This window comes from Providencia sp. PROV114 (assembly GCF_032704305.1).
In the GTDB taxonomy this organism is placed as follows: domain Bacteria; phylum Pseudomonadota; class Gammaproteobacteria; order Enterobacterales; family Enterobacteriaceae; genus Providencia; species Providencia rettgeri.
The window spans coordinates 4,493,077-4,550,747 of record NZ_CP120528.1 but is presented as its reverse complement, the minus strand read 5'-3'; the positions used below and the strand labels follow the sequence as shown (position 1 = coordinate 4,550,747).

The following is a 57,671-nucleotide window of genomic DNA, read 5'->3' as shown; positions in this document are numbered from 1 at the left end:
GTATTTTACGTGTATCTGGCCCGAAAGCGGCGCAGATTGCCGAAATCGTGTTGGGAAAACTCCCTAAACCACGTTATGCGGATTACCTGCCATTTCGTGATGAGGATGGCTCTGTTCTTGACCAAGGTATTGCGCTTTACTTCCCTGGGCCAAATTCATTTACGGGTGAAGATGTGCTTGAATTACAAGGACACGGCGGGCCAGTTATTCTTGATTTATTGCTCAGAAGAATACTAACGATTGATGGTATTCGCATTGCGAATCCTGGTGAATTTTCTGAGCGAGCATTTTTAAACGATAAGCTCGATTTAGCCCAAGCGGAAGCAATTGCCGATTTGATTGACGCGAGTTCTGAACAAGCGGCGCGTTCAGCGATGAATTCGTTACAGGGCGCATTTTCTTCTCATATTCACCAATTGGTGGAAGCACTCACTCACTTGCGCATCTATGTGGAAGCAGCTATCGATTTCCCAGATGAAGAAATTGACTTCCTGTCTGACGGTAAAATTGAAGCTAAACTCAACGAAGTGGTGGCAGATTTAGAACAAGTTCGCTCCCAAGCGCGCCAAGGTAGTTTATTGCGTGAAGGAATGAAAGTGGTAATTGCAGGGCGCCCAAATGCAGGAAAATCGAGCTTGCTAAATGCATTGGCGGGGCGTGAGGCTGCGATTGTCACGGATATTGCGGGAACGACGCGTGATGTATTACGTGAACATATTCATATTGATGGTATGCCATTGCATATCATTGATACTGCAGGCCTGCGCGAAGCCAGTGATGAAGTTGAGCGAATTGGTATCGAACGAGCTTGGAAAGAAATTGAACAAGCGGACCATGTGCTGTTTATGGTTGATAGCACTACAACTAATGCCACGGAACCACAAGAAATTTGGCCTGAATTTATGGCGCGCTTACCTGATGAACTTCCGGTCACCGTAATTCGTAACAAAGCCGATATGACAGGCGAACCAGTTGAGTTTATTGATAATACTCGTTATCCGTTAATTCGTTTGTCTGCACGCGAAGAAAAAGGCATTGATTTGTTGCGCGATCACCTAAAAGAAACCATTGGCTTTAATAGCAATACTGAGGGTGGTTTCCTTGCTCGTAGTCGCCATTTACAAGCATTGAATGCGGCAGCTGTTCACCTAGAACAGGGCTATGACCAGTTAGTGAACGCTCGCTCCGGTGAGTTATTAGCGGAAGAATTACGTTTAGCTCAGCAAGAACTCAGCGAAATCACTGGTGAGTTCACTTCTGATGATTTATTAGGCCGTATTTTCTCAAGTTTTTGTATTGGGAAGTGATGCGGTATCGCCTAAAACCTACACGTCATACCGTGTAGGTTTGTTTTATCGGTAGTCCCCGCGTTTTTCCTGCCTTAATTCGCTATTAAGCTATTCTGACTTCTCTTAATCTAAAATGATTATCTTCAGTTGGAAAGTTAATCCCTTACCCGACTCCCGTGCGTAAACACCGTCGCTTTACCTTGACGACAAAAGCCGACTAAGGTCAAATTGGCTTTTTCTGCGACTTCAATAGCGAGTGCAGTGGCGGCGGAAACAGCAAATAGAATTTCTGCACCACAGCTAGCGGCTTTTTGTACCATTTCATAGCTAGCACGGCTAGAAACCAGTACTGCGCCTTGTTGCCATTGGTTACGATGTTTCATACCTAAAAGTTTATCCAGAGCCACATGACGGCCGACATCTTCACATCCACCGACTAATTGCCCTTCTGGTGAAATCCATGCGGCCGCATGGGTACAACCTGTCAGTGCACCAATTTCTTGCACTTTTTTCAATTCATGTAATGCATTATCGAGATGCGAGAGAGAGAAGGTTTGGGTGAAAGGTAGTGGGGCGATCGGTTTGAAAATTTCATCGAGTTGCTCAGTGCCACAAATACCACAGCCTGTACGCCCTGCTAAATTACGGCGACGTTCTTTGAGTTCCATAAACCGACGGCTAGATAATTCAACATGCACTTCAATTCCGCGGTTGCAGCCTTCCACGATATCAATTCCACGAATTTCATCATCTGACTGTATTATCCCTTCAGAAAGTGCGAAGCCGACTGCAAAATCCTCAAGATCTTTTGGCGTTGCCATCATTACCACATGGGATATGCCATTGAAGACTAAAGCGACAGGAGATTCTTCTGCTACATAGTCATTTACGAGTAAATTCAGGTTGCCTTTTTGTTGCACGGTTGTGTGATTTAAGCCAATCATTTTGGTTAATTTGGAGTCATTTGTAGTATTTGTTTCATACATTAGATGAATTCCTAGCATTAATGATACATAATATTAATTATGGGTAAAAAGAATTTACACCATTTGCCGGGCAATGAACCTGGGACGTAAGGAAGACGTTGAATAAAAACAGTTTACCTGATTATCGCGATTGGCGTTAGGTAAACATGAGCAATGTAAATGAGGAGATCCCCATGCAAGTCAGCAGAAGGCAGTTCTTTAAGATCTGCGCTGGCGGTATGGCAGGTACGACGGCAGCGGCCTTGGGTTTTGCACCCGCCACCGCGTTAGCGTCAACGCGCCAGTATAAATTACTGCGTGCGAAAGAGACCAGAAATACCTGTACCTACTGTTCTGTCGGCTGTGGGCTGTTAATGTACAGCCTCGGTGATGGCGCGAAAAATGCAAAAGAGAGCATTTTCCATATTGAAGGGGACCCGGATCATCCGGTAAACCGTGGTGCACTTTGTCCGAAAGGTGCTGGACTTATCGATTTCATCCACAGTGAAAGCCGCTTGAAGTATCCTGAAGTGCGTGAGCCGGGTACTAATGAGTGGAAACGTATCACGTGGAACGAAGCATTTGACCGTATCGCTAAGTTAATGAAAGAAGACCGCGATGCGAACTTTATTGAGAAAAATAAAGACGGTGTCACGGTAAATCGTTGGCTGACCACCGGTATGCTATGCGCATCGGCGGGGAGTAACGAAAGCGGATTTGTAACGCAAAAATTCACCCGCGCTCTCGGCATGCTTGCCGTTGATAACCAAGCGCGTGTCTGACACGGACCAACGGTAGCAAGTCTTGCTCCAACATTTGGTCGCGGTGCGATGACCAACCACTGGGTTGACATTAAAAATGCAAACCTAGTTGTCGTTATGGGTGGAAATGCAGCAGAAGCGCATCCAGTCGGTTTCCGCTGGGCGATGGAAGCTAAAATCCATAATAAAGCCAAACTTATTGTTATTGACCCACGCTTTACCCGTACTGCGGCAGTGGCGGATTTTTACACGCCTATCCGTTCGGGTACAGATATCGCGTTCTTATCAGGTGTTATCAAATACTTACTGGATAATGAAAAAATTCAGCGTGAATACGTGGAAGCGTATACCAACGCCAGTTTAGTTATTCGTGAAGATTATGGTTTTGATGACGGCCTGTTTACAGGTTATGACGAAGAAAAACGTCAATATGATAAAACCACGTGGAACTATGAGATGGATGAAAACGGCCTTGCGCTGCGCGATCCGACTCTGAAACACCCACGTTGTGTGTTAAATCTATTAAAAGAACACGTCAGCCGTTATACACCTGAAGTGGTGAATAACATCTGTGGTACGCCAATTAAAGATTTCTTGCAAGTCTGTGAATACCTTGCAGAAACGAGTGCTAAAGATAAAACAGCATCGTTCTTATATGCATTAGGTTGGACTCAACATACCGTGGGTGCGCAAAATATTCGTACCATGGCGATGATCCAATTACTGCTGGGTAATATGGGGATGTTAGGCGGTGGTGTAAACGCACTGCGTGGTCACTCTAATATCCAAGGTCTAACTGACTTAGGTTTGCTATCTCAGAGCTTACCGGGTTATTTAACCTTACCATCAGACAAACAAACCACATTAGAAAGTTACTTAGCTGCAAACACGCCAAAAGCAACGGTTGAAGGTCAAGTTAACTATTGGGGTAACTACCCGAAATTCTTTGTTAGTTTGATGAAGACTTTCTACGGAGATAAAGCGCAGAAAGAAAATAATTGGGGCTTTGATTTATTACCGAAATGGGATCAAGGCTATGATGTGCTGCGTTATTTCGAAATGATGGATAAAGGGGAAGTTAACGGCTATATCTGCCAAGGCTTTAACCCATTAGCATCATTCCCGAATAAAAACAAAGTCGTTAAGTCGCTGTCAAAACTGAAATTTTTGATTACCGTTGACCCACTGAATACGGAAACCTCGAATTTCTGGCAAAACCACGGCGAAATGAATGATGTGAATCCGGAAGAAATCCAAACTACGGTATTCCGCCTGCCATCTTGCTGTTTTGCTGAAGAAAATGGTTCGATTGTTAACTCAGCGCGTTGGTTACAATGGCACTGGAAAGGTGCGGATGCCCCAGGTGAAGCGATCAGTGATGGTGAAATTCTGTCTGGTATTTTCCATCGTCTACGCCAACTGTATGCCTCTGAAGGTGGTGCAGTACCTGAACAAGTTCTAAGTATGACTTGGAATTACTTCGACCGTGATAACCCAACGCCAGAAGAAGTCGCTCAAGAAAACAATGGTTATGCTTTAGTTGACTTAAAAGATGCGGATGGCAACGTTATTGCGAAAAAAGGTGAGCTGTTGAGTTCGTTTGCCCAATTGCGTGATGATGGTACTACTGCAAGTGGTTGCTGGATTTTCACCGGTAGTTGGACGCCGAAAGGTAACCAAATGGCTAACCGTGATAACTCTGACCCAACGGGTCTAGGTAACACATTAGGTTGGGCATGGGCGTGGCCTCTAAACCGTCGTGTGATTTATAACCGTGCATCGGCAGACCCAATGGGTAAACCGTGGGATCCGAAACGCCAAATCCTCGAGTGGAACGGTAGCAAATGGATAGGAATGGATATTCCTGACTATAGCAATGCTGCGCCGGGAAGTGGTGTTGGTCCATTTATCATGCAGCCAGAAGGAATGGGACGTCTATTCGCACTGGATAAAATGGCTGAAGGCCCATTCCCAGAGCACTACGAACCAATTGAAACGCCGCTGGATACTAACCCATTGCATCCAAAAGTCGTATCAAACCCTGCTGCTCGTGTGTTTAAAGATGACTGGGCACAAATGGGTAAAGCGACAGAATTCCCTTATGTGGGAACGACTTATCGTTTGACTGAGCATTTCCACTATTGGACAAAGCATGCCTTGTTAAATGCCATCATTCAGCCACAACAGTTCATAGAAATTGGTGAACGTCTGGCGAATGAAAAAGGTATCAAACAAGGTGATACGGTGAAAGTCAGCTCTAAACGCGGTTATATCAAAGCAAAAGCGGTGGTCACCAAACGTATTCATACGCTGAAAGTGGCGGGTAAAGATATTGATACTATCGGTATCCCTATTCACTGGGGCTTTGAAGGCTTGGCTGTGAAAGGCTTTATTGCTAACACGTTAACGCCGTATGTGGGTGATGCGAATACTCAGACACCGGAATTTAAATCGTTCCTTGTCAATGTGGAAAAGGTGTAAGGAGATAAATTATGTCAATGCAATCTCAGGACATTATTCGTCGCTCTGCCACCAATTCCCTGACTCCCGCGCCTCAGGTGCGGGACTATAAGGAAGAAGTTGCAAAGCTTATCGATGTGACGACCTGTATCGGCTGTAAAGCTTGTCAGGTCGCGTGTTCCGAATGGAACGATATCCGTGACAAAATCGGGACGAACGTTGGGGTATATGATAACCCAACAGATTTAACCGCTAAATCATGGACGGTAATGCGCTTCTCTGAAGTGGAAGAGAACGATAAATTTGAATGGCTGATCCGTAAAGATGGTTGTATGCACTGTGCTGACCCAGGCTGTCTGAAGGCGTGCCCTTCGGAAGGCGCGATAGTACAGTACAAAAACGGTATCGTTGATTTCCAATCAGAACATTGTATTGGTTGTGGTTATTGTATTGCGGGTTGTCCGTTTGATGTACCGCGCATCAACCCAGAAGATAACCGTGCATACAAATGTACGCTGTGTGTTGACCGTGTTGAAGTCGGTCAAGAGCCTGCGTGTGTGAAAACGTGTCCAACCGGCGCTATCCACTTCGGTAGCAAAGAAGACATGATTAACATGGCTGGTGAGCGTGTTGAAGAGCTGAAAACTCGTGGTTATGCAAACGCAGGTTTATATGACCCTGAGGGGGTTGGTGGTACGCACGTGATGTACGTTTTACACCATGCAGATAAACCGCAGTTGTATCACGGATTGCCGGAAAACCCGACAATCAGCCCTACAGTCACTTTCTGGAAAGGTATCTGGAAGCCGTTAGCAGCGGTTGGTTTTGCTGCAACATTTGCGGCGGCCATCTTCCACTATGTGGGTATTGGTCCGAACCGCGTCTCCAAAAAAGATGAAGAAGAAGCTTTAGAAGATATGCATAATGCAATGTCCTCTGACACTTCGAAATCAAAAGAAGGGGAGGATCAGAAATGATGCCAGATGATAACGACAAAATCATCCGCCATAAACCGATTGAAAGGATCAATCACTGGGCGGTTGTGATTTGCTTTTTGTTCACCGCAATCAGTGGGTTAGGGTTCTTTTTCCCTTCACTAAACTGGTTTATGAACATTTTAGGCACACCACAGCTGTCGCGAATTTTGCATCCATTTGTGGGTACGGCGATGTTCTTGCTGTTCGTATTTATGTTCTTCCGCTATTTCCACCATAACTTCATTAATAAAGAAGATATCAAGTGGGCAAAAAATATCGGTAAAGTACTGAAAAACGAAGAAGCAGGTGATGTAGGTCAATATAACCTCGGCCAAAAAGGGGTGTATTGGGTAGTCACTATCTGCTTATTAGCGCTGGTGGTCACGGGTGTGATCATGTGGCGTCCTTATTTCGCCGATTACTTCCCAATCCCTGTTTATCGTGCAGCTATTCTTATTCACTCGCTCTCTGCGATTGCGCTGATCATCATGATTGTGGTTCACGCTTATGCTGCGATTTGGGTGAAAGGTTCAGTGCGTGCGATGGTTGAAGGTTGGGTGACTCGTGGTTGGGCTAGAAAGCACCATCCATTGTGGTACCGTCAGCTTTTGGAAAAAGAAAAACAGCAAAAACAGCAACAAGAGAAAAACTAAGTTTTATTATTGTTGTTATCAAACCCACAAATGACTAATGTTATTTGTGGGTTTTTTATATCTAAAAAACATAAACATTCAATTTATTTGAAAGAAAGAAAATTAGATATATTTATTTGATGACCTGTTTACGATTTATTATCATTATAGTTAATCAAAATAAGATTAATACAAAATACACATCAAATAAAGATGCTCTTATTTCGCGTATAATTTACATTGGTTTTTAAACCAAGAATAAACAAATAAATATTTATTTGTTTTATTTTTATGTAAAAAAAAGATGATAATTCTTTAATTTGTTGATAATAAATAATTTTTATAATTGTTATTTCTTTGTGAATAGCTATTGAATATTGATATTAGATCAATAAATAGCTATCTTAAATGAACATTGTTGATTAATTCGATATTTTGTTTCTAATTGCAAGTTTAAGTTGAATTAATATGCTGGCGTTGGAGTGTTTTAAGAATGATATGGTTTACATATATTAATAGAATTAATTACTGGACATTGGTGATATTATTTAATAAAAATAGTCATGTAGTTAGTAATAAATATAAAAACCATCATATATATAAATATCTTTTTAACGCAGCTAAATAATTGAACCGTCATACATTCCTTTTACGACAGCTAAATAAAGAGGTAACACATGGATCTTCCTTTACAAGGTATTAAAGTACTGGATTTCACCGGTGTACAATCAGGGCCATCTTGTACTCAAATGTTAGCGTGGTTCGGCGCGGATGTTATTAAGATTGAACGTCCGGGAGTTGGAGATGTCACGCGCAATCAATTAAGGGATATCCCTGATGTGGATGCGCTGTATTTCACAATGCTTAATAGTAATAAGCGCTCAGTAGAATTAAATACCAAAACACCAGAAGGTAAAGAGGTGATGGAGCGGCTGATTAAGCAAGCCGACGTCCTCGTTGAGAACTTCCATCCAGGTGCAATTGACCATATGGGTTTCACTTGGGAACACATTCAAGAATTAAATCCTCGTTTGATTTTTGGTTCAATTAAAGGTTTTGATGAAGACTCACCTTATGCAGATGTTAAGGCCTATGAGAACGTTGCCCAAGCTGCTGGTGGAGCTGCCTCCACGACAGGTTTTTGGGATGGCCCACCATTAGTGAGTGCCGCAGCGTTAGGTGATAGCAATACGGGTATGCACTTGCTCATAGGCTTACTTGCAGCGCTATTACACCGCGAAAAAACAGGCAAAGGTCAGCGAGTGACTATGTCGATGCAAGACGCTGTACTCAACTTGTGCCGAGTCAAACTTCGTGACCAGCAACGATTAGAGAAAATTGGCTACCTTGAAGAATACCCGCAATATCCAAATGGTACGTTTGGTGATGCTGTTCCTCGTGGTGGTAATGCTGGCGGCGGCGGCCAGCCAGGTTGGATTTTAAAATGTAAAGGCTGGGAAACTGACCCAAATGCTTATATTTATTTTACTATCCAAGAACAGGACTGGGAGCAAACCTGTGTCGCTATTGGTAAGCCTGAATGGGCAACTGACCCTGCTTACAATACACCAAAGGCTCGTCAACCTCATATCTTTGATATTTTTGCTGAAATTGAAAAATTCTTAGCAGATAAAGATAAACATGAAGCGGTCGAATATTTGAGTAAATACGGTGTACCTTGCGCCCCTGTACTCAGTATGCGTGAAATTGCACGAGACCAATCGCTGCGTAAGAGTGGAAGTATTGTTGAAGTTGAACAACCAAAACGCGGGACTTACTTGACGGTGGGTTGCCCGATGAAATTCTCCTCATTTACACCTGATATCAAAAGCGCGCCATTGTTGGGTGAGCACACAGATCAAGTCCTAACTGAATTAGGCTATAGCGCAGATGAAATTGCAGCTATGCGCGCGAACAAAGCGATCTAATTTTAAAAATTGGGAGTGACTTATCACTCCCTTTAATCTTTTAATCAGTTAATTATGAGGTAGACATGTCTGCTGATCAAACCCAAAACCTGACTGATGGTATGCATATTATTGTCGATGCGCTTAAAAAAAATGGCATTGATACAATCTACGGTGTTGTTGGAATTCCAGTGACTGACATGGCAAGGCATGCACAAGCTGAAGGTATTCGCTATATTGGATTTCGCCATGAACAATCCGCGGGTAATGCGGCTGCAATTAGTGGTTTTATCACCCAAAAACCGGGTATCTGCTTAACGGTTTCGGCGCCAGGTTTTTTAAATGGCATGGTGGCGCTGGCTAATGCAACCACCAACGGTTTTCCAATGATTCAAATCAGTGGTTCGAGCGACAGAGCAATAATTGATTTGCAGCAGGGTGATTACGAAGAATTAGACCAAATGAACACGGCAAAACCCTTTGTAAAAGCGTCTTATCGTGTGAATAAACCCGAAGACCTTGGTATCGCACTCGCGCGAGCAATCCGCGCTTCGGTATCAGGCCGTCCAGGTGGAGTTTATCTTGATTTAACAACGGAAGTGTTGTCTGCCGTGATGGATAAAGACGCGGCGGATAAAACCATTTTTACAGTCGAAGACCCTGCGCCAAGACAAATTCCATCACCCGATTCAGTGAATAAAGCCCTTAAGCTGCTCGCCTCAGCTAAGCGGCCATTAATTATTTTGGGTAAAGGCGCCGCTTATGCTCAAGCGGATGACAATATTCGTCAATTTATTGAAACGACGGGTATCCCTTATTTACCGATGTCAATGGCAAAAGGGCTGTTACCAGATACGCATCCTCAGTCAGCGGCATCTGCTCGTTCATATGCCTTATCCAGTGCGGATGTTGTGGTGTTAATGGGAGCTCGCCTTAATTGGTTACTTGATCATGGTAAAGGTAAGCACTGGTCACCAGAAACTCAATTCATTCAGTTAGATATTGAACCTTCTGAAATTGATAGTAACCGCCCAATAACCGCACCTGTTGTTGGTGATATTTACTCAAGTATCGAGTCTTTATTGGCAGGGCTTAAATCAATCCCTGTTAAATCTCCAACGGAATGGCTTGCTAGTATTGATGAGCACAAGAAAATTAATGTCGAGAAAATGGCAGTTAAGTTAAACACTGACACTTCTCCTATGAATTACTTTAACGCCTTACGTGCAATCCGTGATGTGCTGGTCGATCACCAAGATGTTTATGTCGTCAATGAAGGTGCTAACACGCTTGATAACGGACGAAATATTATTGATATGTACCAACCACGTAAACGCTTAGATTGTGGAACTTGGGGCGTGATGGGCGTTGGAATGGGCTATGCAGTTGGTGCTGCTGTAACCAGTGGTAAGCCTGTTGTAGCGATTGAAGGCGATAGTGCATTCGGCTTTAGTGGTATGGAAATTGAAACGATTTGTCGTTACAAATTGCCTGTCACCATTTTGATTTTCAATAATGGTGGGATTTACCGTGGTGATGGCGTAAATCTCCATGGTGACCAAGACCCTTCCCCTACAGTTTTAATGGGTGGAGCGCGTTATGACAAAATGATCGAGGCTTTTGGTGGCATTGGTTATCAAGCAACAACGCCAGCAGAGATACAGGAAGCCTTGAAGGCAGGTTTAACATCGGGTCATCCAACCTTGATAAATGTCGTTATTGACCCTGCTGTTGGAACGGAAAGTGGCCATATTGGTAATTTAAATCCGAAGTCTGTAGTGAAGAATTAACGCAGCATCACGTTAACTAACAAAGATTACCTTACGCGGCTCATATTGATGAGCTGCGTACGGGGTCTTATTGCCAAATAGGTGGGTCTTATGGCTGATTTTATGTATAAGATTTTTATGAGCGACCTATTACCTATCATTATTATTATGGTACTAGGTTATGTGAGTGGTAAACGAAATGTGTTTACCAGTGACCAAGCGAAAGCATTTAATAAGTTGGTATTAAATTACGCATTACCTGCTGCATTATTTGTGTCTATCGCGCGTGCTAATCGAGAAATGATATTTGCAGACGCTAAATTGACTATTATTTCATTTGTGGTCTTGCTCGTTTGTTTCTTTTTCTCTTTCTTTAGCTGTAAATATATTTTTAAACATAGTCGTGGCGAAGCTGCGGTATGTGCATTAATTGCAGGTTCTCCGACAATTGGTTTCTTAGGGTTTGCGGTTCTAGACCCTATTTATGGTGAAACCGTTTCAACGGGGTTAGTTGTTGCCATTATATCCATCATCGTTAATGCCATTACAATCCCTATCGGCTTGTTCTTGCTGAACCCATCTGATGCAGAAGGGAAAAAAGGCGGTGGCGGTATGGATGCATTAATCTCAGCCTTTAAAGAACCTGTCGTATGGGCTCCGGTACTCGCGACTGCTTTGGTACTGGTTGGTGTGAAAATTCCAACGGTTTGGGACCCGACATTTGATTTAATTGCGAAAGCAAACTCCGGTGTTGCGGTATTTGCTGCGGGCCTGACATTAGCCGCGAATAAGTTCGAGTTCGATGGTGAGATTGTCTATAACACGTTATTAAAGCTAGTGTTAATGCCAGGGTTAATGTTACTGGCAGGTATGATGTTTAATATGGGGACAGAGCAACTGCAAATGATGGTATTAGCCGGGGCGTTGCCACCTGCTTTCTCTGGAATAATTATTGCGAGTCGCTTTAATCTGTATACCCGGACAGGAACAGCATCGCTGGCGGTGAGTGTGCTTGGTTTTATCATCGCAGCTCCAGCGTGGATCTATATCTCTCGACTTGTTTCATAGAAAGAATAAATAGGTCAAAATGAGTTGCCATGGCGTGAGAAATGACGCCATGGCAGTTTTGTAAAAAGGTGAATTATGACTTCTTCAAAACCGCTTGATGGGATACGTGTTCTTGATTTTACTGGAGTCCAGTCAGGCCCATCTTGTACACAAATGCTTGCTTGGTTCGGTGCTGATGTAATCAAAATTGAACGTCCAGGGGTTGGGGATGTAACTCGTAATCAATTACGAGATATCCCTGATGTCGATGCGTTATATTTTACGATGTTAAATAGTAATAAACGCTCTTTAGAGCTTAATACCAAAACCCCAGAGGGAAAAGCCGTGATGGAGAAATTAATACGTCAGTCTGATGTATTAGTTGAAAATTTTCATCCGGGGGCTATCGACCATATGGGGTTTACGTGGGAGTACATCCAAGAACTTAATCCTCGGTTAATTTTTGGCTCGATTAAAGGGTTTAATGAAAATTCGCCCTATGCGAATGTTAAAGCCTATGAAAATGTTGCTCAATCTGCAGGAGGATCAGCATCAACGACAGGTTTTCCTGATGGCCCTCCGACGGTAAGCGCTGCGGCATTAGGGGACAGTAACACGGGGATGCATTTATTGATAGGCATACTGACGGCATTATTACACCGAGAAAAAACAGGTAAAGGGCAACGTGTTACGATGTCGATGCAAGATGCGGTGCTTAATTTATGTCGTGTGAAATTACGTGATCAACAACGTTTAGAAAAACTCGGTTTCTTAGAGGAGTATCCTCAATATCCCAATGGAACATTTGGTGATGCAGTTCCCCGTGGGGGAAATGCGAGTGGGGGTGGCCAGCCGGGCACGATGCTCAAATGTAAAGGCAGTGATGTTGATCCAAATGCCTATATTTATTTTATTAATCAAGATCATAATTGGGAAAATACCTGTGATGCAATCGGGCGCCCAGAATGGAAAACTGACCCTGCTTTTGCTACTACACAGGCACGTGCAAGCCATATCCAAGATGTATGGGATGCAATCGAAGAAATCGCCAAAGACAAAGATAAACACGCACTAACCGATTATTTTGATCAGTTTGATGTGCCATGTTCTGCAGTATTAAGTATGAAAGAAATTATGGAAGACCCTTCTTTGCGTCGTAGTGGTTCGATTGTTGAGGTTCAACAACCAAAACGAGGCTCATATTTAACGGTGGGTTGCCCAATGAAGTTTTCAGCGTTTATTCCTGAAATTAAAAGTGCTCCATTGTTAGGGGAACATAATAACGAAGTGTTAAAAGAGCTTGGTTATAGTGATGAACAAATTATGGAAATGAAAAAAAATAATGTTATTTAATTAATAACATTAAATTCGCTCTTAATATGACTCTCTAAAAAAGAAAATTAATATTAGCGGCTATATTTAGATACTCGATGCATTCAAATATAGCCGCTACACTCAAGCTATTATTACCTAAATTATTTGGAATTATAGAAATGTTCTTCCTATTTAATATTTATTTTTATTAATAGCAAAAAATTATTTATTTACTAATAAATTCTTTGAATAAGGATTATTGTATGAGTATTGCTGAAATAAAAAAAAGTAGTAAGGTGGCAGCCGTTGATTTTATTCCTGCATGGGGAGATTTAAATGGAAATATTCAACGTTTAGTTGAAGCGGCAGAAAAAGTGGCCGCTCAAGGGGTAAATTATGCCGTATTTCCAGAAACGGCTGTGAGTGGTTATTTATTTTCGGACTCTACAGAATTAGCACCTTATTTAGATACTATTCCTGGCAAAACGACCGCTGCAATACTGCCTGTATTGGCTCGAACAGGAATGTATATGAGTGTGGGTATTGCGGAGCGGGATAGCGAAACTGGGCTGGCTTATAATTCAGCCGTTTTGATGGGGCCGGAAGGCATTATTGGTAAATATCGTAAAATAGGCCTAAATTCTCAAGATCAAAAAGTATTTGCTCCAGGTAATACTGGCGTCAAAACCTTTGAAACACCAATTGGCCGTATTGCATTACTGATTTGTTATGATGATACCTACTGGCAATATGTACGTTTAGCCGCATTAGAAGGGGCACAAATCATTGGTTGGCATTCAGTATCCGACCGTATGATGCCTAACGCGAGTCCTGCTGAAATGCTTGGGGATCACTCAACCGTTGCGCATGTACAGCATATGAGTGCTTTCAATGGTGTTTGGGTAATTTGTGCAACACGCAGTGGAATTGAAACTAACCCAATTACCAAAGGGCAGCTCTATTATAATGGTGGTTCGAGCGTATGGGCGCCATCAGGACATAAAGTGGCTCAATCTCCAGTGCTTAGCCCATTAGAGTTAGAACCGGGGTTAAATGGCATATACAGTGCGATGATTGACTTAGATGAAGCGGATAAACAGCGCGATGCATTACTGGCGAAGCGTCGGCCTGAATTATATTTCCCAATGCTTGCTTTTCATCGTAGCCCGACAGATATCAATGCCACATCAACAATAACGCAAACAACGCTGATTGCGGCGCAGTGGGAAAAATCAGTTTCTAAGCTAGACTCAATCCAAGTGGGAGAAAATGAGCTGCTGGTTCTTCCTGAGCTTTCTGCGCTACCTTATACCAACGATCCCAACATTATTTTGTCTTATGCCGAACAACAAGGGGGCATTTTTGAGCAAACATTGAGTAAGGCGGCTCAAAAGGGGAAAGGGTATATTGTTGGAAGCTACCCTGAAATTGAAACGGATAGATTGTTCCATACGGTGGTGCTTGCAGGGCCATTAGGGGAAATATTAGCGCGCTATCGCGTTACACATCTTAATGAGCGAGATAGTGGCTGGGCAACAGCGGGTAGTTCTGTGAGTGTGACAGCAACGCCAATTGGGCGTATTGCACTGGCGGCTGCACATGAATTAGATGTTCCTGAATTAGGGGGGTTATACAGTACGTTACGCGCTGATATCCTTGCTGCGCCAGCCGGTATCCCGAGTGATTTAAAAGTAGAAATTGATAGCCATCTTTTTTCGGTTGAAGAGCCGCCGACAGGACGTGCCGATTTTATCCCTTATGCCATCGCGACATTAAACCAATTATGGGTGGTTTGTGGAGGACGAAACGAACGTGATTCTACGTCAGCGGCTATTTATGGACCAGAGCCTGTCGTGCTTACTCCAACCTTAACAGCACAACGAGGGGCTGAAGATGTGCGTTTGCAAGCTCAGGTACCTGCTCCTTTTACGTGGATTAACCAAGAACGGTTGGTGAGTGGTCAGCAAGCTATTTGGTTTCCCCCGTTAACACAGTAATGTTTATATTTTCCCGTTGTTGTTAGAGAAATAGCAACGGGATCTTATCATGAATAAAAGCCCTATTAATGGCTTCAATAATTAGATTATTAATATGCTGACTTTTCGACAGTTTGGTAGTCAAAAAACGTGGATTAAAACACTTCATTTTTTAGGGATTGTGGCCTCGTTGGTTTTAATAGCGAGTATTTCTATTGAAACCTTTAATCATGACCCCTTTCTCAAGCGGTCAATTTACTTTGATATTCAATTTTGGATCTGTATTTATTTTACATGTGATTTTTTTATTTTTTTATTTATTTCAAAAAATAAAAAAAAGTTTGTCAAAAAATACGCGATTATCGTTTTGTTATCTGTTCCGTATTTAACCATATTGGATTACACATCGATAAAATTTACTGAGGAGCAAATTTATCTTATTCGGTTTATCCCCTTATTTCGTGGTGGTGCAGCGTTTGTCATGCTTATGATGATGGTTGTAAAACGAAATACGACAGCATTATTTTTATCTTATATGATTTTGTTATTTTCAACGGTTTATTTTATTAGCTTAATTTTTTACATTTTCGAAAGGGGTCTTAATGTTGATGTTAAAACGTATGGGGATGCCATTTGGTGGGCGGCAATGACTGTCACCACATTGGGTTCAAATATTATCCCTGTGACGAGTGCTGGCAAAGTCATTACCACTATTCTAGCGGCTACCGGTATGACGGTTTTTCCTATTTTTACGGTATACATCACCTCGATTATTAGTCGACTAAGTCAGTCAGAAAAAGAATCATCAAGACAGGTAAGTAAACTATGATTTCCTCTCCAAAAGTTCCTTTTATGCAGCTACCCACTATCGCATTTTTATTAGCTATTGCGTCAGGAATGCTCGATGGATATGCCTTTTTTACGACTAAATCATTCGCTACTTTTCAGTCAGGCAATATTATTATGTTAGGCTATGAGTTTGCTAAGCACGGCCTAACCGCAGTGTTGCCTTATATTATTTCTATTATTTCCTTTGGTGCGGGAGCAATGCTGTTGGCATGGATCCGTTATCGCTATAATACTGATGAAAAAACTTGGACATTTACGTTATTGTCACTGGAAATTGTCCTTTTATTATTACTTATTATTTATATTTTTTTATTTAACGTACAGTCAAATGGGTTTCATGCTGTTTGGGCTCTTTCTTTTATTGCGGGAATGCAAGGTAATGCGTTTCATAAGATTAATGGCATGCTATATGGCAATATTGCGGTTACTTTGAATGTGCAACTTGGCTTTAGTTCATTGGCAGAATCTATTGCATTTAAAGGCCAAGAAAGAAAAAGTGCATTATATAAAAGTTATTGTTATTTTCTGACGCTATTGGGTTTTGCTGGCGGGGCTTTCATGATGGTGTTATTAGCTGATTTTGCAAAGGAATACGCTTTATTTGCTACATTAATCCCATTGTGTTTGATATTTTTCTTTGGACATCAGTTTTCGAAAGAAAATAAAGGAATGCCAATAGATTCAAACTAGTTTGAGTGAAAGAGGCGGGGGAAGCCCCGCCTACTAAGATGTTGTTACAAGGCGTGCTGGTGGTTAAGCGCTTCAACCGTTTTTTGGGCACCGTTATCACGTAGTGAAAGGTAGAATGCAGTCACCTTTTCAGTAAACAACGAATTATTAACGAGTTCTTTGGTAAACAAACTGTTGAGAGAAAGCAGTGCATGAACACGACTTTCATCATCAGTGCTGTTTGCAACTAGTTCAGCCAATTTTACAGCCTGTGGGTCGCTGACTTGAATTTCTGCACCATGATCATCTTTTCCGCTGACATAACGCATCCATCCTGCAACCGCTAAGGCTAAATAATCAAATGATCGGCCGTTTTTAAGATGAATTTGGATAGAGTCGAGTAAACGTTGAGATAATTTCAACGTTCCATCCATCGCGATTTGCCAAGTTCGATGTTTCAACCCCGTATTTTTGAAACGCTCAATCAGGGCATTAGCATAGGCGGGTAAATCCACATTTTTGATGGATAACGTTGGCGCTTGCTCATTGACCATCAAGTGATAAGCCGCTTTTTCATAAGCGCTATCCTGCATGCACTCATTAATGTATTGATAACCAGCCAAATAACCTAAATATGCAAGGAAAGAGTGGCTACCATTTAACATGCGCAGTTTCATTTCTTCAAATGGAATGACATCTGTCACTAATTGAGCGCCCGCTTTTTCCCACTCAGGACGACCCGCGACAAAATTATCTTCAATCACCCACTGGCGAAATGGCTCACAGGCAATGGCGACGTTATCGACGATAGGGCCCAGTTGAGATTGAATTTTCTCTGCAGTATCTGGTGTCATGGCAGGTACAATTCTATCCACCATGGTAGATGGAAAAGTGACGTTGGCTTCAATCCAATTGGCCAGTGCGATATCCTGTTTTGCGGCCATCGCTAAAATGACATTTTTCGTGATATGGCCATTTTCAGGCATATTATCACAGGACATGACTGTAAATGGTGCAATACCCAGTGCTTTACGGCGTTTTAACGCTTCAACAATCAGGCCCGGCAATGATTTTGGAGCATTTGGTGAGGCTAAATCATGTGCGATAGCGGGGTTAGCAAAATCAATCGAGCCTGTCGCGGGTACATAGCAATAACCTTTTTCAGTAACAGTCATGGAAACGATGGCAATGTTAGGGTCTAACATGCGATTGATAACAGCATCAATTCCGTGAATGGTTGGGTGTAATGCTTCTTTTACCACCCCCACCGTACGGGTTTGCCAATTATCGCCTTGCATTTCAACTACGTTATAAAGGCAATCTTGAGCGAGTAAATCTTCAATTTGTTGCTCGCCACCGACTAAATTGACTTCACAAAAACCCCAATTACTCTGCTGTTCTGTAGCTAAAATATCCGCAAAGATGGCTTGGTGGGCGCGATGGAACGCGCCGAAACCTAAGTGAAGCATTTTTACCTTTATCTGCTCCCTATCATAGCTTGGTACTTTGATATTCGCAGGTAATTGGTTTAGGTTATTGGTTGACAGTTGCATATTTCACTTTACCTTTTTGTTGTTCAGCCTCTTCAACAGCATCCAACGTACTGGTTAAATCACGATCTTTCACTTCAGGCATGATGATGGCGCTGATTAATGAAATGGCAGAGTAAATGATGATCATGATGGCAATTGGCCACCAGCTTCCGGTGACACTACAGAAAATACCTGCTAGAACTGGGCCTAAGCCAGAGGCAATTAAGCCACCAATTTCTTTGGCCACAGCCATACCGGTGAAGCGATTACGTGAGTTGAACATTTCAGCCATCGTAATATTTTCTAAGGCAAATAATCCGAGTACTGAACAGTTATGAACGATAATAATACAGATGGTAATTAAGCTAACACTGTTCGCACCATCGACGATGACAGATAACATCGGATAGGCGAGCAACATGGCAGATAAGCTAAGAATAATATAAGGAATACGACGACCAAATTTATCGGATATCAGACCAATCACAGGAATAGTTAGGAAACCGACAACGGAGCTGATCATGATCGCATCAGTTGGAATACTCTTATCAAACAACAGGCTTTGAACCAAATATCCTGCTAAGAAAGTTTGAATTAACCCAGAGTTACCTGCTTGACCGAAACGAATGCCAGTCGCTAACCAAAATGCTTTAGATTTAAACATGGCAAAGAAACTTTCTTTCGGTGGTGTTTGTACTGCAACTTTGGCTTCTTGTTCTTCCGTATTTTGCACTTTCTCAAATACAGGGCTTTCTTTCAGATTCAGTCGTAACCATACTGCAAACAGCATTACCACGAAGCTTGCCAAGAAAGGTACACGCCAGCCCCAAGCCAGTAAGTCTGACTTATCTAACCAGAAGAACATGACAGCCCAAATTGCAGTTGCGCTTAATGTGCCACAGTTTGTTCCCAGACCCACTAATGAGGCCACAATACCACGACGGCCTTTTGGTGCATATTCTGCTAGCATGGTACCTGCACCCGAAATTTCAGCGCCTGCCCCTAAGCCTTGAATAATTCGCAAGAGAACTAATAACAGCGGTGCGAGGATACCTACCTGTGCGTAGGTTGGTAATACCCCGATTAATGTAGTACACACCCCCATCATGGTGATGGTGATAAAGAGTACTTTTTTACGGCCGATTCGGTCGCCCATTTGACCAAAGAAAATCGCACCAACAATACGTGCGACATATCCGGCACCGTAAGTTCCCATCGCAAGAATTAATGCCATTGAAGCGGATTGTTCAGGGAAAAATATTTCATGGAAAACAAGTGCTGCACCTAACGAGTAAAGCTGGAAATCCATAAACTCTAGAGCGGTTCCTAGCCAGCCAGAAACTGCAGCTTTGGTTAGATCGCCAGAACTGCGTTCCACTTTCCCTGATGGGTCAATTGACTGAGTATTCATATTATTATCCTATTAATCACGTAGGGTAGTATCCAAATCGGATTTAGTTTTTTTAATTAAATTAAAAGGTTAAAAGAATTTTACAGCAGGTTTTCTGGTCTTTTTCAAAGGTTAAGATTGCCTCTTGCGCTTCAGTGAATGGGAACTGATGCGTCAAGATTTTCGTTGGGTCAATTTTTTTAGATTCTATCCAGCTAATCACCTCAGGGAATTTTTTGGCATTCAAACGTGAAGAAAACAATGAAATCTCTTTGCTGGTGATACTTTGCTGTGTAACGGCACTTGCTTCACTTGAAAAGCCCATAATAGAAACTCTTGCTGCGGGAGAAGCAATCAAGACGGCTTCTTGTAAGATAGCGGGATGGCAAGCTGCATCAAGTACTAACGTTGGGCGAAGACCCAGTGTTTTGAGTTGATCTGGTAGTGGGGTTTGTGAGTTATCAATGACAATATCAGCACCACAATCTTTTGCTCTAGCTAAACGCTCAGCCACGCGGTCAACCATGATCAAGGTTTTGACTTGATAAACCCCTTTGAGAACCTGTGCGCAGGTTAACCCAATCGTACCCGCACCATAGACTAATGCGATGTCATCTTGAGTTGGATGAACATGCGAAGTCACGTTGGCGGCAATAGAGTATGGCTCAACGGTAACGGCACACTCATCGCTGATTGAATCAGGAATAGTATAAGCATTAGCCGCAGGGACATTGACATATTCAGTGAACCCGCCATCAGTATGAACACCCAATACTTCTAGTGTTTCACACACATTTGGTTTACCAATTGAGCATGGGTAACAATGACCACAGCTAAGGACAGGGTCGATAGAGACTCGTTCACCAATGCGTTTGCTATCTATGCCTGAACCCACTTTTTCAATGACACCGAAAAACTCATGGCCAATCACACGTGGATATTTTGCAAATGGGTTATGGCCACGGTAGATATGGCTGTCAGAACCACAAATACCAGCTAAGCGAACTTTTATTTGTACTTGGTTTTCAGCCGGTTCAGGAACTGAACGTTCTTCAATCAATAATGTATTGGGTTCTTTGATTACTACCGATTTTACAGCTTTCATATTTGACTCCGAATAAAATAAAAATTACCAGTTCCACAACGTGCCGTCTTCGAGACGAGCGACTGGAAGATAAGCTGGGTTGTACGGGTATTTCGCTGCCAGTTTTTCATCAAAATCGATACCTAAACCGGGCTTATCACTTGGGTGCATATAACCATCGTTGAACGTCCAGTTAGTCGTAAATACGGACAACATTTCTTCTGAATAGCCCATAAACTCTTGAACGCCGAAATTGGGTACCCAAAGGTCAAAGTGTAAGGCGGCAGCATGGCAAATTGGGGATAGGTCAGATGGACCATGAGAACCGGTTCTGACTTGGTAAAGCGATGCAAAGTCCGCAATTCGGCGCATGCCTGTAATACCTCCGGCATGGGTAATTGTGGTGCGGATATAATCGATGAGTTGCTCTTCAATCAGTTGTTTACAATCCCAAATGCTATTAAAAACTTCACCTACGGCGATTGGGGTGACGGTATGTTGACGAATTAATCTAAAACAAGCTTGGTTTTCTGCTGGTGTTGGGTCTTCCATCCAAAATAATCGATAATCTTCAATACTTTTACCGAAGCGAGCCGCTTCAATAGGGGTCAAGCGATGGTGCATATCGTGTAGAAGGTGTTCATTAAATCCGTATTTGTCCCGAACGGCTTCAAACAGTTTGGGCATAAAATCCAGATATTTTTCGGTTGACCAAAGTTGTTCTTCGGGGTGATGGCCTTTTGTGGCAGGTTCATAAGCAAGGTTTTTTCCTTTACTCTGTCCATAGGTAGTTGCCATTCCTGGAATGCCACACTGCACACGGATCGCTTTAAAACCTTTTTCTTTATATTTTGCGTAGTTATCTAGTGTTTCAGCAATATCGGTACCCGTGGTGTGGCAATAAACCATCACTCCTTCACGAGAAGCGCCACCGAGTAACTGATAGACCGGAAGGTTGGCAATTTTGCCTTTAATATCCCACAGTGCCATATCAATCGCAGAAATGGCGGACATCGTAACTGGGCCTCTACGCCAGTAAGCTCCCTTATAGAAGAACTGATAAATATCTTCAATTTTATGTGGGTCACGGCCTATTAGCTGAGGACAGAGGTGATCTTGAAGATAGGATGCTACAGAGAGCTCCCTCCCGTTAAGGGTGGCATCACCTAATCCATATACGCCTTCATCGGTTGTAATTTTTAATGTGACAAAATTACGACCGGGGCTACATACAAAGACTTCTGCTTTTATAATTTTCATTTTGGCCCAAATCCCTATTACTTGTTAACCAACTGATCAACCAAATTACCATGAAATACTCAAAGTGGTTTATTTATTGGTTGACCAAATTCTCTTTTTTTCACTCTATCAATCGGTAAATTAAAAAACAATGACTAAAAAGACGACAATAAGTGAATCTGATCACAAATTGGTTAACTAATTTTGCGGAAATAGTGGATAAATTGGTTGACCATTGTAATGAGGGACGATAATCTACAATGGAAGAACTAAATTTAATTCGACAACGCGTTGTACATATATATGAAAACTCAATACCGCTCGTACCAATACCTAGGTCAGCAGTTAAAAGAGCTCATTGCATCTGGTGAATATCCGATAGGAAGTCGTTTAATGCCAGAGCGTGAGATCGCTAAAAAATATGATGTTAGTCGCTCATTGGTACGTGAAGCACTCATCATGTTGGAAATTGAAAAATTGGTTTCTATCAAGAAAGGTTCTGGGGTTTATGTCATTAATCATCCAGACCTATTGATTGATGAAATTAAAAGTTTAGATCATGGCCCTTTTGAAATACTGCAAGCTCGCCAAGTGATTGAAAGTGCAATAGCTGCATGCGCTGCTTTGTCAGCAACAAAAGCCGATATCCAAGAGATCCGCGCATTATTAGAAGATGAGCGAATCAAAGTCGCGAATAATGAAAGTGACGATGCTAATGATCATAAGTTCCATGTGTTAATTGCTCGCGCAAGCAAGAATGACATGATGGCGAAGATTATTGATGATATCTGGGCTGTGCGGTTACAAAGCCCTATGTGGGATAAGCTTCACGAACATATTGACAACACGACTTACCGAAAAAAGTGGTTGGTTGATCATGAAAATATTTTAAATGCACTACAAAAACGTGATCCGGAGTTGGCTAAAAAAGAGATGTGGCAGCATTTAGAGAATGTCAAAAATACGCTAATGCAGCTTTCTGATTTTGATGACCCCAATTTTGATGGTTACCTATTTGAAACAATTCCTTATCAGACTATTTTTGAATAATCGAAGGAGAAGTACTCATGGAGCATACGTGGCGTTGGTACGGTCCTAATGACCCTGTTTCTTTAAGTGATGCTAGGCAAGCAGAGGCGACAGGTATCGTCTCTGCGCTCCACCATATTCCTAACGGTGAAGTTTGGAGTGTCGAGGAGATTTTAAAGCGTAAGGCTATTATTGAAGATGCTGGGTTAGTTTGGTCTGTCGTGGAAAGTATTCCTGTTCACGAAGATATTAAAACTCAACAAGGTAATTTTGATCTCTATATTCAAAATTACCAACAGAGTATTCGTAATTTAGCATCCTGTGGTATTAAGACCATTTGCTATAATTTTATGCCAATTCTAGATTGGACGCGTACTGACCTTGCTTACACGCTACCGGATGGCTCCAAAGCGTTACGGTTTGATAATATTGCTTTTGCTGCGTTTGAAATTCATATTTTAAAGCGTGAAAATGCGGCAGAGAGTTATTCAGAACAAGAAGTTAAAGAAGCGGCTGAGTATTATGCCAATATGTCATCTGATGACATTGAAAACCTGATTAAAACCATCATCGCAGGGCTACCGGGTGCGGAAGAAGGTTATACATTAGACCAATTCCGTGAGCGCTTGGCGCTGTATAATAATATTGATGAAAATCAGTTACGTGAGAACTTACGTTATTTCTTGCAGAAAATCGTTCCTGTCTGTGAAGAAGAAAATGTGGTTTTAGCTATTCACCCTGATGACCCTCCACGCCCAATTTTAGGCCTGCCACGTATTGTTTCTACCATTGAAGATATGCGGTTTATTAAGCAAAGCTGCGATAGTATTCATAATGGGTTTACTATGTGCACAGGTTCTTATGGTGTACGAGCCGATAACGACCTAGTAAAAATGATTAATGAATTTGGTGATCGCATTCATTTCACGCACTTACGTTCAACGGTGAGAGAAAATAACCCGAATACCTTCCATGAAGGCAATCATATTGCAGGTGATGTTGATATGTTTGAAGTGGTCAAAGCCATTTTAGCGGTTGAACAAAAACGCTATGCTGCGGGGCTTGCACCCATTCCAATGAGACCAGACCATGGCCACCAAATTTTAGATGATTTGAAAAAGGTGACCAATCCAGGCTATTCCGCTATTGGGCGCTTAAAAGGTTTAGCAGAAGTTAGAGGTTTAGAGCTCGCAATTAAGCGTATGTATTACCCTGAATTACTGAAAATCTAAAACCTAATTCGTTGTTAACAATATTGGCTTTTTATTTGGTATTTTGATGATACCAAAGGGACTGTTATACCCCTAAAGAAGCAAAACTGTTATTTCATTGTTACGCGACCGAATAGTATTTGGTCGCGTATTCTATTGACCATAAATGCTTTTTATATTTATTTTTATCTAAAAGGTACAGTAGATATGATATTAATTATATTTATGTTTTTATTTATTTCTTATTGAAGAACGGCAATAAAAAACACCTGAGATAAGAGTGAAATACCTATTCCTGTTGCAAATAGAAGGCTGCTTGCAGCATAAGCTTGTAGTCATAACCACTTCAAACCATAACTTCAGAATTTTTATCCTAGTGATAACAATTTATTTATATCAAATAAAACAATCATCATCCTGATTTACATTTACCTTGATCTACTCCGGGTTAATGGAAGGGATAATTCAGGGGCTAGAGTAGCCTCAAGATGACTTTTGTTTTATCCTGAACATTAGAGAACCGCTTTCGCGGATATAAATATGATGAGCAAAACGCTTTCGAGAAAATAAATAGCCTTTTCTCGGGAATTGTCGTTATAAAAAAATAGAAAAGAGAGAACGCAATGGGTATTCGTATCGTTCCTAAAGAAGAGTTAGGACAAGAAAGATTGAAAGAAAAAGGAATTGGTTTTATTCCACCAGTTCTGTTTCCTAACTTAAAAAGCTTATATCAGCGCCGTGCTGAGCGACTTAAAGAACTTGGTGCGGGAGAACATCCTTTTGCAGATTATCTGAATTTTGCCGCTGAAGTGGCAACCGCGCAACATAATGCACAGCATGATAATCCATTAGAAATGGATATGGCATCTATCCTTGAGCGTTCAACAAATACCAATAATTCGCCATTGGATGCAAAAACATTTCCACGCACAACACATTGGCACAAATTATTGACGGCAATTATTGCCGAATTAATGCCAGTCGTGCCTGAGTCTGTACGCCCTGCGTTAGAAAACCTGAATAAAGCGTCTGAAACAGAACTTGAAGCTATGGCAACTGCGCTGCTAAATGAAGAATTTGAAAAAGTTCCTGCGGATAAATCGATGTTTATTTGGGCTGCATTATCGGTGTATTGGGCACAAATGGCAGCAAATATCCCGGGTAAAGCGCGTGCAGAACATGGTGACCATCGTCATTTCTGCCCTGTATGTAATAGCATGCCAGTGTCGAGTATTGTGCAAATTGGTACATCACAAGGTTTACGTTATTTGCACTGTAATTTATGTGAAACTGAATGGCATATGGTGCGCGTTAAATGCAGTAACTGTGAGCAAACGGGTAAATTGAATTATTGGTCATTGGATGATGAAAATGCGGCTGTTAAAGCTGAAAGCTGTGGTGATTGTGGTAGCTATCTGAAAATCCTTTATCAAGAAAAAGAAGCTAAAGTTGAAGCTGTCGCTGATGATTTAGCGTCAATTATTTTAGATGCTCGCATGGAAGAAGAAGGTTTTGCACGTAGCAGTATTAATCCGTTCTTGTTCCCTGGTGAAAAATAAGCGGTAAAAGAGAATCGTGACTATGGCTGAATCAGACTTGGTTTTATATCGCCAACTTCCTGCGATTGATAAATTATTGCAACTCGATGAAGTGCAAATATTGATTGAACAATCAGGGGCTCACTGGGTCACTGCATGTTTACGTGAGATGCAAGAGCAAGCTCGAACCTGTATTGCACAGGCAGGGAAATTACCTGCCTGGCAGGAAGATTGGGTAAAAGAGTTAGCTCAACGCCATCAAGCTTTAGGGCAAAGTGCCCTAAAAAACGTGTTTAACTTGACCGGTACGGTGTTACATACCAATTTAGGCCGTGCGGTAATGTCGACCACAGCCGTGAATGCGGTTAGCCAAGTGATGAGTTCGCCAGTCACATTAGAATATTCTCTAGATGGCGCGATGCGTGGGCATCGTGACCGTGCGATTGCTGATTTACTGTGTGAGCTCACTGGCGCAGAAGATGCGTGTATTGTTAATAATAATGCTGCTGCAGTTTTATTATTGTTAGCAACGGTTGCGAATGGCCAGCAAGTTATTGTTTCTCGTGGTGAATTAGTTGAGATTGGCGGGGCTTTTCGAGTGCCTGATGTCATGGCTCAGGCTGGCTGCCAATTAGTTGAAGTGGGAACAACAAATCGGACCCACTTACGTGACTATGAGAATGCGATTAATGATCAAACTGCACTATTAATGAAAGTGCATACCAGCAATTACAGTATTGAAGGATTTACTGCTGAAGTTGAAGGTGAAGAGCTTGCAGAGCTAGGTAGAAAGTACCAATTACCAACGGCAATTGATTTAGGCAGTGGTTCGATGATTGACATGACGGCTTATGGGCTACCCGCAGAGCCCATGCCACAAAGTTACCTTTCTCAAGGTATTGATTTAGTTTCAATTTCTGGAGATAAACTTCTCGGTGGTCCACAAGCAGGGATTATTTTAGGGAAGAAGAAATGGATTGATGCAATTCAAAAACATCCATTAAAACGTGCTTTACGGGTTGATAAAATGGTTCTAGCTGCACTTGAAGCAACGCTAAAACTGTATTTAACGCCCGAAAAACTCACAACAGAATTACCCACATTACGTTGGCTAACACGAGATCCTGAAACTATTCGTGATAGCGCAGAAAGCATAGTTGTTGCTCTACAAGCCTTTTACGGGGATAAATTTATTGTTGAAGTTGAGCATTGCCTCTCACAAATAGGTAGCGGCTCACTTCCCATCGACCGTCTTCCAAGCTTTGCGGTAACCTTTACACCATTAAATGGAAAAGGTAGCACATTAGAGCAACTCGCTACGCAATGGCGTCAGTTACCTCAACCTGTGATTGGGCGTATGAAAGAAGGTAAATTGTGGCTTGACCTGCGCTGTCTTGATGATGAACATGCGTTATTACAGGCTTTACTTTCATGATTTTTGCGACAGCAGGCCATGTTGACCATGGCAAAACCTCATTAATTCAAGCTATTACTGGCGTAAATACCGCACACCTCCCCGAGGAAAAAAAGCGCGGAATGACCATTGACCTAGGGTATGCCTACTGGCCGCAGCCTGATGGTAGCTCGATTGGTTTTATCGACGTTCCAGGACACGAAAAGTTTTTAGCCAATATGTTGGCTGGGATTGGCGGTATAAATCATGCGCTTTTGGTTGTCGCTTGTGATGATGGTGTAATGGCGCAAACCCTAGAACACCTTTCTATTTTAAGACTAGCGGGCTGTGAAAATGTCAGTGTCATACTGACGAAGGCTGACAGAGTTGATCATTCGCGAATTGAACAGGTCACGGAGCAAGTTACCTCTGAGTTGGCTCAGCAAGGTTGGCCAGATGCAAAACTATTTATTACGTCTATTGAAGATGGGCGTGGCATTGATGCGCTACGGTTATATCTGCAACAGCTTCATCAGCAAAGTGGTTCACATCCCAATATCCAACGTCGTTTTCGTTTAGCCATTGACCGCGTTTTTTTGGTTAAAGGTGCAGGGATTGTGGTGACTGGTACCGCGTTAGCGGGAAAAATTCACGTTGGCGAGTCACTTTGGGTGACTGGGGCGGATAAGCAAGTTCGTGTCAGAGGTATTCACCGGCAAAACCAAATATCTGAATTCGCTGTCGCGGGGGACCGTGTGGCTTTAAATTTGACAGGTGATATTGATAAAGAAAATATCACTCGAGGTGATTGGTTACTTGCAGAGCAACCCGCATTTATTGCAACACGGGTTATTGTCGAACTGGAATGCGATACATTAATTAAGCACTGGCAGCCTGTGCATCTCTATCATGGTGCAAGCCATATCACTGGCCGAGTATCATTATTAGTGGAACAAGGAGAAACCCCTGTTCTCGCAGAATTAATTTTAGATACCCCATTATGGTTAGTAGAGAATGACCGGTTAATCATTCGTGATATTAGCGCTCGCCAAACGTTAGGTGGGGCTCGAGTGATACGTTTGGTTTCCCCACGCCGAGGTAAAAGACTCCCAGAGTTTTTGGATTGGTTATCTAGGCTTTGCCGAGAACAAGACGAACTGGCTCACTTTAAGTTACAACTTCCACAAGGTGAACTTAATTTACGGGATTACAGTTGGGCGCGTCAGCTCACCCATGAGGCGTTAGATAACTTATTAGCAAAAACGGATGTGGAACGGGTTGGCAATCACGTTTTATCCATATTTAAAACGCAAATAGCGAAAGAACATATCGTTCAAACTCTTGAAAAATTTAATGAAATACACAGTGACCAAATTGGTGTTGGCAAAGCACGTTTAAAACGTATGGCTCTGCCTTCAATGAGTGAAGCATTAGCCTTTAAATTCATTGATGACCTAATTACTGACAATGTTATTAAGCAAACACGTGGCTGGTTGCATATGCCTCAACATGGGTTGGTTTTTGATGCGCAACAGCAGCTGATTTGGCAACAAATATACCCATTATTTTCACGTAATGAGGCGTGGTGGGTGCGTGATTTAGCATTAGAAAGTGGTTATGAAGAAGATACGATGCGTCGCGTGTTAAAAAAGGCGGCACAAATGGGGTTAATTACGGCAATAGTTCGTGACCGCTATTATAGTCATGAACAAATTAATTATTTTGCTTCACTTATTCATCGTTATTGCTTGGAAAATGAAGCTATTTTTGCGGCTGATTTTCGTAACGAATTAGGGATTGGTCGAAAACTCGCGATTCAAATTCTTGAGTTTTTTGATAAAAGCGGTTTTACTCGTCGTAAAGGCGATGGTCACCATTTACGAGATAAAGGCATTTTCGTTGAATAAATTGAGTGTTTTAATCCGTTATAGTAGTGCTTCATAGCAACCTCCAATATTAAACTTGTGGTAAAACTAATGAAGAAAAAGTTATTTGCAGGCTTTTATCTGGCATTGATCTTTATTGGCTCCCTTTTCTTAGTCTTTGAAAAAGGTAGTGTAATTTATCCTGCACTCATATCGGTCAGTGTATATGCCGTTTTATTCGGTATTTTAATGGTGCTAACAGCCCGCTGGTTATTTTCTGTGATTATTACCAGTACATTATTTATCATCATTAAATTCCTGAACCAGTTAAAAGTTCATTATTACAAAGAACAACTCTTCTTTAGTGATATCAATATCATGACGGACACTTCCAATATGGGGACCTTGGGTCATTATTGGTTAGCGGGTGTCGCATTGGTCGGGTTGCTTATATTATTAGTCATTAATGGGGTTATTAGCTGGCGGTTGGTCAAACCAAGTAAATCAAAGATTACTCGCGTTATTGGTGTCGTTCTTATTGTTGCAGGTTATTTTAGTATTAACTTCACAAGCTCACATTATTATGACAGATGGTCTCAGACGTTGCCAAAAGGCCGAGGGACAGTGACCAATATTATTATGTCAGCACAAAATGCGAGTTATCAGTCTCCTGAATTTGCAGGTTCAGCTGATTACTTTGTGAAAAAAGCAGCTGCTATCTCCCTAGAAAATAATGTGGTATCAGAAAAGCCAGACATCGTTTTATTACTACAAGAATCTACTGTTGACCCACATATTTATGATTTACCTGAAGGAACCAAGCTTCCCAATTTATTTATGTTCCAGCAAGATAATGGCGTAAGTGCGCATAGTCAGATGCGGGTACAAACTTTTGGAGGGGGAACTTGGTTATCTGAATTCTCCGCCTTAACTGGCTTAAATAGCGATGATTTCGGTGCGCAAAAAAGCGGTGTATTTTATTTTATCGTTGACCACCTTAAAAATAGCTTATTCAAAGAAATGAAGGCCAACGGTTATTATACTGTGGTACTTACTCCTTTTAATAAAGGTGCATACCATTCAGGCCATGCCTATGAAACGCTTGGGGTTGATAGAATTATTCAACCACAAGAACTTGGCTACCCAGGAAAACTACAAGATAACTTATGGACGATCAGCACCGATGATATGCTGAAATACGTGAAAGAAATCTTAGCTCAAGAAACAGATAAACCTGTATTTATTTTCTCTCTTACCATGTATGAACATGGCCCTTATAAAGAGAGTCATAGTGATGACTATGGCATAAAAGACAAAATTAAAAACCCTGATGCTGCGGGTGAATTTAGCCATTATATGGACAAAATCGCCACTTCAGATGCATCAATACGCAATTTTGCAGACTTTATTGAAAAACGTGAGCGCCCGTTGATGTTTTTATATTTTGGTGACCATCAACCAGGCATTAGTTTAAATCAGTATAATTCTTCATTTTCATCTCCCGCTTACTTAACACAATTTACCTTACGGGATAATTTAAAATCAGGGACGGTGATCAAAACGGGCCAGCTAACCGATATTTCCTTCTTAGGTGGTATTTTATTGGAAAGAGCGAATTTAAAAATATCCCCATTTTATGAGGCCAACATCAAAATGCGTCACTTATGTGATGGCAAGCTGAATGATTGTGAAGACCAGAAGTTACTTGATAGCTACCGTAACTATGTTTATGGAACTTTAGAAGCGGCTAACGCCAATAAAGGTGATATGCAATAGTATGTTATTATCAGCCGTAGATATTTACGGCTGATCCCCTCTTTTTTGTTATTTCCTACCTAAAATATTAATACTTTCTTAAAATTTATTATTTTTTTAGGCTTTCTTGTTTTAATAACAAAACCATTCGTTATTATTTTTGTCTTAATTTTAGGTATTTTTTCTGTGAAATTTGGTGCTCATTTAGAGCTTAAGAATGGTTTAACGCTAGAAGACAATGAATATGAAATATTTGGTCACGGGAAGTGCGGGTTTTATTGGTTTTAAGCTTTGCCAGCGTTTATTAGAGGACGGACATGAAGTTGTTGGGATTGATAACTTAAATGCATATTATGATCAAGGGCTTAAACAATCCCGTTTACATTTATTGGAGCAGTTCCCTTTATTTCGCTTTATTCATCTTGACCTCACTGACCGTGAAACCGTTCGGGTATTGTGTACCCAAGAGCAATTTGACCGAGTCATTCACCTAGCAGCACAAGCGGGGGTCCGTTACTCATTGGAAAACCCATTTGCTTATGCAGACAGTAATTTGACTGGTCACCTCGCTATTTTAGAAGGCTGTCGCCAAGCAAAAGTGAAGCATTTGGTCTATGCCTCTTCAAGTTCGGTGTACGGAGTAACCGATAAGACGCCATTTACCACGGACATGGCAACCGATCACCCTATTTCACTGTATGCGGCAACGAAGAAAGCCAATGAATTAATGGCGCACTCCTACTCGCATTTATACCAGCTTCCAACGACTGGGTTGCGCTTCTTTACGGTTTACGGCCCATGGGGGCGCCCAGACATGGCTTTATTCAAGTTTACGAAAGCTATTTTGGCGGGCGAGCCTATCGATGTCTATAATAACGGCAATCTCAGTCGTGATTTCACTTTTGTTGATGATATTGTCGAAGGTGTGATCCGTATTTCAGATATAATTCCACAAACAAACCCGAATAACCCTTCGGCATCACCGGCAGAAAGCAGCGCGCCATATCGAATCTATAATATTGGTAATGGTCAACCCGTTAAATTGATTGAATTTATTTCTGCACTGGAAAAAGCACTGGGTAAAGAAGCGATTAAAAATTTTTTACCTATGCAAGCGGGTGATGTATACACCACTTGGGCGGATACAGAAGACTTGTTTAATGTGACTGGTTATCGCCCACAAGTTTCTATTGAGCAGGGTGTTCAGGCATTTGTGGATTGGTATCGTTCTTATTACCACCAATAATATCAATAAGCTGTAACATCTTTAGCAGGATTTGAGAGGCAAGTTTGAAAATAGCAATCGCAGGAACCGGTTACGTCGGCTTATCTAACGCCATGTTGCTGTCACAACACCACGAAGTGGTCGCCGTGGACATCATCCCTGAAAAAGTGGCGATGTTAAACAACCATCAATCACCGATTGTTGATGCAGAAATTGAGCAATTTTTAACGGAAAAGACGCTCAATTTTCGCGCTACAGAAGATAAAACAGAGGCCTACACAGGCGCTCAGTACGTGATTGTGGCTACACCAACTGACTATGACCCAAAAACCAATTACTTCAATACTAGATCGGTTGAGTCTGTTATTCATGATGTGAATGAAATTAACCCGCAAGCGACGATCATCGTAAAATCCACTATTCCGGTGGGCTTTACCGCGCGTTTACGTGAAGAATTTGGTTATACCAACGTGATTTTCTCTCCTGAATTTTTACGTGAAGGCCGCGCTTTGTGGGATAACTTGCACCCGTCCCGTATCGTGGTAGGAGAGCGTTCAGAGCGCGCGAAAATTTTTGCGGATTTACTGCTTGAAGGTGCGATTAAAAAAGACGTTCCCGTGTTATTTACGGATGGCACCGAAGCCGAAGCCATTAAGCTGTTTGCCAACACCTATTTAGCGATGCGTGTGGCATACTTTAATGAGCTCGACACCTATGCAGAAAGCCGCGGTCTAAATGCACGCCAAATTATTGAAGGGGTCTCTTTAGACCCACGTATTGGCAGCCATTATAACAACCCATCATTCGGTTACGGTGGTTATTGTTTACCAAAAGATACCAAACAACTGTTAGCTAACTACGATGATGTGCCAAATAACTTGATTAACGCCATTGTGGAATCGAACCGTACCCGCAAAGACTTTATTTCCGATGCGATTATTGCTAAAGCACCACGTAAAGTCGGTGTTTATCGCTTAGTGATGAAGGCTGGCTCTGATAATTTCCGCGCCTCTGCGGTACAGGGTGTGATGAAACGCATCAAAGCCAAGGGTATCGAAGTGGTGGTGTATGAGCCTGTTTTAAAAGAAAATGAATTTTTCCGCTCTAAAGTTATTCGTGACTTAGAGACTTTCAAAGCAGAAAGCGACATTATTTTAGCCAACCGGATGGTGCCTGAGCTGGAAGATGTGGCAGAGAAAGTCTATACCCGCGATTTATTTGGTAACGACTAAGCGGTTTTTATGAGAGTAGGTTGGCACTATGGTGACCTGCTCTCATAGATAGAGCCGTACAGCTTTTCTAAAACCTTACCAATTTTGAGGTATATCGCACAACTTACCTATTTTTAGACGCCATTTTGCAACAATCGCTAAGAAATGTCGTTTGCCATTTGCTAGCATCCGTCAATTGATTAAAAATTGGCTATTTTGCTATGCAGAACATAATAAAAAAACAAAGAGACGGTTTTATCACCTATCAAAAAGAAGGTGAGATAGATTTTTGGCAAATTGTTAATGATTATATTGATGGGAAGATCTCGGGTAAGAATTTAAGTAGCGGAAATATTGAGAGAAGTGTTGCTCGTATTCATGTAGATGGGCAAAACTATATTATTAAATGTGAAAAAGAACGGGATAAGCGTATTGAAAAACGGTTGATGCGTATTATTTCAGGACCTTTTTATTCACAGTTATTAATGCGATTAGTCTCTGCTCAAAATAAAGGTTGTATGGTAACCAATGACATCTATTTCGTTGCTGAAAAAATGGTCGGTCGTGAGTCAGTAGAAACATGGATTATTGCGGAATATGTGGAAGGAACGGTTTTATCTGAACTGGATGATATTACGCCTTACTATGCAGAAATGAAGTCTGTCATTAACCAATTACATAACTATGGTTTATCTTCTAATGACATCCATGCAGGAAACTTTGTTGTAACCAATGTGGGGCTAAAGGTTATTGATTTATCAGATTATGGTAATTTTGCTATTTGCAAAGCGAATGATTTAATTGCATTACAGCGTTTTTACGATATTGAACCCGATAGCAAAAATTGTGTTTATCGCTTTATTCGTTTTAGAGATAACTTTCGTCATTGGTCAAGAAAAATAAGAGGAAAGAAAACTCGGCTTTAGTGTGCTATGCCAAGTTTTCATTACTACTAAATTACCGAAAATAACAAAGTTACCGATCACAACAAAACTATTGATAAAGCGCATCTAAAAATTCAGGGATAAAACTACCTGTCCCATGGCAGCGCTGGGTTGCGGTTTCTCCGGCTTGCTTCATGATAGCGCAAGCAGCGGCAACATTTTGCAGCCTATCACCAGGTAGAGCACAACATGCAGCAACCACCGCAGAAAGAGCGCATCCCGTACCGACCACCCGAGTCATTAAAATATGGCCGCCAGTCACCGCAAAGGTACGTGTTCCATCGGTGATGTAATCCACTTCACCGCTTATCGCAACAATAGTCTTAGCTTGTCTCGCTAATAATTGTGCCGCGGGGAGTGCATCATCAGTGGAGTTAAGGGAATCAACGCCTCTGCCACCTGCACTGCTTCCTGCTAACGCCATAATTTCAGAAGCATTACCGCGAATAGCGGCAGGTTTGAGTGTCAACAATTCATGGCAAAAATGGGTACGAAAGCTGAGCGCACCTGCAGCGACAGGGTCAAGTACCCAAGGTTTTTGTGCTTGATTTGCACTGTTAACCGCACATTTCATCGCATATCGACGCTCTGTCGTTAATGTGCCCACATTAATTAGTAAGCCATGTGCGATAGCGGCAAACTGCTCAGCTTCTTCGGGTTCAATCACCATGGCTGGGGAACAGCCGAGTGCTAATAGGACATTGGCAGTGAAGGTCTGAACAACATCGTTTGTCATGCAATGAACAAGAGGAGATTGAGAATTAAGTTGCTGTAGTACCAGTGATTTCGCCGTGTTACTGATGTGTTCAAATTCTAACATGATCCCCTCATTAATAGTGATAGAGTATAGGTTTGTTGATTTATTCTACACTCTATCTGTTTTAATGAAAGAACCGCTTAATCAGCAAGGTACTTCTCCATTACCATTCCACCAGCACCCTGAGCAACGATTTCATATGAATCATTGGCGGGATAAATACGTGTCTTAATATGAGGGAAAATAGCGAGTTTTTCTTCAATCGATTTTTTAGTCATCTCAAAAAAATGATTTTTAGGTGTTAGGGTGCCGCCGCACACCACCACATCGGCTTGCGTCGTTAAAATAGCATTAGCGATGGCGATACCATAATAATAGGCCGCCTCACCCAGCGCTTCAAGGCATAGGGCATCGTCCACTGTGAGAGCTTGGAAAATAGTATGGTAGCTAATTTCAGACTCATTATTAACTAATTCATTGATTATTGAACTTTTACCCAACCTGAGTTGCTGGATTACTCGTGCCTTAATCGCAGACAGTGAACTATATTGCTTTAAACAGCCAAATGACCCACATTCACAGCGCTGGCCATTAATATCAATCGTTGTATGGCCAAAGGCTTGAGCTGTACTAATGGGGGCCGGAGCGTATTGGTTATTGATGATGGTGCAACTGCGAATATCAGTATCACAGGTTGTGAATAAAAATCTTTGGCTATCAGAGGTATAGCGCAAGCGATACTCAGCAAAAGCCGCAAAACTAATCCCACTTCCGAGTAACACAAAACAAGGAACTTTACTGGAAATGTAGTCGTGAAGTTCTTTTATTCTTGCGTGGTATTGATGATATGGCAGTTTATCACGTTCTAAAATATGGTCGATGGCGATGCCGATACCCAACAAGCTTTCTACGCTAAGTCCATGTTCAGCTAATAAAATATCTAATCTGTTGAGCAGATGATCCACCATATTTTCTGCGGTTTCTAGGTGCTCATATTTCACTTTTACCATACCTAAAATATCCAATTTTAGGTTTTGTAAAACAATCGTTGAATATATATCACTCATTTCAATGCCAACAAGATAACCATCTGCAGCATTAATGTTATAGAGGATTGGTTTGCGGCCACCGGTCGACTCTCCGAGCTCAGAAGTCGAAATTAAGTGATTTCTCCCAAGTTCGTCGAGTAACCGAGCACAAGTTGCTGGTTTCATGCTAGCCAGTGATGTCAACGTCTCTGCCCTAATGGGACCATGGTTTAAAATTAATCGGTAAAGCGTTTTGAGTTTTTGTGTTTTTGAATTTTTTGAGGTGCGAAATTCATTTAATAGTGTATGTAACAAGCGCCTCACTCCTTTTCATTCCGACTCTATCGATAAAGATTAGCAAATATACGCATAAGATTCTGCTTCCTGTGACACATCATATCGAAATACTTTTTATTAAAATGAGATTAAGATCGCTGTTCTGTTTCTAAATTGCTTTATGATCAATTTTAACAATTTTTAGTCGATGTCAATTTGGAGACAACCATGCATCATACAAAAGATATTCTAGAAAGCTTAAGCTTTATTCAGTCTCGCACAGATATTAAACCAACAGTGGGCATTATTCTGGGTTCAGGACTCGGTCCGTTCGCGGATACATTAGAAAATGCAGTGCATATTCCTTATAGCGAAATTCCACACTTTGCTAAATCTGAAGCGGTAGGGCATGCCAATGAATTGGTGATCGGCACCATCGCAGGTAAAAATGTGGTTGCCATGAAAGGCCGTTTCCACTATTACGAAGGCTTTACCCTTGACCAAGTCACTTTCCCTGTGCGTTTGATGAAAGCGTTGGGTGTTGAAAAATTGATTATCACCAATGCCTGCGGTGCGGTAAATACCGACTTCAACCCAGGTGATCTGATGATTATTACCGATCATATTAATTTAACTGCAAATAACCCACTGATGGGGCCAAATAACCCTGAATTAGGGGTGCGTTTCTTGGATGTCAGTGAGGTGTATAACAAAGAATTACGCCAAACAATCAAGAATGTAGCGGCTGAACAAGGTGTTTCTGTCCGTGAAGGTGTTTATGCATGGTGGACAGGCCCAACTTATGAAACACCTGCCGAAATTCGTATGATCAGAACCTTAGGCGCAGATGCTGTTGGTATGTCTACCGTACCAGAAGCTCTGGTCGCTCATCATTCACAAATTAAAACAGTGGGCATTTCCTGCTTAACCAATATGGCTTGCGGTATTTTAGAACAGCCACTTAGTCATGACGAAGTTATTGAAACAGCTGAAAAAGTTAAAGCGACCTTCTTGAAATTAGTGACAGGCGTGATCGAACGCTTCTAATTTTTTAGGTTCTTTTTCTCAAACTAATATAAAGATGTCCATGACACTAAATAAGGTGAATATTGAAATGAAATTTAAAGGTCTAATTTTAGTTTCTTTAGGCGCTTGTAGTTATGGCATCCTTTCAACACTCGTCGTGTTGGCCTACCGCGCAGGGTATTCCTTGAATGATGTCATCGGTAGCCAAACGGTATTAGGTGCGATTTTACTGTGGTTTTTTGTTGTCGCAGGCGTATTAGTTAAAAAAGCACGTCTAGTATGGCCAACACGTCGGCAAGGCCTATTAATGTTACTCACTGGGACGACAACCGGGTTAACCGGGCTTTTGTATTATGCATCATTGCAATATTTATCCCCTGCACTTGGTGTCGTACTCTTTTTGCAATTTACATGGATGGGGGTTGCAATTAACGCATTTATTGACCGCAAAATTCCTCCCGTAATGACCATGGTGTCAGTTGTGGTGATATTAATTGGAACAGTATTAGCGACAGGTTTGTTAAACAGTTCAGGGATCGTGTTTCACTGGCTTGGTGTGCTATTAGGATTATGTGCAGCATTATCGAACGCTATTCGTGTTTACGTCAGTGGAGCATTAGCGGTTAAAACAGATCCTATGATGCGTTCTGCAATTATGGTAACAGGGGGCGCAATTTTGACATCAATTGTTGTTCCGCCAACATTCTTATTGAGCGCTTCAACGTTTCAATCTCTATTTTTCTCATACGGATTACCTCTGGCTTTCTTTGGTTCTTTCTTCGGTATGTGGATGTTTGCCAAAGGTACTCCACTGATCGGTACCAGTTTAGCGACCATTGTTAGCTCAATGCAGTTACCTGTCACGATTTTATTATCCGTAACGGTATTGCATTTACCTCTTGAATTCATTCAGTTTGTTGGTGTTGCTGTCATCCTTATGGGTGTTACCATTGCTGAGTTGAAAATAAAAACAAATAAATATAACTCCAAACGGAGCCTTGTATGAATATTAAATCCCGCTTGAAAATCATGCTTTTCCTGCAATATTTTGTTTGGGGAAGTTGGTTAGTTACACTCGGCTCGTACATGATGAAAACATTGAGTTTTTCAGGTGCAGAAGTCGGTATGGTGTATAGCTCAAAGGGTATTGCTGCTATTTTAATGCCCGGGCTTATCGGAATCATTGCAGATAAATACATTCCAGCAAATCGTTTATATATGATTTGCCATTTGATTGGGGCTGCTGCATTGTTTTATGCCGCAACAGTCACAAGTTCAACTATCATGTTCTGGGTGATGTTAATTAATGCAATGGCCTTTATGCCAACAATTGCACTCTCAAATAGCATCAGTTATTCATCATTAAGCCAATATCAGCTCGATTCAGTGAGTAACTTTCCACCTATTCGTGTGTTTGGTACGGTAGGCTTTATTGTTGCAATGTGGAGCATTAGCTTATTGAAATTTGAGCTAAGTAGTATGCAGCTTTATATTGCAGGTGGTTGTTCATTGCTTTTAGCGCTTTATTCACTAACTTTGCCAAAAATTGAAGTCAATAAAAAAGCGATTTCAAGTAGTTGGATCAGTAAGCTAGGTTTAGATGCTTTGGTGTTATTTAAAAAGCCTATTATGGCGGTATTTTTCTTATTCGCTATGTTACTTGGCGCTGTTTTACAAATCACGAATACATTTGGTAACCCATTCTTGCACGACTTCGGGCTGAACCCGTTATACCAAGATAGTTTGGTGGTACAGTATCCATCGATATTATTATCGATCTCTCAGATGGCTGAAGTGTGTTTTATCTTAGCAATTCCATTTTTCTTGAAACGCTATGGCATTAAAACAGTCATGTTATTAAGTATGTTCGCTTGGACACTACGCTTTGGTTTCTTTGCGTTTGGCGACCCATCAGCCATTGGTTTGATGTTCTTGATCATGTCGATGATTGTTTATGGCTGCGCATTTGATTTCTTTAATATTTCAGGCTCTATATTTATTGAAAGAGAAGTAGATACGCGTATGCGTGCGAGTGCCCAAGGCTTATTTATGACAATGGTTAACGGTGTTGGGGCCTATTTTGGTGCGATACTAAGTGGATTGGTTGTCGACTATTACACCGTGGATGGTATTAAAGATTGGCAAATGATTTGGTTAGTTTTTGCTTCTTATACTGTTGTATTGGCAATAATATTCCAATTTACGTTCCATTATCACCATGATAAAGACGCAGCACTGAAAGAAGCCAAATCTAGCTAAGATAAATCGTTATAAATAACATTCAATTTAAGAGAAAACCATAAATTTGGTTTTCTCTTTTTTGTTAGTTTTAACATTAAACATAATTACGTTTACCGCGTAAAATATGCTCAGTCAGCGTTTCTTCCGCAAGGGTAAATTCTTTTGCTTTGAGTTGCTCAACCAATTGCTGATGTTGGCGTGTAGATTCATAATAATATTCATTGCGATAAATAGGGTCGGGCTGAAAATATACTCGCTGGCGAATATTGTCCGCTAAATCTAAGAAAACTGAGTTATCCAGTAATTCTAAGAAGAAACGGTGGAATCGTTCATCTTCTTTTATCCAACCTTGATAGTCATTTTCCTTCAATAATTCATTTTGCCGCTCAATAATGGTCTCTAAAATAGAAAAATGCTCATTAGTTAAATATTCACGCACTAATTTAATTGCATGTGACTCAATTGCTAAGCGTAAATCATAATTATCTCGAGTCTCTTTTAACGATAGTTTCTGAATAAAAACACCTTTTCGAGGGATAATTTTGACTAAGCCTTCATTTTGCAATTGATATAAGGCTTCGCGAATTGGGGTGCGACTCATACCGAGTTCCTCAACTAAGCTATTTTCAGAGGTATAACTTTCCTCTCCAAATTGCTTACTGAGAATTTTATGCTTAATTGCGGTATAGGCTTGTTGGCTTAGTGGTTTATCTTTCATCAGGATCTTGTGTTAATAATAGAAATTTTAGTGAGTATAGAAAGGAATAGGCTGGTATACAAGTAATGCACTAGTTTTATATTATTTAGGGCGCTGTTAAATTTTGGTGGGTAATTGAACTTAACTTGTTGAATAAACCAGCATCCTTGCCAGTTTTTTAGACTAATACAGCTCAGGGCGCCGGTTTTGCATGCAAGGTAATTTTTCTCGTGTTTCTGCGGTATGCTGCGTTGATATTTCAGCAAAAAATAGTGTTTCATCGTAGCCAGCAGAGGCAATGGTTACGCCAAGCGCATCACAAACAAGGCTGCGGCCAATAAAAATATTACCAGTTTGGTCACATGCGCAGACAGGAATTGTGTTCTCCAAAGCGCGTGCTTTAACTAATGTTTGGTAATGCTCCTCTTTAAGTGGCCCACTTACCCATGCTGTGGGAACGAGTATAAGGTCTGCGCCAGCTAAGGTTAGTTTTCGAGCAACTTCTGGGAAACGCAACTCATAACAGACTAAAACGCCAATTTTGCCAAATTCAGTTTCCACAGGTTTTAACGCATTATTACTTTGAATAATGTTGAGGGATTCCTGATATGAAAAGGCATCGTACAGGTGGGTTTTTTGGTAATGATAGATAAGCTCACCTTGGCGGTTCAACATAACTGTCGTGTTGAATGCTCTTTTCGGCTCATTCGGGGCACTTTCATAAATTCCACAAGTCACATAAATACCGCATTGTTTAGCGGTTTTTGCCAACTCGGAGACAAAAGGGCCATCAACAGGCTCTGCGACATCGGCATAGCTAATACCGCTATCTGCAGGAACAAATGCCATGAACATTTCCGGCAATAGGACGAGGTCGGCACCGCCTTGAGCAGCTTTTTGTATAGTGTCACAGGCTTTTTTTAAATTTAGAGCTTTATCTGGGCTACTGGCAAGCTGAGCAATTGCAATTTTCATGGAGTCTCCTTATTCAAAAAATTTAGCTGCACCTGAAATCGCCGCTAATGTTTCACCAGCATCAATACGCTTTTTAACATCAATTTCAGCATGTTGAGCATTAAGGGCTCGTTGACGATATTCTTGCAGAGTAACTTCATCGGCGACTAAAATGCCATCACCATCTGCGATGATTAAATTACCGGGATGAATCGTTACGCCATCTATACTAATTGGCACATTAATTGCGCCTTCAATACCTAAGATTCGCGTCGTCAACGGGCTCACTTTACGTGCATAAATAGGAACACCAATCTCACGTAATGCTTTGATATCAGTGACACAACCATCAATAACTGCGCCGGCAATTTTCTTTGCCCGTGCCATGTAAGAAACCATTTCGCCCCAACAAGCACGATCATAATCCCCAGACATATCGATACAGACAACATCGCCTTCTTGCACGATGTCGAAAACCTTATGTACAGCAGATGAATCCATATGCGGAATACGTACAGTTACAGCATTACCAATAAATTGGCACTGTTCAATTTGTGGGCGTAATGTTTTTAGAAAACCGAAGTCAGTCATGTGTCCAATAGTTGACGGGCAAACATCACGGCAACTTTCGATAACTTCTGGGCTAAAACAGGCAACTCGAGGATTTAATGTAAACATAGGGACACCTTTATTTATTGAATATAATGTGTTTTGGGTAAAAATTAGTCAGGATTAACGGCAGCAGCTAAAGGTTTATCAGGCTGAATGAAAAACCAGCAAACAATCGCTAAACTGATAGGTATCACATTGAAAAGTAAAGCGACGGTCCAGCCAAAATGCTGTGCAAGCCAGCCACATAAAATAGGGGAAATAACACCACCGAGATTACCCCACAAGTTCATCCATCCACTGACCGAGCCAGCATATTGGCGGCCTTTATCTGCTGCGATTGCCCAAGAGGTCACAACTGGTAATCCTAGAGAGCCGAGCGCAAGGGTTAGCCATGCAACACTGGCGATGGCACTTTCAGTTTGAGCTGCACCGCAAATCCCCACGATAAATAGAATAAAACCGGCAATCGCGATATAGCCCCTAGCGACTAACTGCGAGTACCCTTTGTTGAGTAACCAATCAGAAATTGAGCCTGCAGTGAGTACTGCGATACAAATTGCTAACCAAGGAAAACTGGCGGCTACGCCCATTTGGGTTAATGAAAAGCCTCGAGCTTCTTGTAAGTAGGTGGGTAACCAAATCATGAATAAGGTGGTCATATAGGCAACAAAAAAATATTGGAAGCCAACAGCCCAGAAAGGACGTTCTTTCATAAATTTGCGCCAAGGGGCTTTAACATCAGTACCGCCTTGCTCACTAATTGTTCGGCCTTCATGGATGAATGCGATTTCACTTTGAGAAATTTTAGGGTGTTGCTCAGGCTTATTTCTGGCAAAAAAATACCAAACCATGCCGATAAGAATGCCAATCACACCAAATATATAGAAAACGGCATGCCACCCGAATGAAATCATAATAAATACGGTAAGAGTGGGGGCAATCACAGGCCCAAAATAGGAACCGGCAAGTAAGAAGCTAGCGGCTCGTGCCTTTTCATTTTGGCGAAACCACCATGTATTAAAAACGGCATTTGCAGGGTAGAGCGGCGCTTCCCCAACGCCGAATAGGAAGCGTACGATACATAGCCAAATATAGGTAGGAGCCACGACAGTTAAGATGGTAAATGCAGACCAAATATATAGGCTGATGGTTGCGATTAGTCTGCTACCAAACCGCTCTGCAAGTATCCCGCTTGGGATTTGGGCTAGTGCATAGCCAAGAGAAAATAACGCACCCAAAAAGCCAAATTGAACTTTGCTCATTCCTAAATCGGTCATCATATGTTCGGCCACAATGGAAATATTGGCGCGATCCATATACGCAATCAAACCGATAATAAAAAATATTGCTGCTAATCCCCAACGTAAACGCCCTGGTGAGTCTTTCGTTGCTGGTGTTACAACAGAATCATTATGTGACATAGAGTTACCTTTTTATTGGTTTGTCGAGGTAATCAACCTTATTGTATTTATATTGAATTCAACTTGTATACAAGACGGATGTTAATAAGCAGTTATTGAGGTGTCAAAGATCTGTTTTGTTATCTGTGACTGAACTCAAAACATTTGATTGATTTATGAGCGAGATCTTATTTTTAGGAAAATAGATAGGTAATAAATTTTATTATGAAAAATCAAGTTGTTATGATTTCATGGGGAACGATTTAATCGACGTTACTAATTATTTGAGAAAGAATAATTAATACTGCTTCGGTATAAATTTTTTAATATCGTCGAAGGGTTGTTGTGGAATATAGCTTCAAAAATCGTGACAACTAGCACCTATTTCGAGTAAATATTGAGAATATCTCCAAAAAAAGCCAAACGATAATTAAGGTCGATTAGCTTTTTATGGATTAAAATCGTCAAGGAGTGATTATTCAATATTCTGAATTTGTTCTCTCATTTGCTCGATTAATACTTTGAGTTCAACTGCAGAGGTTGTAACTTCGCTATTAATTGATTTTGACGCTAACGTATTAGCTTCGCGGTTGAATTCTTGCATCATAAAGTCAAGGCGGCGACCAGTTGCCTCTTTTTTCTTCAAGATATTACGCGTTTCTTTAACGTGAGCTTCTAGTCTATCCAGTTCTTCTGCAACATCAACACGTTGAGCCAATAGAATAAGTTCTTGTTCCAGACGGTTGTTATCCACTTGAATATCAGCTTCTTCTAACTTATTTTGTAAGCGTTCACGTTGCCACTGTAAAATTTCTGGCATATGTTGACGTACTTTTGCGACTTCAACTAAGACGCCATCAAGGCGTTGTTCGATGAGTGCATGCAATGAAGCACCTTCAGCTTCACGGCTTTGAATGAAAGCATCAATAGCTTCATCTAAGCCTGCCAGTAGCTGTTCGCTGATGACATCTAAATCTTGTTCACCTGCTGACATCACACCCGGCCAACGCAAAATTTCTAATGGGTTTATTTCACCTTCATGGCTGTAATTTTTAACCCAATTCGCAGCACTGATTAATTGGCGTGCTAATTGTTCATTTAGGATTAATTCACCACGATTTGCGCCATCTAACTCAAAGCGTAGGCTACATTCTACCTTTCCACGTGTTAGGCGCGAACGCAGACGTTCGCGAATAACGGGCTCAAGGCTTCTGAATTGCTCAGGTAAGCGAATATACGTTTCTAAATAACGTTGGTTCACGGAACGCAGCTCCCAGGCCGCATTCCCCCATTCACCCTTGATATCCCGACGGGCAAAAGCGGTCATACTACGGATCATAATTCGTTCCCATTATCGTAAAGATTTAGGCGATTATAACGCTATGCAGGATGACAGGATAGGCATTATCGCTTGAACAACGTATAATGCGTCCCAATTTGAGTTGATAATGGAGATAACACCATGCGCCCAGCAGATAGACAAGCAGACCAAATGCGCCCGATTACCATCACGCGCAACTATACTAAGCATGCAGAAGGCTCTGTTCTTATTGAGTTTGGCGACACGAAGGTGTTATGTAATGCAACTGTTGAAGAAGGGGTTCCTCGCTTTTTAAAAGGGCAGGGGCAAGGTTGGGTTACAGCGGAGTATGGCATGTTACCGCGCGCAACAAACTCACGTAATCAACGTGAAGCTGCACGAGGAAAACAAACCGGTCGTACGATGGAAATCCAACGTTTAATTGCACGTTCTTTACGTGCTGCGGTTGACCTTAAAAAATTAGGTGAATACACGATTACTTTAGACTGTGATGTTATTCAAGCGGATGGTGGTACACGGACAGCAGCGATTTCTGGTGCTTGTGTGGCGCTTGTTGATGCACTGAATAACATGGTTGAGCAAGGTAAAATTGCAAAAAGCCCACTAAAATCAATGGTTGCTGCCGTTTCGGTTGGAATTGTAAACCAAGAAGCTCTATGTGATCTTGAGTATGTTGAAGATTCTGCAGCTGAAACCGATATGAATGTTGTCATGATGGATGATGGCCGAATGATTGAAGTACAGGGCACCGCAGAAGGCGAACCGTTTAGTCATGAAGAGTTATTAGCCCTATTGGCGTTAGCTAAAACAGGTTTAAATACCATTTTTGAAGCTCAGCGAGAAGCGCTGAAGTAAGTTAATCATTAATTAGGCGGCTGAAAAGTCGCCTTTTTTATGCCTGCTGGTTCATCAACTAGTGTGCCAGCTTTGAAAATAGATAAATAATCATCAACGAGGAGAATGACCAATGAAAGCCTATCAGCGCGATTTTATTGAACTTGCCATGAAAAAACAGGTACTTAAATTTGGTGAGTTTACGCTGAAATCAGGTCGTAAAAGCCCTTACTTTTTCAATGCGGGGTTATTTAATACAGGGCGTGATCTGGCACTTGTCGGTCGTTTTTATGCACAAGCATTACAAGATAGCGCAATTGAGTGTGATGTCATTTTTGGTCCAGCGTATAAAGGGATCCCCATTGCAACGACGACAGCGGTAGCACTTTCTGAGCACCATGACATCGATATGCCATACTGCTTCAACCGCAAAGAAGCTAAAGACCATGGGGAAGGCGGCGTGTTAGTCGGAAGTCCTTTACAAGGGCGTGTTGTGGTAGTTGATGATGTGATTACCGCAGGGACGGCAATTCGTGAATCAATGGAAATTATTAAACAACAACAAGCTACGTTGAATGGTGTTCTGTTATGCCTTGATCGCCAAGAAAAAGGCAAAGGTGAAATTTCAGCAGTACAAGAGGTTGAGCGTGATTATGGTTGTAAAGTTTACTCAATTATTACCATGAGCGATTTAATCACCTATCTTGCTGAAAAGGAAGGTATGCAGGAACATTTAGCGGCTATGAAGGCTTATCGCGAACAATACGGAATTGAATAAAAAAAGCCCTCGCCCAATGATGGGCGGGGTGAGTAGTATAAATAATCGGTTATTGTAACTGAGCTAGAATTAAAGGCCAGCGCGATTCAAACTCGACGGTTGGCCGATAACGAAACTCAGAACGCACAAAACGAGAGAGCATCCCTTCACAAAAGGCTAGTAACTGAGAAGCAAGTAATGACTCATCATGAATAAACCCATGGCCATCACGTATTTTTTTCTCTTTTAACACCTGCCGTAATTGTGATTCTATACGTTCAAATAATTGGTTAATACGATCTTGCAGCCTGTCTTGCTCAAACATCAGAGCATGGCCAGTCATTATACGCGTAAGCCCAGGATTTTTCTCGGAAAACCCAAGTATTAGGGCAAGTATTAGTTTAATTCTAATTATCGTATCTTTTTCATCAGTTAAAATCAGATTAATGCGTGAAACTAATGAGTCTTCAATAAACCCAATAAGGCTATCGAACATTTTCATTTTACTCGGAAAATGACGATATAGCGCAGCTTCTGATACACCAACCGTAGCAGCAAGTTTTGCTGTTGTAATACGTTGGCTGCCATCACTACTTTCTAACATTAACGCAAGAGCCTGTAAAATCTCATCACGTCTGTTACGTTTTTGTGTTATCGCTTTTTCTGCCATGTCTAATAAGACCCCTGCTAAAACAGCAAAACAAACTATCCAAAATTTTGCTCTTAGTAAAGAGAGTTTCGAAGCAAAATGGATTTAAAAAATGTTTAAAATATAAGTAATGTTGAGCAAGCTTCCTGAAAGAAAATATGCGGCTGATTGTTTTTATTCATAAAGATAGAACCTAATTTAGGTTCTATCTAGCATATTAGTTATCAGGATGTTCTATTTATTGACGGCCAGAATGACCAAAACCACCAGCTCCGCGCTCGGTTATGTCAAAATCATCAACAATATTAAATTCCGCCTGAACAACCGGGACAAACACCATTTGTGCCATACGTTCACCAGGTTCGATGGTAAAAGCTTTGTCACTGCGGTTCCAGACAGACACCATGAGCTGGCCTTGATAATCAGAATCAATGAGGCCAACGAGGTTGCCCAGTACAACCCCATGTTTATGACCTAAACCGGACCGAGGCAAGATGACTGCAGCAAGACTTTCATCTGCAATGTGAATGGCTAAACCTGTTGGAATAAGTTCTGTTTGACCTGGTGCCAAATCGATTGGTGCATCAAGGCATGCACGTAGGTCTAAACCAGCAGAACCTGTGGTGGCATAGGCTGGTAGAGGAAATTCATTACCGATACGGCTATCGAGGATTTTTAGGTCAATTTTTTTCATAACGTTGAAGTATCTCGTCAAGTAAATAGTGGCTTAATTCGTTTTTATTACAGTGAGGCAAACGGGTATCACCGTTTGCATCAAAAAGATGTAACGCGTTGTTATCGCTATTAAACCCGTTGTCTGCTAGTGAGACGTCATTGGCACAAATGAGGTCGAGTTGCTTTTGTTGTCGTTTTTGGCGTGCATATTCTTCCACATTTTGGGTTTCAGCTGCAAATCCAACAACATATGGCCTATTGTGTTTTAGGTTTCCGACACTAGCCACGATATCTGGATTTTTGATAAGTGTAATCGAAACTTCATCACCTTGTTTTTTTATTTTATTTTCAGCAATGTTTTTTGCTCGATAATCTGCAACTGCAGCGCAACCAATAAAAATATTTTGTTCAGCAATGGTTTGATGCACTTGTTCATACATCTCTAAGCCACTCATGACATCAATTCGGTTAACGCCTTCTGGTGTTTCAATATTTACAGGGCCCGCAATTAAAGTGACATCTGCACCACGTTGACTGGCTGCTTTAGCAATGGCAAAACCCATTTTCCCCGAACTATGGTTACTAATAAAGCGAACTGGGTCTAGCGCTTCCCGTGTTGGGCCCGCAGTGATCATTAATTTGATGCCTTGTAAGTCGAGTTTAGGGGTAAAAAACTCATTGGCTAGACGAACAATTTCTAGTGGGTCAATCATGCGACCAGGGCCAATATCACCACAGGCTTGGCTACCTGCATCTGGCCCCCAAATCATACATTGACGTTGTTGCAATTTGATTAAATTTTCTTGGGTTGCTTTTGCTCGGTACATTTGTTGGTTCATTGCTGGCACAAGTGCAATCGGTGCTGCGGAAGCAAGGCAAACTGTTGTGAGTAAGTCATTTGCCATTCCTGCACTGAGGCGAGCAATTAAATCCGCAGTAGCCGGTGCTAGAATAATGAGATCTGCCCATTTAGCCAGTTCAATATGGCCCATAGCAGCCTCAGCAGCAGGGTCTAGCAGGTCATCAGAAACGGGATGCCCTGAAACGGCTTGCAAGGTTAAAGGTGTAATAAAGGCTTTAGCACCTTGAGTCATCACAACGCGTACTATCGCACCTTTATCGCGCAAACGGCGGGTGAGTTCAGGGATTTTGTACGCAGCAATGCCCCCACTAATACCAATAACTATCTGCTTACCTAATAGTGACAGTTGATTCATTATTTTTATCCAATTCGGTCAACATGGGAGGCATATTACCACAGAGAAGCGCGAGGTGGCGCGCTCGATTTTTCATCACAATACTATTTTTGCGAAGCGCTACGCAAACCCTTATGAGAGTGATTGTGAATGTTTTTTAGACTAGATAAAAAGGAAGCAAGGGATTTAGGGACAAAAAATATGATGAGTGAACATCTAGACCTACCACCAAGGGAAAAGCTACTCGCATACGGGGCAGCTGCGTTATCTGATGCTGAACTACTCGCTATTTTTCTACGTACAGGGAGCCAAGGCGAACCCGTTTTACAGCTTGCGAAGCGTTTAATACAGGAGTTTGGTTCAGTATATTTGCTTCTACAAGCAGACTACGAAAAACTCAAGCAATGTAAAGGAATGGGGAGTTGTAAATTTACCCAATTACAGGCTGTGAGTGAATTAGCTCGCCGTTTTTTCTCTGAACAATTTTTACATGAAGATGTGATGACTGGGCCTGAACAGTTGAAAGCAAAGTTGTTGGATTTGTTCGCAGGGCAAGAGCGTGAAGTTTTTGTCGTGATATTTTTAAATAATAAAAATCAAATTATTTGTCATGAAGAGTTGTTTAAAGGTACTTTAAACAAAGTTGAAGTTCACCCCAGAGAAATCATTCGCTTTGCCATAAAAATGAATGCAAACGGGATTATACTCGCCCATAACCATCCATCAGGTAACCCGGAACCAAGCGTAGCAGACAGGCAAGTGACAGAGCGTATCCAACGTGCTTGTACTATTATGGGGATTAAATTGCTTGACCATTTTGTCGTTGGGCATAAGCAATGTGTGTCATTTGTGGAGCGAGGATGGTTATAAAATTATTTTTTTGCCTAAAAAATGACAACTTTCTTTGTGTTGGGCTTGAGTGAAAACGATGGAAAGCGTATACTACGCCACCTTTAAGGATCTTGGGTTTGGCGAGAAGGGCCTATCTCAGTAAATTTTTACGTTTTAGTAAAGTAAATCTTTATTTAGGTATCAACGGTTTTTTCAGTCAATGAAAGTTTGCTGAGATGGGCTCCTAAGCCTGACGAGGCGGCCATACCCAGAACAAAAAAGCTCGAGCTGATTAGATTTTTGGAGAATAGACATGTCACGAGTCTGCCAAGTTACTGGCAAGCGTCCAATGAGCGGTAACAACCGTTCACACGCATTAAACGCGACCAAACGTCGTTTTTTGCCAAACCTGCACTCTCACCGTTTCTGGGTTGAGTCTGAGAAACGTTTCGTAACACTGCGTGTATCTGCTAAAGGTATGCGTGTTATCGATAAAAAGGGTATTGATGCTGTTCTTGCTGAACTGCGTACCCGTGGTGAGAAGTACTAAGGAGCTAAAAAATGGCTAAAGGTATTCGCGAGAAAATCAAGCTAGTCTCTTCTGAAGGTACAGGTCATTTCTATACCACTACGAAGAACAAGCGCACAATGCCAGAAAAACTGGAACTGAAAAAATTCGATCCAGTTGTTCGTAAGCATGTGATCTACAAAGAAGCAAAAATCAAATAATTTTGCTTTCTGCGTTAAAAACTCAGCTTCGGCTGAGTTTTTTTTTACCTAAAATTTGGGTTGTCGCGGATATGTGCATTCGAAGCTATGACCATTATTATGAAAGTAGTAACATAGTGAGTATTCATTGAATTAATAATGATATTTGTTGTCGAATGACTATTGTCTTTTACATATAGACTTGATTAAGAGTGCCTGGTGAAAAAACAGTTTAAAAAAATTCTTGTGATCAAGATGAGGTTTCATGGGGACATGTTGCTGACAACACCCGTTATCAGCTCATTAAAACACCGATATCCTGATGCTGAAATTGACGTTTTGCTTTATCAGGATACTATCCCCATTCTCTCTGAAAATGCTGAAATTAACGCTTTGTACGGCATGGCGGGGAAAAAAAGTAGTGGGCTGAGTAAAGCATGTAATTTTATTAAGCTACTGCTAAAGCTGCGTAAAAATAAATACGATTTAGTTGTTAACCTTGCAGATCAGTGGATGGTGAGTGTATTAGTTCGGGCTATTCCTGCTGACACAAAAATTTCCCATCAATTTACCCATCGAGATTCTAAATACTGGCGTAATAGTTTTACGCATTTGATAGAACCTGAAGGCGAACACGTTGTTCTGAATAACCTATCAGTGCTCAAGCCGTTAGAAATAAAAGAATTAAAAACGCATCTAACGATGTCTTATTCAGAGCAGGATTGGAAAAATATTGATGAAAGGTTACTAAGCTTAGGTGTCCATAGCAGCTATGTCGTTATTCAACCAACAGCGCGCCAAGCTTTTAAGTGTTGGGATAATGAAAAGTTTTCAGCCGTCATTGATGCATTGCAGTCTCGTGGTTATCAAGTGGTTTTAACATCGGGACCGAGTAAAGAAGATTTAGAATGTATCAGTGATATTGCAAATGGTTGCCAAACAACGCCTGTTACTGAGCTTGCAGGAAAGACTTCATTTCCAGAGTTAGGCGCACTGATTGCTCATGCCGCTCTATTCATCGGTGTTGATTCTGCACCGATGCACATTGCTGCTGCAGTCAAAACACCAATTGTGTGTCTTTTCGGTGCGACAAATCATATTTTTTGGCGGCCTTGGAGCGATAATAGTGTGCAATTCTGGGCCGGAGACTATGAACCTATGCCTCCGCGAGATGAACTTGACCGCAGTAAAAAGTATTTATCTATTGTCCCTGCATCCGATGTAATTAAAGCCACAGAGAAAATATTGCCGATGAATATTCGCTCTATGATGACAAGGTATTAACATGAATCTGGCATTTTGCTTATATAAATACTTTCCGTTTGGTGGGTTACAGCGGGATTTTCTACGTATTGCAACGGAATGCCAATCACGTGGGCATCACGTACGTGTCTATACCCAATCATGGGATGGTGATAAGCCTAGCGGCTTTGAAATTATTATCGTGCCGGTGACATCAAAAACGAATCATGGACGAAACGCACAATATTGTGACTGGGTGTTGGCGCATTTAAAGCAGCATCCTGCTGAGCGGGTAGTTGGTTTCAATAAAATGCCAGGACTAGATATTTATTATGCAGCAGATGTTTGTTATGCACAAAAAGTCGCTGAAGAAAAAGGTTTTTTTTATAAGCTGACGCCTCGCTATAAACACTATGCTGCATTTGAAAAAGCTGTTTTTGCAGTGGGGAAACCGACGCAATTACTCATGTTAACACCGCATCAAATTAGTCATTTTAAAAAGCATTATGGGACAGAAAATGAGCGTTTCCATATGCTGCCACCCGGTATTGCCCAAGATAGAAAGTATGATAAGCAAGTTGAGGAAGCTAAAAAAGTTTATCGTGAAAAAAATCAAATACCTGAATCTGCATTTTTAGTATTGCAGGTGGGTTCTGACTTCAAACGTAAAGGCGTCGATCGGACCATAAAAGCCATTGCGGCATTACCCGAAGAGATTAAGAAAAACACGTTATTAATGGTAGTTGGCCAAGATAAGCCGGCGAAATACCAGCAGTTAGCAAAAACGTTAGGCATTGGTTCGCAAGTCTCTTTCTTTAGTGGACGTAATGATATTGCAGAATTAATGGCTGCAGCCGATATATTAATGCACCCGGCTTATCAAGAAGCTGCTGGTATTGTGTTATTAGAGGCAATTACCGCGGGTTTACCGATTATTGTCACAGAAGTGTGTGGATATGCTTCATTTATTAGCCAAGCCAAATGCGGTATTGTGGTAAATGAGCCCTTTGAGCAAACGGTTCTGAACTTGGCTCTAGAAGATAGTTTAAAAAATCCGGTTCAATTAGCACAATGGGCAAGTAATGCGCGATATTTTGCCGATACAGAAGATTTATATAGTTTACCAGAAAAAGCCGCAGATATTATTTTAGGGGAAGCGAATGATTGAGTTAAAACCCCCTTTTAGTGAATTGTGGAAGAATAAAGATCCATTTATCGAGGCGGATAAGCTACAAGGTGAAGTTTTTCGTGCGTTAGAATCGCGTAAAACTCTGCGTTTTGAACTTGAGGGACGCAGCTATTTTATAAAAATTCATTATGGGACTACACTAAAGGAAGTTCTTAAAAATCTATTTTCTTTTCGGTTGCCAGTATTAGGCGCTGATCGAGAGTGGAATGCTATTCATCAACTGACTCAAGTGGGAGTTGACACGATGAATGGTCGAGCTTTTGGGCAAAAAGGGATTAACCCTCTTCGTCGTCACTCCTTTATTATTACTGAAGATTTGACCCCGACGGTGAGTTTGGAAGATTATTGTGCAAATTGGCTAGATAACCCGCCAACTTTTAGTACCAAACAAATGATTATTCGTCGTGTTGCGAAGATGGTGCGTAAAATGCACGCGACCGGTATTAACCATCGTGATTGTTATATTTGCCATTTTTTACTGCATTTGCCATTTACGGGAAATGAAGAACAGTTAAAAATATCAGTAATTGATTTACATCGGGCACAACTCAGAAATTCTGTTCCAACCCGTTGGCGCAATAAAGATTTAATTGGTTTATATTACTCATCATTAAATATTGGGCTAACTCAGCGTGATATTCTTCGTTTTATAAAAATCTATTTTGGCTTATCGCTGCGAGTTATTTTGCAACAAGAAGCATCATTGATAGCTAAAGCGGAAAGCAAAGCTGCACAAATTAAAGAACGCACAATTAGAAAGTCATTGTGAGTCAAAGAGAGAAGAGAGATATAAATGTTCTTCAATAAAGAAAATGCGGTTACACAGCAAATTGATTTATCGTCACCAGACGCTATTGTTAATAATGATAGCTTACATATTTCCTATGGGATTGACCGTAATTTTCTATATGGTTGTGGGATCTCGATTGCTTCTCTATTAAAAACAAATCCTGATATCTCTTTTTCATTTCATGTGTTTACTGACTACTTTGATGATGAGCAAAGTAAATTATTTAAACAGCTCGCAGAGCAATATAAGACGAGTATTAAAGTTTATTTAGTTGACTGTGAACAGCTTAAATTGCTACCAAGTACCAAAAATTGGTCATATGCAACTTATTTCAGGTTTATTATTGCGGATTACTTTTCAAATCAGCTAGATAGAATGATCTATATGGATGCAGATATTATGTGTCAAGGAACGCTGCAGCCACTGTTAAATATTCCGTTTAAAGATGATGAAATAGCTGCAGTTGTGCCTGAAAGGGATAGTATTTGGTGGCAAAAAAGAGCTGATGCGTTAGGGATCCCGAGCATCGCTTCGGGGTATTTTAATGCAGGTTTTTTAGTCTTAAATTTAGTGAATTGGTCAAAATTTGATATCTCAACGAAAGCAATGGACTTACTTTCTCAAGATGTTGTTAAAGCAAAATTATCCTATTTAGATCAAGATATCTTAAATATGCTATTAACAGGGAAAGTCATTTACCTTGATGGCAAATACAACACTCAATATAGTATTAATTATGAGCTGCAAAAAGGCAAAAAAGAGAACCCAATAACGTCTGAAACTGTATTGATTCATTATATTGGCCCAACTAAGCCTTGGCATGAGTGGGCAAATTACTCAACAGCTCAGCCCTTTACTAATGCAAAAAATGCATCACCTTGGAAAGACATTCCGTTACTGAAGGCTAAAAGCAGTAATCATTTGCGCTATTGTGCTAAGCATATGTTTAATCAGGGAAAAATTCTCTCTGGTATAAAAAATAATCTTCAGTATTTTTTGGTTAAATTAAGTAAATAATAATTGGGCAAGTTATGTCTTTTTTAGATAGAAATGAAAGTATTCTCTCAAAGTATAACAAAGCTTTGGTGCTAATCTTTATTGTTCTTTTTTTTGTGGAAAATGTAACCAGATATAAGCATATTCTGTTCTATTTGATGATAGCCACATCTTTGGTTTATCTGTCTTTAGATACAAAAAAAGTGCTAAAAAGATTAAATAATAAACTTTTATATTTAGTTGTTGCTTTTTCTATTTTTCTTTATATATCAATATCTTATTCAAACATATTAAGTGTATCTATTAAAACTATTAACAATAATTTATTGAATTATGGAATACTAAGTTTATCACTTTTATTGCCAATTATTTTATATAGAGAAAGCCTAAAAGAGATTTCAAAACTATTATTAACGAGTTTTACTGTATCGTTAGCCTTAGTTTTACTTGTTGAGTTATGCCGCTACTATATAGCCTATCAGCAGGGTATTTTACCGTTTACTACCTATGATTTTAGGCATGTTTCGGATGCGTTAGTTTTCTTCTTTCCAATACTTCCTATTCTTTGGTATTTATTGCCTAAATCTAGACTTATTTATTTCTATATTTTAAGTATTGTATTTCTGTTTGTTTTACTTGGAACGTTAGCTCGAGGGGCATGGGTTGCAGTCGCAGTCGCGGGGTTATTATTTTTGTGTTTTAAACGTCCTTGGAAGCTAATTGGGGTTGTATTATGCCTTTCGGTAATTTCACTTATTTCAATTAAACTAATTTATCCCGATACAAGTAAAAAACTGTTTTATAAGCTAGAGCAGACAGATAGCACTCACCGTTATACTAATGGAACCCAAGGAACCGCTTTTGAGCTTATACTGGAAAATCCAGTTATCGGTTATGGTTTTGGCGATAAAATCTATCATGAAAAATACAATAGTGTTGTAAAAAATCATCCGGAATGGACATTTAAGCAATCTATCGGGCCCCATAATATTTGGCTTTATATTTGGTTTGGTGCGGGTATTGCAGGGTTAGCGATATTTAGTGCGGTATTTTTGTCAATGTGCTATTCCTCAATGCAAGGGATAAAAAATAGGTCTGATGAACCGGAAATTTACTTTGCTTTCATTGCATTGCTGTTAAGCCTTATTAGTTTCTATCTCGTTCGTGGGATGTTTGAACAAGTGGACCTTAAGCCTTTAGGTATTCTTTTAGGTTTTTTAATCGCCATGATGGGACATAGTTCAACTAAGCAGAAAAGAGTGTGCCATGAATAACCTGATAACAAATAAATACCTACTAAATGAGGGGTCTAATACGAGTAATTCCTCATTACCATGTCTTGATGTTATTTATGGTTCGGATGAAAACTATCAGTTTGGTGCTGGTGTTTCAGCGGTCTCTTTACTTATTAATAACCCAAATACGCTCTTCAGATTTCATTATTTTTTAGATAAAGTCAGCCCTAGCTTTTTAGAGAAGCTGAAGGTTATTTCTCATCAGTTTCCAGCTGAATTTCATATTTATGAATTGGATAATCAATTACTAAAAACATTGCCAGCTTCTGATATTTGGTCTTCAGCAATGTATTTTCGGTTAGTTGCTTTAGATTATCTCTCGAAAGATTATGATGTTGCTCTATATTTGGATGCGGATGTTATCTGTAATGGCCAATTGAATTTGGCGGCTGATTTAATTAAAGATAAAGTTTGTGGTGTTATTGCCGATGACATCGGTGTAAGAACAAAAAGTGAGACACGGCTTCACACTCCAAAGTTAGCTGAGACCTATTTTAACTCGGGTGTTATGTTTGTGAACTTAAAAAAATGGCACGAAAAACGAGTTACTCAGCAATGTTTTGAATTGTTATCTGCAGAAAATGCGAAACAACGGTTTAAGTACCCAGATCAAGATGTGTTAAACCTTATTTTAAGGAATGACCTGATATTACTTAATCAGAAATTTAATACGGTTTATACACTAAAAAATGAACTGTATGACCGAACTCATCAAAAATATCAAACCATTATTACACCTGAAACAGTTTTAATTCATTACACGGGGGTGAGTAAGCCTTGGCATAAATGGGCGAACTATCCTTCTTCTCAGCCTTTTTATAAAGCATTAGCACAATCACCTTGGACAAAGGATGATTTAAAGTGTGCCACTAAATTTGCTGAAAGGAAAAAAGAGTACAAGCACTTATTAAAGCAAGGCTCTTATTTATCAGGTATTTTGTCAGGCATATATTACTTGTTTGAAAAACACACAAAAAAAAGAAAATAATATGATGATTAATAAGATTGTCTTAACAGTTTCACCTATATTTTCTATACCCCCTAAAAGTGCGGCTGCAATTGAATCGTGGATGTACAATGTCGCTAAACGATTAGACATTGAAAACCGAATCGTTTGTATACGAAATGATGGATATAGCGCTCATTCTGTTGTTAATGAGTATTGTGAAATTGAGCGTATTAAGTTTGGAAAAGTGTATACAAGACTATTTAAGAAATGGACAAGGTTAGACCCATATTCTTATGCAGATAGAATTGTCAAAATTAAACATCAATTTTCGCCAAACCCGAATAAAAGTGTTATTTTTGTTCACAATCATATTAAATCCTTCAAAAAAATAATTAAGAAAGAAGGACATAATAATGTTGTGTTACACATGCATAATTTGTACGAGCCTAAAGATGTCCCTGAAGACATAAAAATCATTGTGCCAAGCCATTTTATGAAAAATTGGTACAGAGAACGTTTACCAAATGCGCTTATTGAAGTTGTTCGTAATGGGTTTGATGGTGAAATTTATGCTCAGCCACCTGAGGTCAAGCGTGAGGATTTTGGGCTAACAGCAGAAGATAAAATAGTTTTATTCGCTGGCCGGATCGCTAGAGATAAAGGATTACTTGAATTAATGCAGGCGTGCGAGACTTTCTTTAAAGAAGACCCTCGTTATAAGCTCGTCATTGTAGGTGACCCAAATGCTGCATTAAAAGGTGAACTAGCGCAATATCAAGACGAAGTAAAAGATTATGCAAAAAATTTGGGTGAGCAGTGCATTTTCTTAGGTGGTGTTCATCCTGAAAAAATTCGGCACTATTATTCTCTTGCGGATGTGATTGCTGTACCTTCCATCGCTCCAGAGCCATTTTGTATGGTTGCATTAGAGGCGATGGCTTCGGGTCGCCCAGTGATAGCGAGCCAGCGAGGAGCAATGGTAGAGTTTATTTCCCATAATGAAACTGGGTTTATTTTCAGGGAGCCACTTTCGCCTTTGAGTATGGCGGAGGATATTACTAGCGCGTTAAATCACCCAAATAGTCAAGAAATAGCTTACCATGCTAAAAAACATGCTTATGATAATTTCACTTGGGAAATTGTCAAAGATGAGCTCATGGGGGTAATTGCGAAATGGTATCCCTAAGCGAAAAATGCGAGTTTATATATGCCAGAAC

51 protein-coding genes (2 of these 51 only partly in view) are annotated in these 57,671 nt (G+C 40.8%); 36 read left to right on the top strand and 15 right to left on the bottom strand.

Annotated elements, in window-relative coordinates; genetic code table 11:
* Positions 1–1,307: the 3' portion of a tRNA uridine-5-carboxymethylaminomethyl(34) synthesis GTPase MnmE gene (gene mnmE / locus P3L37_RS20965; protein WP_004906817.1), read on the top strand. Its footprint begins 58 nt before the window's first position; 1,307 of the gene's 1,365 nt are visible here — the last part of the coding sequence; its start codon lies beyond the left edge, outside the window; the stop codon is at positions 1,305–1,307.
* Between the two features lie 137 nt (positions 1,308–1,444).
* Here the strand turns inward: mnmE and fdhD are convergent, their stop codons facing one another.
* Positions 1,445–2,275 carry a formate dehydrogenase accessory sulfurtransferase FdhD gene (fdhD, locus tag P3L37_RS20960; RefSeq protein ID WP_109912542.1) on the bottom strand — a complete coding sequence of 277 codons (831 nt, stop codon included), beginning with the start codon at positions 2,273–2,275 and terminating at the stop codon, positions 1,445–1,447.
* A gap of 173 nt (positions 2,276–2,448) precedes the next feature.
* On the opposite strand from fdhD, the gene fdnG reads away from it, so the two are divergent.
* The 10 genes from fdnG to P3L37_RS20910 all read left to right on the top strand — a co-directional run bounded on the left by fdnG (position 2,449) and on the right by P3L37_RS20910 (position 16,636).
* Positions 2,449–5,496, top strand: a complete 3,048-nt coding sequence (gene fdnG, locus P3L37_RS20955) for a formate dehydrogenase-N subunit alpha (protein ID WP_109912541.1) — start codon at positions 2,449–2,451, stop codon at positions 5,494–5,496.
* An 11-nt stretch (positions 5,497–5,507) separates the two neighbouring features.
* Entirely contained in the window at positions 5,508–6,452 is a 945-nt protein-coding gene (fdxH, locus tag P3L37_RS20950) for a formate dehydrogenase subunit beta (protein ID WP_110731529.1), read from the top strand.
* Entirely contained in the window at positions 6,449–7,105 is a 657-nt protein-coding gene (fdoI, locus tag P3L37_RS20945; RefSeq protein WP_094961977.1) for a formate dehydrogenase cytochrome b556 subunit, read from the top strand. The genes fdxH and fdoI overlap by 4 nt, the downstream gene beginning before the upstream one ends.
* Before the next feature lie 656 nt (positions 7,106–7,761).
* Positions 7,762–9,012, top strand: coding sequence for a formyl-CoA transferase (gene frc, locus P3L37_RS20940; RefSeq protein ID WP_004264573.1), 1,251 nt, complete (start codon positions 7,762–7,764; stop codon positions 9,010–9,012).
* Between the two features lie 65 nt (positions 9,013–9,077).
* Complete coding sequence (oxc, locus tag P3L37_RS20935) at positions 9,078–10,781, top strand: oxalyl-CoA decarboxylase (RefSeq protein ID WP_004906831.1); 1,704 nt, start codon at positions 9,078–9,080, stop codon at positions 10,779–10,781.
* A 102-nt stretch (positions 10,782–10,883) separates the two neighbouring features.
* On the top strand, positions 10,884–11,828 hold the full coding sequence (gene yfdV, locus P3L37_RS20930) for a transporter YfdV (protein WP_004906833.1): 945 nt from the start codon (positions 10,884–10,886) through the stop codon (positions 11,826–11,828).
* 75 nt (positions 11,829–11,903) lie between these two features.
* Entirely contained in the window at positions 11,904–13,160 is a 1,257-nt protein-coding gene (gene frc / locus P3L37_RS20925) for a formyl-CoA transferase (RefSeq protein WP_109912540.1), read from the top strand.
* Between the two features lie 224 nt (positions 13,161–13,384).
* Positions 13,385–15,118: a nitrilase-related carbon-nitrogen hydrolase gene (locus P3L37_RS20920; protein WP_004906837.1), complete on the top strand. Its 1,734-nt coding sequence runs from the start codon at positions 13,385–13,387 to the stop codon at positions 15,116–15,118.
* Positions 15,119–15,212: 94 nt separating this feature from the next.
* Positions 15,213–15,926 (top strand): potassium channel family protein, encoded by a 714-nt coding sequence (locus tag P3L37_RS20915; protein WP_204354432.1) that lies wholly within the window; start codon positions 15,213–15,215, stop codon positions 15,924–15,926.
* The gene (locus tag P3L37_RS20910) at positions 15,923–16,636 is read left to right on the top strand and encodes a YoaK family protein (protein ID WP_109912538.1); all 714 of its coding nucleotides are present in this window, start codon (positions 15,923–15,925) and stop codon (positions 16,634–16,636) included. Before P3L37_RS20915 ends, P3L37_RS20910 begins: the two co-directional genes overlap by 4 nt.
* Positions 16,637–16,680: 44 nt before the next feature.
* Here the strand turns inward: P3L37_RS20910 and P3L37_RS20905 are convergent, their stop codons facing one another.
* The 4 genes from P3L37_RS20905 to manD form a co-directional block, all read right to left on the bottom strand.
* Complete coding sequence (locus P3L37_RS20905) at positions 16,681–18,168, bottom strand: mannitol dehydrogenase family protein (protein WP_115168225.1); 1,488 nt, start codon at positions 18,166–18,168, stop codon at positions 16,681–16,683.
* Entirely contained in the window at positions 18,149–19,558 is a 1,410-nt protein-coding gene (locus P3L37_RS20900) for an MFS transporter (protein WP_004906844.1), read from the bottom strand. The genes P3L37_RS20905 and P3L37_RS20900 overlap by 20 nt, the downstream gene beginning before the upstream one ends.
* Before the next feature lie 61 nt (positions 19,559–19,619).
* Complete coding sequence (locus P3L37_RS20895) at positions 19,620–20,642, bottom strand: Zn-dependent oxidoreductase (RefSeq protein WP_109912536.1); 1,023 nt, start codon at positions 20,640–20,642, stop codon at positions 19,620–19,622.
* Between the two features lie 24 nt (positions 20,643–20,666).
* Positions 20,667–21,881: a D-mannonate dehydratase ManD gene (gene manD / locus P3L37_RS20890; RefSeq protein WP_004906847.1), complete on the bottom strand. Its 1,215-nt coding sequence runs from the start codon at positions 21,879–21,881 to the stop codon at positions 20,667–20,669.
* Positions 21,882–22,163: 282 nt separating this feature from the next.
* On the opposite strand from manD, the gene P3L37_RS20885 reads away from it, so the two are divergent.
* From P3L37_RS20885 to P3L37_RS20845, 9 genes are all read left to right on the top strand, one after another.
* The gene (locus P3L37_RS20885) at positions 22,164–22,910 is read left to right on the top strand and encodes an FCD domain-containing protein (protein ID WP_042851476.1); all 747 of its coding nucleotides are present in this window, start codon (positions 22,164–22,166) and stop codon (positions 22,908–22,910) included.
* Between the two features lie 17 nt (positions 22,911–22,927).
* Positions 22,928–24,121, top strand: a complete 1,194-nt coding sequence (gene uxuA / locus P3L37_RS20880) for a mannonate dehydratase (protein WP_109912535.1) — start codon at positions 22,928–22,930, stop codon at positions 24,119–24,121.
* Between the two features lie 602 nt (positions 24,122–24,723).
* Positions 24,724–25,659, top strand: coding sequence for a formate dehydrogenase accessory protein FdhE (fdhE, locus tag P3L37_RS20875; RefSeq protein WP_004906186.1), 936 nt, complete (start codon positions 24,724–24,726; stop codon positions 25,657–25,659).
* A 22-nt stretch (positions 25,660–25,681) separates the two neighbouring features.
* A complete protein-coding gene (gene selA / locus P3L37_RS20870) occupies positions 25,682–27,073 on the top strand; it encodes an L-seryl-tRNA(Sec) selenium transferase (RefSeq protein WP_004906852.1) in 1,392 nt (463 codons plus the stop codon).
* Positions 27,070–28,938: a selenocysteine-specific translation elongation factor gene (gene selB / locus P3L37_RS20865; RefSeq protein ID WP_109912534.1), complete on the top strand. Its 1,869-nt coding sequence runs from the start codon at positions 27,070–27,072 to the stop codon at positions 28,936–28,938. The genes selA and selB overlap by 4 nt, the downstream gene beginning before the upstream one ends.
* A 69-nt stretch (positions 28,939–29,007) precedes the next feature.
* Positions 29,008–30,672 (top strand): LTA synthase family protein, encoded by a 1,665-nt coding sequence (locus P3L37_RS20860; RefSeq protein WP_109912533.1) that lies wholly within the window; start codon positions 29,008–29,010, stop codon positions 30,670–30,672.
* 223 nt (positions 30,673–30,895) lie between these two features.
* Entirely contained in the window at positions 30,896–31,897 is a 1,002-nt protein-coding gene (locus P3L37_RS20855) for an NAD-dependent epimerase (protein ID WP_109912561.1), read from the top strand.
* 44 nt (positions 31,898–31,941) lie between these two features.
* Complete coding sequence (locus P3L37_RS20850) at positions 31,942–33,108, top strand: nucleotide sugar dehydrogenase (protein ID WP_004906857.1); 1,167 nt, start codon at positions 31,942–31,944, stop codon at positions 33,106–33,108.
* A 200-nt stretch (positions 33,109–33,308) separates the two neighbouring features.
* Positions 33,309–34,013, top strand: a complete 705-nt coding sequence (locus P3L37_RS20845) for a lipopolysaccharide core heptose(II) kinase RfaY (protein ID WP_109912532.1) — start codon at positions 33,309–33,311, stop codon at positions 34,011–34,013.
* A 67-nt stretch (positions 34,014–34,080) separates the two neighbouring features.
* Here the strand turns inward: P3L37_RS20845 and thiM are convergent, their stop codons facing one another.
* Positions 34,081–34,851, bottom strand: a complete 771-nt coding sequence (gene thiM, locus P3L37_RS20840) for a hydroxyethylthiazole kinase (RefSeq protein WP_004906861.1) — start codon at positions 34,849–34,851, stop codon at positions 34,081–34,083.
* A 77-nt stretch (positions 34,852–34,928) separates the two neighbouring features.
* Positions 34,929–36,002 carry an ROK family protein gene (locus P3L37_RS20835; RefSeq protein ID WP_226538007.1) on the bottom strand — a complete coding sequence of 358 codons (1,074 nt, stop codon included), beginning with the start codon at positions 36,000–36,002 and terminating at the stop codon, positions 34,929–34,931.
* Between the two features lie 318 nt (positions 36,003–36,320).
* On the opposite strand from P3L37_RS20835, the gene P3L37_RS20830 reads away from it, so the two are divergent.
* From P3L37_RS20830 to P3L37_RS20820, 3 genes are all read left to right on the top strand, one after another.
* Positions 36,321–37,139: a purine-nucleoside phosphorylase gene (locus tag P3L37_RS20830; RefSeq protein ID WP_004906865.1), complete on the top strand. Its 819-nt coding sequence runs from the start codon at positions 36,321–36,323 to the stop codon at positions 37,137–37,139.
* Between the two features lie 67 nt (positions 37,140–37,206).
* A complete protein-coding gene (locus tag P3L37_RS20825; protein ID WP_004906867.1) occupies positions 37,207–38,124 on the top strand; it encodes a DMT family transporter in 918 nt (305 codons plus the stop codon).
* Positions 38,121–39,377: a nucleoside permease gene (locus tag P3L37_RS20820; RefSeq protein ID WP_109912530.1), complete on the top strand. Its 1,257-nt coding sequence runs from the start codon at positions 38,121–38,123 to the stop codon at positions 39,375–39,377. Before P3L37_RS20825 ends, P3L37_RS20820 begins: the two co-directional genes overlap by 4 nt.
* 76 nt (positions 39,378–39,453) lie before the next feature.
* Here P3L37_RS20820 and P3L37_RS20815 read toward each other — a convergent pair whose 3' ends face one another.
* The 5 genes from P3L37_RS20815 to P3L37_RS20795 form a co-directional block, all read right to left on the bottom strand.
* Complete coding sequence (locus tag P3L37_RS20815; RefSeq protein ID WP_109912529.1) at positions 39,454–40,077, bottom strand: GntR family transcriptional regulator; 624 nt, start codon at positions 40,075–40,077, stop codon at positions 39,454–39,456.
* 162 nt (positions 40,078–40,239) lie between these two features.
* Positions 40,240–41,031, bottom strand: coding sequence for a carbon-nitrogen hydrolase family protein (locus tag P3L37_RS20810; protein WP_110731531.1), 792 nt, complete (start codon positions 41,029–41,031; stop codon positions 40,240–40,242).
* A 9-nt stretch (positions 41,032–41,040) separates the two neighbouring features.
* A complete protein-coding gene (locus tag P3L37_RS20805) occupies positions 41,041–41,688 on the bottom strand; it encodes an RraA family protein (protein ID WP_004906874.1) in 648 nt (215 codons plus the stop codon).
* 44 nt (positions 41,689–41,732) lie between these two features.
* Positions 41,733–43,043, bottom strand: coding sequence for an MFS transporter (locus P3L37_RS20800; RefSeq protein ID WP_109912527.1), 1,311 nt, complete (start codon positions 43,041–43,043; stop codon positions 41,733–41,735).
* A 454-nt stretch (positions 43,044–43,497) separates the two neighbouring features.
* A complete protein-coding gene (locus P3L37_RS20795) occupies positions 43,498–44,361 on the bottom strand; it encodes a YicC/YloC family endoribonuclease (protein ID WP_004906895.1) in 864 nt (287 codons plus the stop codon).
* A 123-nt stretch (positions 44,362–44,484) separates the two neighbouring features.
* Here P3L37_RS20795 and rph point away from each other — a divergent pair, with 123 nt between their 5' ends.
* Both rph and pyrE read left to right on the top strand, forming a co-directional pair.
* Positions 44,485–45,198, top strand: a complete 714-nt coding sequence (gene rph / locus P3L37_RS20790) for a ribonuclease PH (protein ID WP_004265108.1) — start codon at positions 44,485–44,487, stop codon at positions 45,196–45,198.
* Between the two features lie 112 nt (positions 45,199–45,310).
* On the top strand, positions 45,311–45,955 hold the full coding sequence (pyrE, locus tag P3L37_RS20785; RefSeq protein WP_004906896.1) for an orotate phosphoribosyltransferase: 645 nt from the start codon (positions 45,311–45,313) through the stop codon (positions 45,953–45,955).
* Between the two features lie 49 nt (positions 45,956–46,004).
* On the opposite strand, the gene slmA is transcribed toward pyrE, so the two are convergent.
* From slmA to coaBC, 3 genes are all read right to left on the bottom strand, one after another.
* A complete protein-coding gene (gene slmA / locus P3L37_RS20780; protein ID WP_004906897.1) occupies positions 46,005–46,604 on the bottom strand; it encodes a nucleoid occlusion factor SlmA in 600 nt (199 codons plus the stop codon).
* A 217-nt stretch (positions 46,605–46,821) separates the two neighbouring features.
* Complete coding sequence (gene dut / locus P3L37_RS20775) at positions 46,822–47,277, bottom strand: dUTP diphosphatase (RefSeq protein WP_004906898.1); 456 nt, start codon at positions 47,275–47,277, stop codon at positions 46,822–46,824.
* Positions 47,264–48,475 carry a bifunctional phosphopantothenoylcysteine decarboxylase/phosphopantothenate--cysteine ligase CoaBC gene (gene coaBC, locus P3L37_RS20770; protein WP_004906899.1) on the bottom strand — a complete coding sequence of 404 codons (1,212 nt, stop codon included), beginning with the start codon at positions 48,473–48,475 and terminating at the stop codon, positions 47,264–47,266. The genes dut and coaBC overlap by 14 nt, the downstream gene beginning before the upstream one ends.
* A gap of 180 nt (positions 48,476–48,655) precedes the next feature.
* On the opposite strand from coaBC, the gene radC reads away from it, so the two are divergent.
* The 11 genes from radC to mutM all read left to right on the top strand — a co-directional run.
* The gene (gene radC, locus P3L37_RS20765) at positions 48,656–49,324 is read left to right on the top strand and encodes a RadC family protein (protein WP_004906900.1); all 669 of its coding nucleotides are present in this window, start codon (positions 48,656–48,658) and stop codon (positions 49,322–49,324) included.
* Positions 49,325–49,598: 274 nt separating this feature from the next.
* Positions 49,599–49,835, top strand: coding sequence for a 50S ribosomal protein L28 (gene rpmB, locus P3L37_RS20760; protein ID WP_004265123.1), 237 nt, complete (start codon positions 49,599–49,601; stop codon positions 49,833–49,835).
* An 11-nt stretch (positions 49,836–49,846) separates the two neighbouring features.
* The gene (gene rpmG, locus P3L37_RS20755; protein WP_004265124.1) at positions 49,847–50,014 is read left to right on the top strand and encodes a 50S ribosomal protein L33; all 168 of its coding nucleotides are present in this window, start codon (positions 49,847–49,849) and stop codon (positions 50,012–50,014) included.
* Positions 50,015–50,212: 198 nt separating this feature from the next.
* Positions 50,213–51,277: a lipopolysaccharide core heptosyltransferase RfaQ gene (gene rfaQ, locus P3L37_RS20750; protein ID WP_042851478.1), complete on the top strand. Its 1,065-nt coding sequence runs from the start codon at positions 50,213–50,215 to the stop codon at positions 51,275–51,277.
* 1 nt (position 51,278) lies between these two features.
* Complete coding sequence (locus P3L37_RS20745; RefSeq protein ID WP_272517805.1) at positions 51,279–52,403, top strand: glycosyltransferase family 4 protein; 1,125 nt, start codon at positions 51,279–51,281, stop codon at positions 52,401–52,403.
* Positions 52,396–53,193 (top strand): lipopolysaccharide core heptose(I) kinase RfaP, encoded by a 798-nt coding sequence (rfaP, locus tag P3L37_RS20740; protein ID WP_272667510.1) that lies wholly within the window; start codon positions 52,396–52,398, stop codon positions 53,191–53,193. Before P3L37_RS20745 ends, rfaP begins: the two co-directional genes overlap by 8 nt.
* A 24-nt stretch (positions 53,194–53,217) precedes the next feature.
* Positions 53,218–54,231, top strand: coding sequence for a lipopolysaccharide 3-alpha-galactosyltransferase (gene waaO / locus P3L37_RS20735; protein ID WP_117162980.1), 1,014 nt, complete (start codon positions 53,218–53,220; stop codon positions 54,229–54,231).
* Between the two features lie 14 nt (positions 54,232–54,245).
* The gene (rfaL, locus tag P3L37_RS20730; RefSeq protein ID WP_110731534.1) at positions 54,246–55,484 is read left to right on the top strand and encodes an O-antigen ligase RfaL; all 1,239 of its coding nucleotides are present in this window, start codon (positions 54,246–54,248) and stop codon (positions 55,482–55,484) included.
* Positions 55,477–56,493: a glycosyltransferase family 8 protein gene (locus P3L37_RS20725; protein ID WP_109912524.1), complete on the top strand. Its 1,017-nt coding sequence runs from the start codon at positions 55,477–55,479 to the stop codon at positions 56,491–56,493. Before rfaL ends, P3L37_RS20725 begins: the two co-directional genes overlap by 8 nt.
* Before the next feature lies 1 nt (position 56,494).
* Positions 56,495–57,640, top strand: coding sequence for a glycosyltransferase (locus tag P3L37_RS20720; RefSeq protein ID WP_227024237.1), 1,146 nt, complete (start codon positions 56,495–56,497; stop codon positions 57,638–57,640).
* A 21-nt stretch (positions 57,641–57,661) separates the two neighbouring features.
* A protein-coding gene (gene mutM, locus P3L37_RS20715) for a bifunctional DNA-formamidopyrimidine glycosylase/DNA-(apurinic or apyrimidinic site) lyase (protein WP_004906918.1) crosses the window boundary here: on the top strand, positions 57,662–57,671 show its 5' end (the start). 800 nt of this gene lie beyond the right edge of the window; only the first 10 of its 810 coding nucleotides appear in the window; it begins with the start codon at positions 57,662–57,664; the stop codon falls past the right edge of the window.

Coding starts and splice junctions, on each gene's coding strand:
- fdhD (WP_109912542.1), bottom strand. CDS start 2,275: ATGTATGAAACAAATACTACAAATGACTCCAAATTAACCAAAATGATT.
- fdxH (WP_110731529.1), top strand. CDS start 5,508: ATGTCAATGCAATCTCAGGACATTATTCGTCGCTCTGCCACCAATTCC.
- fdoI (WP_094961977.1), top strand. CDS start 6,449: ATGATGCCAGATGATAACGACAAAATCATCCGCCATAAACCGATTGAA.
- frc (WP_004264573.1), top strand. CDS start 7,762: ATGGATCTTCCTTTACAAGGTATTAAAGTACTGGATTTCACCGGTGTA.
- oxc (WP_004906831.1), top strand. CDS start 9,078: ATGTCTGCTGATCAAACCCAAAACCTGACTGATGGTATGCATATTATT.
- yfdV (WP_004906833.1), top strand. CDS start 10,884: ATGTATAAGATTTTTATGAGCGACCTATTACCTATCATTATTATTATG.
- frc (WP_109912540.1), top strand. CDS start 11,904: ATGACTTCTTCAAAACCGCTTGATGGGATACGTGTTCTTGATTTTACT.
- P3L37_RS20920 (WP_004906837.1), top strand. CDS start 13,385: ATGAGTATTGCTGAAATAAAAAAAAGTAGTAAGGTGGCAGCCGTTGAT.
- P3L37_RS20915 (WP_204354432.1), top strand. CDS start 15,213: ATGCTGACTTTTCGACAGTTTGGTAGTCAAAAAACGTGGATTAAAACA.
- P3L37_RS20910 (WP_109912538.1), top strand. CDS start 15,923: ATGATTTCCTCTCCAAAAGTTCCTTTTATGCAGCTACCCACTATCGCA.
- P3L37_RS20905 (WP_115168225.1), bottom strand. CDS start 18,168: ATGCAACTGTCAACCAATAACCTAAACCAATTACCTGCGAATATCAAA.
- P3L37_RS20900 (WP_004906844.1), bottom strand. CDS start 19,558: ATGAATACTCAGTCAATTGACCCATCAGGGAAAGTGGAACGCAGTTCT.
- P3L37_RS20895 (WP_109912536.1), bottom strand. CDS start 20,642: ATGAAAGCTGTAAAATCGGTAGTAATCAAAGAACCCAATACATTATTG.
- manD (WP_004906847.1), bottom strand. CDS start 21,881: ATGAAAATTATAAAAGCAGAAGTCTTTGTATGTAGCCCCGGTCGTAAT.
- P3L37_RS20885 (WP_042851476.1), top strand. CDS start 22,164: ATGAAAACTCAATACCGCTCGTACCAATACCTAGGTCAGCAGTTAAAA.
- uxuA (WP_109912535.1), top strand. CDS start 22,928: ATGGAGCATACGTGGCGTTGGTACGGTCCTAATGACCCTGTTTCTTTA.
- fdhE (WP_004906186.1), top strand. CDS start 24,724: ATGGGTATTCGTATCGTTCCTAAAGAAGAGTTAGGACAAGAAAGATTG.
- selA (WP_004906852.1), top strand. CDS start 25,682: ATGGCTGAATCAGACTTGGTTTTATATCGCCAACTTCCTGCGATTGAT.
- selB (WP_109912534.1), top strand. CDS start 27,070: ATGATTTTTGCGACAGCAGGCCATGTTGACCATGGCAAAACCTCATTA.
- P3L37_RS20860 (WP_109912533.1), top strand. CDS start 29,008: ATGAAGAAAAAGTTATTTGCAGGCTTTTATCTGGCATTGATCTTTATT.
- P3L37_RS20855 (WP_109912561.1), top strand. CDS start 30,896: ATGAAATATTTGGTCACGGGAAGTGCGGGTTTTATTGGTTTTAAGCTT.
- P3L37_RS20845 (WP_109912532.1), top strand. CDS start 33,309: ATGCAGAACATAATAAAAAAACAAAGAGACGGTTTTATCACCTATCAA.
- thiM (WP_004906861.1), bottom strand. CDS start 34,851: ATGTTAGAATTTGAACACATCAGTAACACGGCGAAATCACTGGTACTA.
- P3L37_RS20835 (WP_226538007.1), bottom strand. CDS start 36,002: ATGAAACCAGCAACTTGTGCTCGGTTACTCGACGAACTTGGGAGAAAT.
- P3L37_RS20830 (WP_004906865.1), top strand. CDS start 36,321: ATGCATCATACAAAAGATATTCTAGAAAGCTTAAGCTTTATTCAGTCT.
- P3L37_RS20825 (WP_004906867.1), top strand. CDS start 37,207: ATGAAATTTAAAGGTCTAATTTTAGTTTCTTTAGGCGCTTGTAGTTAT.
- P3L37_RS20820 (WP_109912530.1), top strand. CDS start 38,121: ATGAATATTAAATCCCGCTTGAAAATCATGCTTTTCCTGCAATATTTT.
- P3L37_RS20815 (WP_109912529.1), bottom strand. CDS start 40,077: ATGAAAGATAAACCACTAAGCCAACAAGCCTATACCGCAATTAAGCAT.
- P3L37_RS20810 (WP_110731531.1), bottom strand. CDS start 41,031: ATGAAAATTGCAATTGCTCAGCTTGCCAGTAGCCCAGATAAAGCTCTA.
- P3L37_RS20805 (WP_004906874.1), bottom strand. CDS start 41,688: ATGTTTACATTAAATCCTCGAGTTGCCTGTTTTAGCCCAGAAGTTATC.
- P3L37_RS20800 (WP_109912527.1), bottom strand. CDS start 43,043: ATGTCACATAATGATTCTGTTGTAACACCAGCAACGAAAGACTCACCA.
- P3L37_RS20795 (WP_004906895.1), bottom strand. CDS start 44,361: ATGATCCGTAGTATGACCGCTTTTGCCCGTCGGGATATCAAGGGTGAA.
- rph (WP_004265108.1), top strand. CDS start 44,485: ATGCGCCCAGCAGATAGACAAGCAGACCAAATGCGCCCGATTACCATC.
- pyrE (WP_004906896.1), top strand. CDS start 45,311: ATGAAAGCCTATCAGCGCGATTTTATTGAACTTGCCATGAAAAAACAG.
- slmA (WP_004906897.1), bottom strand. CDS start 46,604: ATGGCAGAAAAAGCGATAACACAAAAACGTAACAGACGTGATGAGATT.
- dut (WP_004906898.1), bottom strand. CDS start 47,277: ATGAAAAAAATTGACCTAAAAATCCTCGATAGCCGTATCGGTAATGAA.
- coaBC (WP_004906899.1), bottom strand. CDS start 48,475: ATGAATCAACTGTCACTATTAGGTAAGCAGATAGTTATTGGTATTAGT.
- radC (WP_004906900.1), top strand. CDS start 48,656: ATGATGAGTGAACATCTAGACCTACCACCAAGGGAAAAGCTACTCGCA.
- rpmB (WP_004265123.1), top strand. CDS start 49,599: ATGTCACGAGTCTGCCAAGTTACTGGCAAGCGTCCAATGAGCGGTAAC.
- rpmG (WP_004265124.1), top strand. CDS start 49,847: ATGGCTAAAGGTATTCGCGAGAAAATCAAGCTAGTCTCTTCTGAAGGT.
- P3L37_RS20745 (WP_272517805.1), top strand. CDS start 51,279: ATGAATCTGGCATTTTGCTTATATAAATACTTTCCGTTTGGTGGGTTA.
- rfaP (WP_272667510.1), top strand. CDS start 52,396: ATGATTGAGTTAAAACCCCCTTTTAGTGAATTGTGGAAGAATAAAGAT.
- waaO (WP_117162980.1), top strand. CDS start 53,218: ATGTTCTTCAATAAAGAAAATGCGGTTACACAGCAAATTGATTTATCG.
- rfaL (WP_110731534.1), top strand. CDS start 54,246: ATGTCTTTTTTAGATAGAAATGAAAGTATTCTCTCAAAGTATAACAAA.
- P3L37_RS20725 (WP_109912524.1), top strand. CDS start 55,477: ATGAATAACCTGATAACAAATAAATACCTACTAAATGAGGGGTCTAAT.
- P3L37_RS20720 (WP_227024237.1), top strand. CDS start 56,495: ATGATGATTAATAAGATTGTCTTAACAGTTTCACCTATATTTTCTATA.